This window comes from Hirschia baltica ATCC 49814 (assembly GCF_000023785.1).
GTDB lineage: Bacteria > Pseudomonadota > Alphaproteobacteria > Caulobacterales > Hyphomonadaceae > Hirschia > Hirschia baltica.
Genome location: NC_012982.1, coordinates 692,058 through 749,728, shown reverse-complemented (window position 1 = coordinate 749,728; position 57,671 = coordinate 692,058). Strand labels below are relative to the sequence as shown.

49 protein-coding genes, 3 tRNA genes, 3 rRNA genes and 2 pseudogenes (1 of these 57 only partly in view) are annotated in these 57,671 nt (G+C 49.4%); 33 read left to right on the top strand and 24 right to left on the bottom strand.

Going from position 1 to position 57,671, the window contains the following annotated elements; all coding sequences use genetic code 11:
- Nucleotides 1–536: 536 nt before the first annotated feature.
- Nucleotides 537–632: a ubiquinol-cytochrome c reductase iron-sulfur subunit N-terminal domain-containing protein gene (locus tag HBAL_RS16575; protein ID WP_015826553.1), complete on the bottom strand. Its 96-nt coding sequence runs from the start codon at nucleotides 630–632 to the stop codon at nucleotides 537–539.
- A 27-nt stretch (nucleotides 633–659) separates the two neighbouring features.
- On the opposite strand from HBAL_RS16575, the gene HBAL_RS16760 reads away from it, so the two are divergent.
- A complete protein-coding gene (locus HBAL_RS16760; protein WP_159098027.1) occupies nucleotides 660–812 on the top strand; it encodes a hypothetical protein in 153 nt (50 codons plus the stop codon).
- Between the two features lie 154 nt (nucleotides 813–966).
- Here the strand turns inward: HBAL_RS16760 and HBAL_RS03555 are convergent, their stop codons facing one another.
- Nucleotides 967–1,314 (bottom strand): hypothetical protein, encoded by a 348-nt coding sequence (locus HBAL_RS03555; protein ID WP_015826552.1) that lies wholly within the window; start codon nucleotides 1,312–1,314, stop codon nucleotides 967–969.
- Nucleotides 1,315–1,441: 127 nt separating this feature from the next.
- Between HBAL_RS03555 and HBAL_RS03550 the strand changes: the two genes are divergently transcribed.
- Nucleotides 1,442–2,350: a DMT family transporter gene (locus HBAL_RS03550; protein WP_015826551.1), complete on the top strand. Its 909-nt coding sequence runs from the start codon at nucleotides 1,442–1,444 to the stop codon at nucleotides 2,348–2,350.
- On the opposite strand, the gene HBAL_RS03545 is transcribed toward HBAL_RS03550, so the two are convergent.
- From HBAL_RS03545 to HBAL_RS03535, 3 genes are read right to left on the bottom strand one after another with little or no spacing between them, the layout of a single operon-like run.
- Nucleotides 2,347–2,916, bottom strand: coding sequence for an RNA polymerase sigma factor (locus HBAL_RS03545; protein ID WP_015826550.1), 570 nt, complete (start codon nucleotides 2,914–2,916; stop codon nucleotides 2,347–2,349). The two genes, HBAL_RS03550 and HBAL_RS03545, sit on opposite strands and share 4 nt — an antisense overlap.
- Before the next feature lie 10 nt (nucleotides 2,917–2,926).
- Nucleotides 2,927–3,361, bottom strand: coding sequence for a Spy/CpxP family protein refolding chaperone (locus tag HBAL_RS03540; protein ID WP_015826549.1), 435 nt, complete (start codon nucleotides 3,359–3,361; stop codon nucleotides 2,927–2,929).
- A gap of 7 nt (nucleotides 3,362–3,368) precedes the next feature.
- On the bottom strand, nucleotides 3,369–3,686 hold the full coding sequence (locus HBAL_RS03535) for a hypothetical protein (protein ID WP_015826548.1): 318 nt from the start codon (nucleotides 3,684–3,686) through the stop codon (nucleotides 3,369–3,371).
- Between the two features lie 596 nt (nucleotides 3,687–4,282).
- Here HBAL_RS03535 and HBAL_RS03530 point away from each other — a divergent pair.
- Both HBAL_RS03530 and HBAL_RS03525 read left to right on the top strand, forming a co-directional pair.
- The gene (locus HBAL_RS03530) at nucleotides 4,283–5,881 is read left to right on the top strand and encodes a copper resistance system multicopper oxidase (RefSeq protein WP_015826547.1); all 1,599 of its coding nucleotides are present in this window, start codon (nucleotides 4,283–4,285) and stop codon (nucleotides 5,879–5,881) included.
- A 24-nt stretch (nucleotides 5,882–5,905) separates the two neighbouring features.
- On the top strand, nucleotides 5,906–6,601 hold the full coding sequence (locus HBAL_RS03525; RefSeq protein ID WP_015826546.1) for a copper resistance protein B: 696 nt from the start codon (nucleotides 5,906–5,908) through the stop codon (nucleotides 6,599–6,601).
- Nucleotides 6,602–6,757: 156 nt separating this feature from the next.
- Here the strand turns inward: HBAL_RS03525 and HBAL_RS16260 are convergent, their stop codons facing one another.
- Together HBAL_RS16260 and HBAL_RS03515 are read right to left on the bottom strand one after the other, a co-directional pair.
- Nucleotides 6,758–7,420: a CopD family protein gene (locus HBAL_RS16260; RefSeq protein WP_159098026.1), complete on the bottom strand. Its 663-nt coding sequence runs from the start codon at nucleotides 7,418–7,420 to the stop codon at nucleotides 6,758–6,760.
- Nucleotides 7,421–7,593: 173 nt separating this feature from the next.
- The gene (locus HBAL_RS03515) at nucleotides 7,594–7,953 is read right to left on the bottom strand and encodes a copper resistance CopC family protein (protein WP_015826544.1); all 360 of its coding nucleotides are present in this window, start codon (nucleotides 7,951–7,953) and stop codon (nucleotides 7,594–7,596) included.
- Nucleotides 7,954–8,077: 124 nt separating this feature from the next.
- Here HBAL_RS03515 and HBAL_RS16570 point away from each other — a divergent pair.
- The 6 genes and pseudogenes from HBAL_RS16570 to HBAL_RS16875 form a co-directional block, all read left to right on the top strand.
- Nucleotides 8,078–8,275: pseudogene (locus HBAL_RS16570) on the top strand (metal-sensing transcriptional repressor); the annotation flags it as partial.
- A 36-nt stretch (nucleotides 8,276–8,311) separates the two neighbouring features.
- On the top strand, nucleotides 8,312–8,788 hold the full coding sequence (locus HBAL_RS03510; protein WP_149037353.1) for a hypothetical protein: 477 nt from the start codon (nucleotides 8,312–8,314) through the stop codon (nucleotides 8,786–8,788).
- An 82-nt stretch (nucleotides 8,789–8,870) separates the two neighbouring features.
- Nucleotides 8,871–10,109 carry a TolC family protein gene (locus HBAL_RS03505; RefSeq protein ID WP_015826542.1) on the top strand — a complete coding sequence of 413 codons (1,239 nt, stop codon included), beginning with the start codon at nucleotides 8,871–8,873 and terminating at the stop codon, nucleotides 10,107–10,109.
- Nucleotides 10,106–11,956, top strand: coding sequence for an efflux RND transporter periplasmic adaptor subunit (locus HBAL_RS03500; protein WP_015826541.1), 1,851 nt, complete (start codon nucleotides 10,106–10,108; stop codon nucleotides 11,954–11,956). Before HBAL_RS03505 ends, HBAL_RS03500 begins: the two co-directional genes overlap by 4 nt.
- A gap of 9 nt (nucleotides 11,957–11,965) precedes the next feature.
- On the top strand, nucleotides 11,966–15,175 hold the full coding sequence (locus HBAL_RS03495; RefSeq protein ID WP_015826540.1) for an efflux RND transporter permease subunit: 3,210 nt from the start codon (nucleotides 11,966–11,968) through the stop codon (nucleotides 15,173–15,175).
- A gap of 4 nt (nucleotides 15,176–15,179) precedes the next feature.
- On the top strand, nucleotides 15,180–15,638 hold the full coding sequence (locus tag HBAL_RS16875) for a copper-binding protein (protein WP_015826539.1): 459 nt from the start codon (nucleotides 15,180–15,182) through the stop codon (nucleotides 15,636–15,638).
- A 74-nt stretch (nucleotides 15,639–15,712) separates the two neighbouring features.
- On the opposite strand, the gene HBAL_RS03485 is transcribed toward HBAL_RS16875, so the two are convergent.
- A complete protein-coding gene (locus tag HBAL_RS03485; RefSeq protein ID WP_015826538.1) occupies nucleotides 15,713–16,099 on the bottom strand; it encodes a MerR family DNA-binding protein in 387 nt (128 codons plus the stop codon).
- Nucleotides 16,100–16,175: 76 nt separating this feature from the next.
- Between HBAL_RS03485 and HBAL_RS03480 the strand changes: the two genes are divergently transcribed.
- A complete protein-coding gene (locus HBAL_RS03480) occupies nucleotides 16,176–16,622 on the top strand; it encodes a DUF4396 domain-containing protein (protein ID WP_015826537.1) in 447 nt (148 codons plus the stop codon).
- Nucleotides 16,623–16,930: 308 nt separating this feature from the next.
- Here the strand turns inward: HBAL_RS03480 and HBAL_RS16985 are convergent, their stop codons facing one another.
- Together HBAL_RS16985 and HBAL_RS03475 are read right to left on the bottom strand one after the other, a co-directional pair.
- Nucleotides 16,931–17,161, bottom strand: coding sequence for a GDCCVxC domain-containing (seleno)protein (locus tag HBAL_RS16985; RefSeq protein WP_015826536.1), 231 nt, complete (start codon nucleotides 17,159–17,161; stop codon nucleotides 16,931–16,933).
- Nucleotides 17,143–17,508, bottom strand: coding sequence for a hypothetical protein (locus HBAL_RS03475; RefSeq protein WP_015826535.1), 366 nt, complete (start codon nucleotides 17,506–17,508; stop codon nucleotides 17,143–17,145). The genes HBAL_RS16985 and HBAL_RS03475 overlap by 19 nt, the downstream gene beginning before the upstream one ends.
- Before the next feature lie 39 nt (nucleotides 17,509–17,547).
- Here HBAL_RS03475 and HBAL_RS03470 point away from each other — a divergent pair, with 39 nt between their 5' ends.
- The 6 genes and pseudogenes from HBAL_RS03470 (at nucleotide 17,548) to HBAL_RS03435 (ending at nucleotide 25,199) form a co-directional block, all read left to right on the top strand.
- Nucleotides 17,548–17,949: a MerR family transcriptional regulator gene (locus HBAL_RS03470; protein WP_015826534.1), complete on the top strand. Its 402-nt coding sequence runs from the start codon at nucleotides 17,548–17,550 to the stop codon at nucleotides 17,947–17,949.
- A 1,831-nt stretch (nucleotides 17,950–19,780) separates the two neighbouring features.
- Nucleotides 19,781–20,584 (top strand): DUF2285 domain-containing protein, encoded by an 804-nt coding sequence (locus HBAL_RS03455; protein WP_015826532.1) that lies wholly within the window; start codon nucleotides 19,781–19,783, stop codon nucleotides 20,582–20,584.
- A gap of 92 nt (nucleotides 20,585–20,676) precedes the next feature.
- Nucleotides 20,677–20,904 (top strand): helix-turn-helix domain-containing protein, encoded by a 228-nt coding sequence (locus HBAL_RS16560; RefSeq protein ID WP_015826531.1) that lies wholly within the window; start codon nucleotides 20,677–20,679, stop codon nucleotides 20,902–20,904.
- Nucleotides 20,841–21,395: a S26 family signal peptidase gene (locus HBAL_RS03445; RefSeq protein ID WP_049763120.1), complete on the top strand. Its 555-nt coding sequence runs from the start codon at nucleotides 20,841–20,843 to the stop codon at nucleotides 21,393–21,395. Before HBAL_RS16560 ends, HBAL_RS03445 begins: the two co-directional genes overlap by 64 nt.
- Before the next feature lie 237 nt (nucleotides 21,396–21,632).
- Nucleotides 21,633–23,573, top strand: a complete 1,941-nt coding sequence (locus HBAL_RS03440) for a relaxase/mobilization nuclease domain-containing protein (RefSeq protein WP_015826529.1) — start codon at nucleotides 21,633–21,635, stop codon at nucleotides 23,571–23,573.
- 372 nt (nucleotides 23,574–23,945) lie between these two features.
- A pseudogene (locus HBAL_RS03435) lies at nucleotides 23,946–25,199 on the top strand (tyrosine-type recombinase/integrase).
- Between the two features lie 262 nt (nucleotides 25,200–25,461).
- Here HBAL_RS03435 and HBAL_RS03430 read toward each other — a convergent pair.
- The 7 genes from HBAL_RS03430 to HBAL_RS03400 form a co-directional block, all read right to left on the bottom strand.
- Nucleotides 25,462–25,920, bottom strand: a complete 459-nt coding sequence (locus tag HBAL_RS03430; protein ID WP_015826528.1) for a DUF6527 family protein — start codon at nucleotides 25,918–25,920, stop codon at nucleotides 25,462–25,464.
- Nucleotides 25,917–27,092, bottom strand: a complete 1,176-nt coding sequence (locus HBAL_RS03425) for a ThiF family adenylyltransferase (protein WP_015826527.1) — start codon at nucleotides 27,090–27,092, stop codon at nucleotides 25,917–25,919. Before HBAL_RS03425 ends, HBAL_RS03430 begins: the two co-directional genes overlap by 4 nt.
- Nucleotides 27,067–27,822, bottom strand: a complete 756-nt coding sequence (locus HBAL_RS03420) for a multiubiquitin domain-containing protein (protein ID WP_015826526.1) — start codon at nucleotides 27,820–27,822, stop codon at nucleotides 27,067–27,069. The genes HBAL_RS03425 and HBAL_RS03420 overlap by 26 nt, the downstream gene beginning before the upstream one ends.
- Before the next feature lie 82 nt (nucleotides 27,823–27,904).
- Nucleotides 27,905–31,309: a UvrD-helicase domain-containing protein gene (locus tag HBAL_RS03415; protein WP_015826525.1), complete on the bottom strand. Its 3,405-nt coding sequence runs from the start codon at nucleotides 31,307–31,309 to the stop codon at nucleotides 27,905–27,907.
- Between the two features lies 1 nt (nucleotide 31,310).
- Nucleotides 31,311–31,892 carry a hypothetical protein gene (locus HBAL_RS03410; protein WP_015826524.1) on the bottom strand — a complete coding sequence of 194 codons (582 nt, stop codon included), beginning with the start codon at nucleotides 31,890–31,892 and terminating at the stop codon, nucleotides 31,311–31,313.
- Nucleotides 31,889–32,692, bottom strand: a complete 804-nt coding sequence (locus HBAL_RS17015; protein ID WP_015826523.1) for an RNA polymerase sigma factor — start codon at nucleotides 32,690–32,692, stop codon at nucleotides 31,889–31,891. The genes HBAL_RS03410 and HBAL_RS17015 overlap by 4 nt, the downstream gene beginning before the upstream one ends.
- Nucleotides 32,693–32,889: 197 nt before the next feature.
- A complete protein-coding gene (locus tag HBAL_RS03400) occupies nucleotides 32,890–33,384 on the bottom strand; it encodes a hypothetical protein (RefSeq protein WP_041301358.1) in 495 nt (164 codons plus the stop codon).
- A 369-nt stretch (nucleotides 33,385–33,753) separates the two neighbouring features.
- Between HBAL_RS03400 and traG the strand changes: the two genes are divergently transcribed.
- The 15 genes from traG (at nucleotide 33,754) to HBAL_RS03325 (ending at nucleotide 47,295) form a co-directional block, all read left to right on the top strand.
- Nucleotides 33,754–35,739, top strand: coding sequence for an IncP-type conjugal transfer protein TraG (gene traG / locus HBAL_RS03395; RefSeq protein WP_015826522.1), 1,986 nt, complete (start codon nucleotides 33,754–33,756; stop codon nucleotides 35,737–35,739).
- Nucleotides 35,740–35,742: 3 nt separating this feature from the next.
- On the top strand, nucleotides 35,743–36,111 hold the full coding sequence (locus HBAL_RS03390) for a hypothetical protein (RefSeq protein WP_015826521.1): 369 nt from the start codon (nucleotides 35,743–35,745) through the stop codon (nucleotides 36,109–36,111).
- Nucleotides 36,112–36,174: 63 nt separating this feature from the next.
- The gene (locus HBAL_RS03385) at nucleotides 36,175–36,552 is read left to right on the top strand and encodes an MbcA/ParS/Xre antitoxin family protein (RefSeq protein WP_015826520.1); all 378 of its coding nucleotides are present in this window, start codon (nucleotides 36,175–36,177) and stop codon (nucleotides 36,550–36,552) included.
- The gene (locus HBAL_RS03380; RefSeq protein WP_015826519.1) at nucleotides 36,512–37,273 is read left to right on the top strand and encodes an RES family NAD+ phosphorylase; all 762 of its coding nucleotides are present in this window, start codon (nucleotides 36,512–36,514) and stop codon (nucleotides 37,271–37,273) included. The genes HBAL_RS03385 and HBAL_RS03380 overlap by 41 nt, the downstream gene beginning before the upstream one ends.
- Nucleotides 37,274–37,593: 320 nt before the next feature.
- The gene (trbB, locus tag HBAL_RS03375) at nucleotides 37,594–38,607 is read left to right on the top strand and encodes a P-type conjugative transfer ATPase TrbB (protein WP_015826518.1); all 1,014 of its coding nucleotides are present in this window, start codon (nucleotides 37,594–37,596) and stop codon (nucleotides 38,605–38,607) included.
- Nucleotides 38,589–38,900, top strand: coding sequence for a TrbC/VirB2 family protein (locus tag HBAL_RS03370; RefSeq protein WP_015826517.1), 312 nt, complete (start codon nucleotides 38,589–38,591; stop codon nucleotides 38,898–38,900). Before trbB ends, HBAL_RS03370 begins: the two co-directional genes overlap by 19 nt.
- On the top strand, nucleotides 38,900–39,154 hold the full coding sequence (locus tag HBAL_RS03365) for a VirB3 family type IV secretion system protein (protein ID WP_015826516.1): 255 nt from the start codon (nucleotides 38,900–38,902) through the stop codon (nucleotides 39,152–39,154). Before HBAL_RS03370 ends, HBAL_RS03365 begins: the two co-directional genes overlap by 1 nt.
- Complete coding sequence (gene trbE / locus HBAL_RS03360) at nucleotides 39,148–41,577, top strand: conjugal transfer protein TrbE (RefSeq protein ID WP_015826515.1); 2,430 nt, start codon at nucleotides 39,148–39,150, stop codon at nucleotides 41,575–41,577. Before HBAL_RS03365 ends, trbE begins: the two co-directional genes overlap by 7 nt.
- A 9-nt stretch (nucleotides 41,578–41,586) precedes the next feature.
- On the top strand, nucleotides 41,587–42,282 hold the full coding sequence (gene trbJ, locus HBAL_RS03355; protein ID WP_015826514.1) for a P-type conjugative transfer protein TrbJ: 696 nt from the start codon (nucleotides 41,587–41,589) through the stop codon (nucleotides 42,280–42,282).
- A complete protein-coding gene (gene trbL / locus HBAL_RS03350; RefSeq protein ID WP_015826513.1) occupies nucleotides 42,282–43,586 on the top strand; it encodes a P-type conjugative transfer protein TrbL in 1,305 nt (434 codons plus the stop codon). Before trbJ ends, trbL begins: the two co-directional genes overlap by 1 nt.
- A 201-nt stretch (nucleotides 43,587–43,787) precedes the next feature.
- A complete protein-coding gene (gene trbF / locus HBAL_RS03345; protein ID WP_015826511.1) occupies nucleotides 43,788–44,486 on the top strand; it encodes a conjugal transfer protein TrbF in 699 nt (232 codons plus the stop codon).
- Nucleotides 44,483–45,478: a P-type conjugative transfer protein TrbG gene (gene trbG / locus HBAL_RS03340; protein ID WP_015826510.1), complete on the top strand. Its 996-nt coding sequence runs from the start codon at nucleotides 44,483–44,485 to the stop codon at nucleotides 45,476–45,478. The genes trbF and trbG overlap by 4 nt, the downstream gene beginning before the upstream one ends.
- Nucleotides 45,479–45,483: 5 nt before the next feature.
- Entirely contained in the window at nucleotides 45,484–46,731 is a 1,248-nt protein-coding gene (locus HBAL_RS03335; protein ID WP_015826509.1) for a TrbI/VirB10 family protein, read from the top strand.
- 11 nt (nucleotides 46,732–46,742) lie between these two features.
- On the top strand, nucleotides 46,743–46,982 hold the full coding sequence (locus HBAL_RS03330) for a DUF2274 domain-containing protein (RefSeq protein ID WP_015826508.1): 240 nt from the start codon (nucleotides 46,743–46,745) through the stop codon (nucleotides 46,980–46,982).
- A gap of 4 nt (nucleotides 46,983–46,986) precedes the next feature.
- Nucleotides 46,987–47,295, top strand: a complete 309-nt coding sequence (locus HBAL_RS03325; RefSeq protein ID WP_015826507.1) for a DUF736 domain-containing protein — start codon at nucleotides 46,987–46,989, stop codon at nucleotides 47,293–47,295.
- 12 nt (nucleotides 47,296–47,307) lie between these two features.
- Here the strand turns inward: HBAL_RS03325 and HBAL_RS03320 are convergent, their stop codons facing one another.
- Nucleotides 47,308–51,384 carry a HigA family addiction module antitoxin gene (locus HBAL_RS03320; protein WP_015826506.1) on the bottom strand — a complete coding sequence of 1,359 codons (4,077 nt, stop codon included), beginning with the start codon at nucleotides 51,382–51,384 and terminating at the stop codon, nucleotides 47,308–47,310.
- A 267-nt stretch (nucleotides 51,385–51,651) separates the two neighbouring features.
- On the opposite strand from HBAL_RS03320, the gene HBAL_RS03315 reads away from it, so the two are divergent.
- A complete protein-coding gene (locus tag HBAL_RS03315) occupies nucleotides 51,652–52,194 on the top strand; it encodes an antirestriction protein ArdA (RefSeq protein ID WP_233356732.1) in 543 nt (180 codons plus the stop codon).
- A gap of 213 nt (nucleotides 52,195–52,407) precedes the next feature.
- Here HBAL_RS03315 and HBAL_RS03305 read toward each other — a convergent pair.
- The 6 genes from HBAL_RS03305 to HBAL_RS03280 all read right to left on the bottom strand — a co-directional run.
- A tRNA-Met gene (locus HBAL_RS03305) sits at nucleotides 52,408–52,484 on the bottom strand.
- Between the two features lie 162 nt (nucleotides 52,485–52,646).
- A 5S ribosomal RNA gene (gene rrf, locus HBAL_RS03300) occupies nucleotides 52,647–52,761 on the bottom strand.
- A 266-nt stretch (nucleotides 52,762–53,027) separates the two neighbouring features.
- A 23S ribosomal RNA gene (locus tag HBAL_RS03295) occupies nucleotides 53,028–55,799 on the bottom strand.
- A gap of 218 nt (nucleotides 55,800–56,017) precedes the next feature.
- A tRNA-Ala gene (locus HBAL_RS03290) sits at nucleotides 56,018–56,093 on the bottom strand.
- A gap of 48 nt (nucleotides 56,094–56,141) precedes the next feature.
- Nucleotides 56,142–56,218 (bottom strand) — tRNA-Ile (locus HBAL_RS03285).
- Nucleotides 56,219–56,456: 238 nt separating this feature from the next.
- A 16S ribosomal RNA gene (locus HBAL_RS03280) occupies nucleotides 56,457–57,671 on the bottom strand; it runs 236 nt beyond the window's last position.
- Together the 16S, 23S and 5S rRNA genes with 3 tRNA genes alongside form the textbook arrangement of a ribosomal RNA operon.

Genomic DNA, 57,671 nt, shown 5'->3' with positions numbered 1-57,671 from the left:
ATAAAGCTCTAAACTGGGCTCGCGTTCGCTTTTGGCCAGACCAATATTCGTGCGGCACAGGCGGCATCGGATCATCGCATTCAGCGCAATGGGCCGCCACCACGGCAAACACTTCCACGGCTTTGGAATAGGCAAAATCGGATAATGTCATTCGCTCCGGACGTTCGGGCATTGGAAATCGGCAAACCGCCACAATCGGACCACTATCAACCGAAGGCATCATTTCATGGGCTGTGCCCCCATATGTGTCCGCGCCTTCCCAGATAGCAAAACTATCAGCATGCGAGCCGGGAAATTCTGGAGGTGCCGGTTGATATTGTATGGCGTCAGTTTTAGCTTGGACAGCAAAGTTCGCGGCACAATAATATCGGTTACAAATGAGATCAGTCTCGTATTCCCACCTGTTTGCTCCACCGCGTTGGCCAAATCCTCTGCGTTATAAGCTGCAAGAATTTGCAACTCCCGATTCCGCTCCAACAAAAACTCCTCGAAGAAGGGAACTTCGCGTGCGCTGGTTAATAGAATTATTGATCTCGTCATCGTTCAAATCCGGTTTCAATAGCAGCGGTGGCAGTGGTCGCAATAAAGATAAAGTCACGTCGCTCTGCATCGACTGGAACGTTTTCTGACATGAGAGATACTCCCTGAAATTCACATCATTGGAACAGACGCCGGGCCACGCTGTGCCCATTACAGGTGCAGCTGCATCGTTCCACGCAGCGATGAATATCTTGCCGCGCCCCATGATGGCTTTGGGGGACGTATGGGACGCGGCAAGTTCAGAGCAAGATCGAGCGAGAGGGGCGGCCTAATCTCGTTCTGCTTCATTGTTCGTCGAAGCGAACAGTTTTTGGTCCGCGCCTTCACAACCTTGTGTGGGGGGGACGCGTTGCGAAGGCCCGGGACCAAGACGGCGGTGCCGAAAAACGACAGCCGAGCACGCCTTATTCTATGGCAGCCTCTTCCTTACCGCCCCGTCTTCATTGGGCAGTGCTCAGCCGGATCATGGCCCATAGCTTCATGTTTGGCCTGACAGTCTCCCGGAGACATGGCATGATCACCTGACGTGTCATGCATTTGGTGGCCATCAGTGCCGTGGTCCATCGTATGGGCATCAAGCATTTTACCTTCCATGTTGGCCATACAGCGTTCCATGCCTTCATGACCAGCCATGCAGGTTTTGGCAGCGGCCGCATTTGCCTCCGCTTCAACAGCTGGTTTTTCGCTGTGGTCATGTGTCTTGTGACCTTCTTGAGCGAAAGCCATCGGCGACAAGACAAAAAAAGTTGCGGTGGTGATCCATATCGGTTTCATGCGGGGCATCCTTTTTAATAAATGTTCAGACCCAAGGGGCTTGGGCACTTGTGACGTATTACGCAGCAAACAGGCGATGCCCCCAAAATTGGCTCTATTCTTTCAAGTATTTCACCGGAGCCTAAGTTTGATTGTCAGCCCCCGCATTCTCGCAGCGCTCGTCATGGTCTTATGGGCCTCCTGCTATCCGCTCATCACGCTGGGGCTCGACTATGCGCCTCACCTGACCTTTGCAGCGCTACGCGCCATTCTGGCTTGTAGTATTTTAATAGGCGTCGCCACTCTGCGCCGAGCCGCGTGGCCTCGCGGGTGGAGCGTTTGGGGCTGGATCACGCTTGCTGGCCTTGGAATGACCGGCATTGGCTACTTCGGCATGTTTCACGCCGCCGAGTTTGTGTCTCCCGGTCTTGCCACCGTGATCGAAAGCCTCCAGCCGCTGATCGCCGCTGTGCTTGCCGTCGTATTTCTGCGCGAACGCCTTGGACCGATTGGCTGGTTTGGGCTTTGCCTCGGCGTCGGCGGCGTGGCGCTCATTGCGATACCGCGCGTCCTGGCCTCGGGCGGGGGATCAACGGCTTTCGGTCTGGTCCTGGTAATTATGGCGACCAGCGGCGTGGCGGTCGGCAATATCGCCATCAAGTCATTATCGACACGCGTCGATGCGGCGATGGCGATGGGGTTGCAGCTTTTGATTGGAGCGATCCCGATCTCAATTTTGGCTTTCGCGACCGAATCCCCAACAACCATAGACTGGTCGCCGCAATTCATAATTTCACTTCTTGGCCTCGCCCTGCCCGGGACCGCGCTGGCCTATTGGTTATGGCAGGTGACGCTGCAATCGCTGGACGTGTCCAAGGCGGCTGCATTTAGTTTTCTCGTTCCGATCATTGGCGTTTCAGTTGGTGCGCTATTCTTCTCGGAGCCAATGACGATGAATTTTTTTGGCGGCGGCGCGCTCGCCGCCATCGGGGTCTATCTCGCATCGCGCCCAAGGTCTGAAACGTTGCTGTTAGTGTCTGCCAAAAAGGAGACCTAATCGAGCTTTTCAACTTGTTCCTGCAAGATTTTCCGGGCGCGATAGACCCGTGTCTCCACCGCCTTGATAGAGACGCCTAGAATTTCGGCCACTTCACTTTGGGGCATGTCTTGTAGAACCTGTAGCGTAAAGGTCTGTCTCAACTTATCTGGCAGCGCGTCCACCATCTTCGAGACACGGTTCAGCTCGTCGCGGTGTTCATAATCGTCTTGAACATTTTGCGAGTGGTCCGCGATATCCGGCCGATCCGGGCTCTCCAGAGGTGCTGCTTGAAAGAAAAAGCTTCTTACGGCGCGTTTGCGGCCATGATCACGAATTTTGTTGAGCGCAATGTGGTAGATCCAAGTCGAGAACTTCCGCGACGGATCATATCGGTCAATCGACCGCCAGGCTGCGGTAAAGGCTTCCTGCAGCACATCATAGGCGTCTTCATTACCGCGCATCGATCGATGAACATAGCGATAGAGCGGTTCCTTGTAACGACGCATGAGCTCGGTGAAGGCGCGTTCCTCGCCTCCTGCTGCGGCTACAGCAAGCTCTGCATCTGTTCGCTCTGTGTTGTGCACGTGTATATGTCTAAAGCTCCGTCAGTGCTCGAACGACTTCAGTATCAAAGACGATCGCTTGTTCCTCAGTAAGGATCTCTCGCATCTCAAACACATGCTCGATAGTGACTTTTTGCAGCTCCCCCATGGCTGTGTGGAAATCATCAATCGCCGCCTGAACAGCGGGCGAATAGGATTTGTCGGCCTCCATTGCGCCAGCGAGTGTGAAGTTGGCTGCGCGAAGTTTTTGTTCCAGTTCAGCTTTTTTGGCCGCGAAACGGTGTTCGATTTGCTCGAGTTCTACTTCCTGATCCGCTGAGAGATCCAAGTCGTGATGGACCAGCTCATGCAAACCGGAAGCTGTTTCTAACGGATGCGTCCTGGCCCAGTTTTCAGCGACAAACACGCCGGTCATGGCCGCGCAAAGGGCTAGGAAAGCGACAATAATCCAGTGTTCGAGTTTCATTACCGTCTTACCTCAAAATCCCAGACGGGGCATATGGCGCATCAACAGAGAAGACCGAAAAATCACTCGATGACGACTGGCTGGGCGCCCCGAACAATCCGACCAAAAGTCCGATTGCAACCGCAAGCGCAATCGCCGCGGTTCGGCTTACTGCCGGTGTCGCAAAAAGGCGACCGTCTGTGGCAATTGCTGCGGACGAATCTGGGTGTCCGGCCGGGTTGCGCGCGTCAATCCGTTCCCAAACCTCAGCTTCGAGATTGTGAAGGTCGCGATCAAGACGCGTCTCCTTTAAATCTTTGATGAGCGCGTCTATGTCAATTTTCATGGCGCTCTCCTTTCGAGAAACAAACTTCGGGAGGATTAGGTATTGTCAGATACGCAGCAGCTATAGCTCTCCCTCAAAAACAATTATAAAAATCAGTATACACGGATCGCACGCCTGACAATGGCAATCTGCATGTGGGGGATGATAGACGCCATTGCTCACTGCACATTTGGCGATGTCCTAATCGCCGGGTCTTCGCTGTAGATCGCCTAGCTCATCGCGGGGTGCCGTGGATGGCCAGATAAACACTATTGGCGCGTGGCAGGGTTAAGCCTCCTGATTGGACTGAGCTATACGGTGTTCAGCGAATGGCTGAATATTTCGATCCGCGAAAGCTGGGCCTATCGCGAAACAATGCCGACGATAGAACCGCTCAACACTGGGCTGTCGCCACTCTTGCACTGGCTAATCATCCCGAGTCTGACCTTTGCCTGGCTGAAAAGCGCGATGCGGCGGTGACAGGTCGCTAAAGTGTCGCACTCCATACCCCAAGGGGGCATAAGGGGTGACTGGTCTGGCCGCGTAACCACTCGACAAGGACGCCCAATCCTCCCCCCAAATGTTCCAACGGCGTCCAACGCAAGAAGGAGAACATCATGCGTTTCAAACTCGCCGGACTGCTCATCGCGACAAGCAGCTTGATTGCACCTGCCGCACTCGCAGACGTTTATAATCTGGAGATCGACCAATTTGAACGGACGGTCGATGGCGAGACGCTGACTGGCGTCAGCATTAACGGGACGAGCCCTGGTCCTCTATTGCGACTGCGTGAAGGCGAAGACGTCACCATCAATGTCACCAATACACTCGACGTAGATACCTCGCTTCACTGGCATGGGATTATCCTGGACGCTGGTATGGATGGCGTACCGGGGATCAGTTTTGACGGCATCGCGCCGGGCGAGACCTACACGTATAACTTCACCGCCAATCAATCAGGTACCTACTGGTACCATGGACACTCTGCCCTGCAGGAACAGGAGGGCGTCTTCGCGCCCATCATAATCGAACCGGCAAAGCCCGACCCCTTCGAGTATGATCGCGAGCATGTGATCATACTCGCCGATTGGCTGAACGACAGTCCTTACAAAGCGCTCGCCAATCTCAAGAAGCGCTCGAACTATTACAATTATAATCGCCGAACCGTTTTTGACTTTTGGCGCGATTGGAGAAATGCTGATCGCGGCGAAAAGACGGACGTCATCCAGGAGCGATTGGCGTGGGGCCGGATGCGCATGGATCCAACCGACATTGTCGACATTACCGGTTACTCGTTTCTGGTGAACGGCGAAACACCTGAAGACAATTGGAGCGGTCTTTTTGAAGCGGGCGAGAAAGTCCGCCTCCGGTTCATCAATGCTGCCGCGATGACCTATTTCGACGTCAAGATTCCGGGACTTAAAATGACAGTGGTCCAGGCCGATGGTCAAAACATCGAGCCAGTCTCGGTTGATGAGTTCCCGATCGCTATCGCTGAAACCTTCGATGTTATTGTCGAGCCTGAGGCGGGACAATCATATACGATCTTCGCCGCCGCAAAGGACCGCTCAGGATATGCCCGTGGCACACTCAGCGAGACACCCGGCACCGAAGCGGCGATCCCGGAACTTGGGCCCCGGCCAGAGCTGACAATGGCAGCGATGGGAGAAGACCATGACAGCCACGGCGCGATGGCTGAAAGTGAAGCTGTCGGTATAGATGAGATGACCATGAACATGAGTGGAGACGCCCATCGCGGACATGGCGAAATGCCTGCAATGGAGCATGGACCTAAAGTTCTCTCTTATGACGATCTTCGCGCGCTCACGCCATATACGGACCGGCGAGCGCCGGACCGCGAGGTCGAGCTACGTCTCACGGGCAACATGGAACGATATTTCTGGTCGATTAACGACGTGAAGTTCGGTGACGCTGGTCCGCTCGAATTCAATTACGGCGAACGTGTGCGGATTACGTTCAAAAACGAAACGATGATGGAGCACCCGATGCACCTGCATGGATTATGGATGGATCTGTTGAATGGCGAGGGCGACATGGCACCCCGCAAGCACACGATCAACATCCGGCCAGGTGAAACCATCTCGGCCGATGTAACCGTCGATGCCACAGGATCCTGGGCCTTCCACTGCCACATTCTCCAGCACGCCGCTACCGGCATGTTCCGGCAAGTCAATGTCATTGGCGGCGTTCAATAACAAACAATCATAAGGAATAAACAGATGAAATCCAAAATCTTGATCGTGGGTGCGCTCGCTATGGCGACCGCCCTCCCTGCCCTCGCAGCCGAAGGCGACCCGGTTTACAATTACACACTGGCCGAAGCCGACATTGCTGAGATTGATGATGAAACGGTCGGTGCCTTTGATGCCCAAGGCTGGGTCGGCGGCGATTATAATCGCTTTTGGTGGAAGACCGGAGGTGAGTTTGCCGATGGCGACTTTGATGACGCCGAGGTCCAAGCGCTGTATTCGCGCTACATTTCAAAATTCTGGGATGCCCAGATTGGTGTACGCTACGACCTTGAGTCTAAGGGCGAGACCTACGGTGTCATCGGGCTGCAAGGTCTTGCGCCCTACTTCTTCGAAGTTGATGCAGCCGCCTTTGTCTCTTCAAGCGGTGATGTCAGCGCCCGCTTTGAAGCGACTGGGGAACTTTTGTTCACGCAACGCTTGATCCTCGAACCCGGCATCGCGCTAGATTTCTATGCTGAAGACGATCCGTCCCGGCAGATCGGTTCGGGTCTCTCGACCGCTGAATATGGCGCGCAATTGCGCTATGAACTCACTCGTGAATTCGCACCTTACGTCGCACTTACCTATGAAGAAGCCTATGGCGACACTGCTTACTTTCAACGCTTGGAAACGGGCAGCGCTAATCGCACCATCTTTAAGGTTGGAATACGCACCATGTTCTAACGATTAGTGTTAATTGGTTATCTTCATCAAGCTACTCAATTGATCCAGAATCTACAAACACAGACGAATGCCCGCGCTGGAAGGTGTGGGCATTTGCGTGTTTAAACGGCGATGCCCAATTTGAAATAGTGACTCATAAAAAGCTCCTTAAGCTGATTATACCGCGCCGGGTCCCGTCAGAGTTGTCGCAGCAGCAATGACCAACAGAATACCCGCAAAAACAAGAATGTCAGCGCCAAGCGAGCGCTTGAGACTCGCCACGCCGCTTGGCGCATCGTTCTTCAATAGCTGCGTGATACGCAATTTATTCCAGGCACCAATCGCAAGTGCCAGAGTGGCGAGCAGAAGCTTTGTAAGCAGCAACTGCCCGTACGAACTGGACAGTATCGCTTCACCAGATCCAGCCAGACGCAGCGCCAACCATATACCAGAAACGAATAGTATTGGAACACACCAGAGCGCAATTTTGCTGAAACGCTCCATTCGAAAATGAACGAGATCGGCATCTAAACTAGCGCGGGGCCAAAGCGTAAACGGTGCGACGATCCAGAAGCCAGCTATTAGTACATGTCCGCTAGCAAACCATGGTGCCAAACCCGGCATATCAAGCCCTTGGGTATGTCCGCCAAGCCCAAAACCTGCAGCGATAAAGATAGCCGCAGGCAGCTTAAGATATTTCAGAGGCACCAAGCTTGAGGCCGCGATCAGTCCTCCGCCAGCCAAGTATGCCATCGCCTGGTAGCGGTTGGCCGTCCAGATCCAGCTAAAGGTGTCCGGCGAGAAGGCAGCACTCAAACCACCAGCCAGTTGCGCATTCAAAAGAGCGAGCCGGAGAGAGACGGCGATGACCAGGCCAAGACCAAGGATGACAAACCATCGCCGAGATATGACAATTGCCGCAGTGCTATGTAGCGCCGCGCCAAGGCCAATAAGCGCGGTGAGATAAAGTCCGAACTTCGAAAACAATACGAGAAGCGTCAACATTCAAACACTTAGCCGGTGATGGTGAACGATACTTCACCTTTCATAACGTGCCCATCTTTAGCCACCGCCCGCCACTTCAAAACGTATGTGTCTGCCACGAGGGGTGGCAATGCGACGGTAAAACTCTTTTGCATGGCCCGGGGGGGATCAAAGTTGATTGCCACCGCTGCACCGGCCAGGGTTTCAAGCTCTAGCCCGGCGAGACCGACGGCGCTACCAAAGCTGAATTCAAATGCCGGAGGCGCTTCCTTCAAAGTTGCACCATTTTCGATATTTGCCGTCTTTATCGTTGTGTGAGCTAGAGCCGGCGCTGCGAATAAAACTGCTGCGATCGCAGCAGTTGAGAGCATTTTTCTGTCAAGCTTCATGTTGGTGTTAGTCCTTGTTTTCGATCCAATCCATTACCTGTTTACGCTGGTCACGCATCGTACCCTCAAGAAAAAGCTATATCAGACTCGAGATTAGAGTCATGGCGGGAATCGCAGCGTCGCTCAAATAGTCAATGAAGAACGCTATTGCGTCGACATTGTCCGTCAGGTTCAGGCGATCAAAGTCGCGCTGGTCAGCCCTAAAACGGTGATGCTGGATGATCACTTGCAAAACCTCATCGAGAGCTCATTGAAAGGTAATAGCCTGAAAGCAAGGTTAGAAAAGGTCGAAGAACTGGTCGCCGTGCTGGCCGGACGTTAAAAATAGCTGCGCTGTCGGATCACATGCCCGTATGTGGTGTTTATTTCTTTAGACAATTCGGATATAGGTGAAGCCATGATTTCGATTGCCCGCCTTTTAACTATTTTTGCGATGATCGCAATGATAAGTGCTCCGGCAATGGCCTGCTGTTTGACAGGCCATGATGACGCCGCGCATTTAGAAATCGGCGTTAATCACGACAGCGCGGCGATGTCCGACACTGATACCTGCCATGATACTATGGCTGCAATGCAGGTCGACCAAACGCCTGCCGCTCCTTCGGCCCCTGATTGTGCGGGATGTTTTGATTGCGAAACCACGCTTGCGAGTACTGATGACGCGCTTCAGCCCGCACCTTTTAGCGCGGCTCAGAGCGCTGACCTGGTGACCACGCTCACGACCCGTTTTTCGGGCTTTGATGCGCCGCGGCTCGTTCTGACAACAGGACCGCCCGCATTAGACCATATTGCCAACCTAACACTTGTTGAACTCAAGCAATTTCTCCTGATCTGATTGATGTGAACACGCCTTGCCGCCGGTCGCTGACCGGGGGCTTATTTTGTTGTTCACTCACCTCCTCTAATTGGAGATCAGGATGTATACACTACCCAATAAACCCCTTCGCCCCGTATTGGCAGCTCTCCTGCTGTCGACACTTGGTCCTGCAGCCATCGCTCAAAATATGGATGCACTTGAAGCGCGGCTCCTTGAGCACCCTACTTTGAACGCTATGCGTTATGACTCAGATGCTCTGCGTGAACGCGCGCAAGCAGCGACAGGATTACCGGACCCGGTGATCTCGTTTGGGGTTAATAATTTCCCAGTCTTTGATCCGTCTTTTGATACGTTCTTGCCGACAAATAAGGCGATAAGCGTTCGCCAGCAATTTCCTAATAAAGCTGGTCGAGAAGCTAGATCCGAAGAAGTTCAACAACGCACTGTGCAGAACGATGCAGCGATAGATATGAGATTCGCTGAATTGCGCGCAGCATTGCAGATTGCACTAATTGAAAAACGACGGATTGAAACCCAGCGTATGCTGGCAGAAGAACGAGAAGCAAAATACACTGAACTCGAAGACATCGTTCAAACAGAAATTGATGCAGGACGACCAGTAGTCTTTCGGTTAGCTGAAATTGATATTGAGCGAGCTGAAGTCGCCATAGTGCTGGCTGAACTCCAAGGGCAATTGAGTCAAGTAGAAGCTCAATTGATTAACCTTGTTGGATTAGTTCCAGAGACTGCCGCGCCTGTAATCTCAGCTTTAGACTGGAAGGGAGATGCTCAAGCCTTCCATCTAGTTCGGGTCTCAGAAAAGGCAATTGACGTAGCGGATGCAGGCGTAGATAAAGCGAAAGCTGACTTCAGGCCCAATTGGGGTGCACAGCTAACTTATCAGCAGCGCGATGAAGGCAATGGCGCACCCGGGTCGACCTTTGCAGGCGATGATTGGGTATCCGGAGCAGTAACATTCACAATACCTCTTTGGGCAGACAGCCGGCAGGCTCCAGCACTTCGCGCAGCTCAAGCCGACCGAGAGGCGGCTCGTGCGCGGTATTTAGCCGCCACGAGAACCGCCTCAGTTCAATATGCAACATACAATGCAAAGCGTAGAGCGGCTGAAGAGAATATTGCAGTTTTTCAACAGAAGATTGACGCGATCGCTGATCAGGTCGCCGCGCAATTAACAACATATGAGTCAGGTGTTGGTGACTACTCTCCAATTATAGATGGAGAAATCGCCTCCATCGCCTTTCGCGCACAGATCGCGCTTGAACAATCCCGCCGTGACATTGCGATTGCGCGGATGAATGCTCTTTTGGTGTCCCAATGAAACAAACACTTCAATACAGCGCTTCTGCGCTCAGTTTCCTGCTCTCCGCCTGTAGTGTCGAGCAGGCACTTCCTAATAGCCAAACCGCAATAACGCAAAAAGAAAATACGCCCGGACAGGTGCAACAATATACCTGTCCCATGCATCCCCACTACATTTCAACTGACTCGGACGGCTCATGTCCAATTTGCGGTATGGACCTTGTTCCAACTTCTGGGTCTTCGAGTTCTGGAGAACGAGAGATCCTCTACTACAAGCATCCGATGGGACAGCCTGATACGTCATCAGTACCGAAAAAGGATTCGATGGGAATGGACTACATACCCGTCTACGCCAAGGCTTCAACATCATCGACAGTGATCGTTGCTCCAGAAATGATTCAGACAATGGGTGTTCGGCTGGCCGTTGCTGAAACAACGTCATTCGGACAATCCGTGCGTGCCTTTGGGACAGTAGAAGCAGATGAACGGCTAGAAGCAGTATCAGCGTCTCGTCTTGAAGGGTGGATTGAAAATCTCACTGTTCGGGCTGAAGGTGATACGGTTCGACCTGGTGCCCTGCTCTATCGTGTTTACAGCCCAGAATTGATTGCAGCCCAAAAAGACTATATTGCGTCTCTCGCAATAGGAAACGAAAACCGAATAGCTGCTGTCCGCCAGCGCCTGCGTTCCATCGGTATGCAGAACGTTATCATCAACCGTATTTCCGAAACGCGCGAAGTGCTTGAGCGTGTACCTGTTTATGCCGAGGCTGGAGGTACTGTCGACAAACTTCAGGTACGCGAAGGTGATTATATTAAACCTGGAACGCCAATTCTAAAGCTGCAGTCCTATGCAGATGTTTGGATCATTGCGTCCATTCCCGAGCAGGACCTTGCTCTTATTGATACTGGTATGCCTGTTTTGCTTGACTTTCTAAGCGCGCCTGATGCTTCAGCAACCGGGCGGGTAGACTATATCTACCCTACCATTAACTCAAAAACACGAACGGGTGATGTTCGTATAGAGATCGATAATTCGAAAGGCTATCTTCGCCCTGGAGCTTACGCTGACATCCGTTTCGATCTAGGCGGAGACACTCCCCGACTTGCAGTGCCGACCGAAGCGATCTTGCGTGATAGCCGAGGAGCGCATGTCATTATGGCACTTGGTGAAGGTAGGTTTGCCGGACGTGCTGTGCGCATTGGTATCTCAGCAAACGGATTGACTGAAATTCTTTCAGGATTGGTTTCTGGGGAACAAGTCGTCGCTAGCGGACAGTTTATGCTGGATAGCGAAGTTAATTTACGCGAAGGGTTTTCCAAACTTCAAGCCCCGCCCGCATTTGCTGCCGGACCAGAAACGCCACTATCACAACTTCCAGTGGACACCACGACACTCGCAGAGATCGATCACTTTACTGACATGGCGCTCTATTTTCATGAAGCGCTGACCGATCGCTATAAGATCGATCCCTACTTCGTGGACCCAGCCTTGAGGCTGGGTGAAACGTTGCGCACACGATTTGCTGACACCAAGCTGGCTGATATTCTGGAGTCGGCAGAAACAGCTCTGCGGGCCGCGAAAGCTGCGCGTGAAGGCGAAGCGCTGGCCGCAACGCTGTCAGACTTGATGACGGCGCTTGAACCGTGGTTGCTGGAGGGCGCGCCCGTCCACTATCAAACGGCTGGCCTAGTGCTTTACCGCGAGACTGACACAGATCGCCTCTGGGTGCAGGAAGGTGGAGCGGCCCGCAATCCTTACGGAAACGGCGCTGCTGAGACCGTTGATTGGCCCGACCCAATGGCGGGCGTTGAGGCGTCCGACAATGAGCGCGGCGCTATCGATCCGCATTCTGGTCATCAGTAGGAGTATATTATGTCAGACCCTTACAATGAAGACCTAGCAGGCCGTGATCCGTCCAAGTCTGGAATCGCGAAGCTCATTTCTTGGTCGATTTCAAATCAATTGATCGTACTTACACTCGCAGCGGCATTGGCCATCTCGGGCTGGTTCGCGCTAGATAATACACCACTCGACGCGGTCCCTGATTTGACCGATACCCAAGTCATTATCCGAACAGACTTTCCAGGCCAAAGCCCGCAAATCGTTGAAGACTTGGTTACCTACCCGCTCTCGACCAACATGCTAGGTCTTCCTAAAACAAAAGATGTGCGCGGTGCATCTATGTTTGGTACCAGCTTTGTGTACGTTATTTTCGAAGATGATGTGGATCTCTATTGGGCTCGTTCTAGAGTAGTCGAAGCACTTTCGCGACTGGGATCAGAGCTTCCACCAGGCGCTGTGCCGCAAATTGGTCCGGACGCCACAGGGGTTGGCTGGGTCTATCAATACGCTCTAATCGACAAGACCGGCGGCACCGATCTGGCGCAGTTGAGATCCTTGCAGGACTGGTTCCTAAAACTTGAGCTGGCAGGGGTTGAAGGTGTATCCGAAGTTGCCTCAGTTGGCGGGTTTGTACGGGAGTATCAGGTCCTGATCGACCCTAACCGATTGCGTGCTTATAATGTGCCACTCCGTCGTATAAGCGAGGCCGTTAAAGTTGCTTCTAGTGAAGTTGGCGGGCGGGTGTTGGAACAAGGCGAAAACGAGTTTATCATTCGTTCATCGGGTTATGTCGATAGCAAGGATGACCTAGATAATGTCGTCATTTATGCACGCGATGGAACGCCCGTTCTGCTATCTGACATTGCACGCATAATTGCAGGACCGGCACTTAGGCGTGGGATTGTCGAACTAAACGGAGAAGGCGAAACTGTTGCCGGTATCGTCATCATGAGAGACGGCGAAAATGCGTTGCAGGTTATCGAGCGGGTAAAAGCCAAGCTTGCAGACCTTCAGCGTGGCCTCCCGGTCGGGGTAGAGATTGTCACAGTATATGATCGAGCGCCATTAATTGAAGGCGCAGTAAAGTATCTTGAACACAAGTTAATCGAAGAAGGGATTGCCGTAGCCCTCGTTATCTTCATATTTCTTCTGCATGTACGATCGTCATTTGTAGCGATCATCACCTTACCATTGGGTGTCCTTGGTGCATTCCTGATCATGTCCTTCCAGGGCGTAACCGCAAACATCATGTCCCTTGGTGGCATTGCAATTGCGATCGGTGCAATGGTGGATGCTTCTATTGTTCTGGTTGAAAATGCGAGTCGTAAACTTTCGGAACTCGATGAAAAGCCAAGTGCCAAACTACATCGACAAACAGTGATCGCAGCAGCTCAGGAGGTCGGCCCAGGGATCTTTTTCTCTCTCTTAATCATAACGGTCTCGTTCCTGCCGGTCTTCGCACTATCAGGTGAGAGTTTCCGGCTATTTTCACCACTTGCCTTCACCAAGACCTATGCAATGGCGTTCGCTGCTATCTTGTCGGTTACATTGGTTCCTATTCTGATGCTTTATCTCATGCGCGGGCGAATGCGGCGTGAACAGGAGAACCCGGTCAACGCCTTTTTTGTTTGGATATACAAACCGATTATTCACGCCGCGCTTCGTTTCAAATGGATTACGGTCGCATTAGCAATCACCCTCACCGCAAGTGTCATCGTCCCTATCCAACGGCTCGGCTCAGAATTTATGCCAGCCCTTTATGAGGGCGAATTGTTATACATGCCAACCACGCTGCCAGGTGTCTCTTCTACCAAAATGCGCGAAATTCTCGGACAGACGAACAGAATAATGATGACCGTGCCGGAAGTGGAACGTGTTTTCGGCAAAGCGGGCCGAGCCGACACAGCCACCGACCCTGCACCGCTGACAATGATTGAGACCTGGGTCAAGCTTAAGCCCAAAGATCAATGGCGTTCTGGCATGACTGCCGATCTGATCAATGAAGAGCTAAACTCAAAACTTCAAATGCCTGGTTTGGTGAATTCTTGGGGGTATCCGATCAAAATCCGTATGGACATGGTCTCGACCGGTGTGCGGACCCCCATTGGTGTGAAAGTGACTGGTGATAATCTCGTTGAAATCGAGCGGATCGCGCGTGATATTGAAACGGTTATTGCCGACGTTTCGGGTACTCGTTCTGCTTTCGCTGATCGCGTTCTTGGAGGCAAGTATCTCGAAATCATGCCAGATCGCGGTGAACTTGCGAGGCGCAATATCGATATGGGCGTTTTCCAGTCTGTTGTACAAACGGCTCTTGGTGGCATGCGCCTTGCCGAAAGTGTCGAGGGACGTGAACGGTATGACATTATGCTCCGATATGATCGCCCGTTCCGCGAAACCAGCGAAGACCTAGAAGACATCCTTGTACCAACTCCTGCTGGAGCCCACATCCCACTCGGCGAGCTTGCAAACATTAGCTTTACAGAGGGACCTCCCATGATCCGCTCTGAGAATGCTCGTCTGACAGGCTGGGTGTTTGTCGATATTGTGGGCCGCGATATCGGAGGATATGTCGCAGAAGCGCAACGAACTGTCGCAGAGAATGTCGACCTTCCCTCAGGTTATGCTGTGGCGTTTTCTGGACAATATGAACAGATGCAACAGGCCGGGGAACGGCTTCGTATAGCGATTCCGGCCGCAATCGCACTCATTTTTCTTCTGCTCATGTTGCATTTTGGACGGCTTGATCGAACCGCTATCATCATGTTGTCACTCCCTTTTGGTCTAATTGGAGGGCTTTGGGCAGTTTGGCTAGCTGGCTATAATCTATCGGTCGCCGTCGCTGTTGGCTTCATAGCGCTTGGCGGCATTGCCGTCGAAACAGCTGTGGTCATGCTCCTATACATTGATGCTCAGGTGCGTGAAACGCAGCCGAAGAACAGGGCTGAGCTATTCGATGCGGTCAGCGCAGGCGCTGCCATGCGCGTGCGGCCAAAACTTATGACTGTGACTACTATTTTTGCCGGACTTGCACCCATCTTCGTTACCGATGGTTTGGGATCTGACGTGATGCGACGTATCGCTTTACCCATGCTTGGCGGCATGACCTCAACTCTTTTGCTGACCCTGATTGTTATCCCTGCAGTCTATTATATTTGGGTCGGACGTAACCTTTCCACAAGCGCCGGAAAGGCTCCAAAAGAAACGCGCGCTACTACTGTTTTATCTGAAGGAGACTAAGCTTATGAAACTCTACACTGTAATTGCTTTCAGCGCAGGAATTTTGATCCTACCCGCTTGCGGGCAGACCGCGAATGACACACCGACTTCAAACACATCTACTCAAACCGAGATGCCGATGGAGATGGCCAATGGCAAGGTGATGGATCATTCTCATTCCGATCACGTCATGGAATCACGTGATATCGGTCACGCTACTGGCGTAGTTGAATCACTTGGCCCCCAAGGTGACTTTTTGACGATCGATCATGGGCCTATTGATGCCATTGGAATGGGTGCGATGACCATGGGCTTTGACATTGCGGGCGATGTTGACCTTACTGGTATTGAGGATGGCGACACAGTCAGCTTTATGGTCAAGAAAGGCCGAGACGGCTCTTATCGGATCACCAAAATCTGTGAAACCGACGTAGCTGGTGATGATTGTCTCGCCAGCATGATGGACCATTCCGGTCACGAGTAACATCAGTACCCACAGGGTGGCAAAGGAAAAGGCCGCCTGTATGGGAGGCCTTGTTCAAAACTCTTTTGCGGAGATCATTGTTCCAGATAATCGATAATCGGACAGTCTGGACGATGATCTCCACTACAGTTTTTAATCAGATGAGAAATCGCACCATGCAGGGATTGCAATTCTATTTGTTTTTGTTCGATCTCATCAAGACGGATTTGAGCCAACGCTTTGACCTCAGAACTGCTGCGATCTCTGTCTTCATACAGGCTTAGTAATGACCGGCATTCATCTATAGTAAAACCAAATTCACGTGCTCTACGAATAAAGCAGAGCTTACGGGCATCTTGCTCGCTATAATCTCTATACCCTGCCCCGGTTCGTCCGTTTGCTTCCACTAGGCCAATTTCAGAATAATAGCGTACGGTTTTCGTAGGCAATTGAGAGATTTTAGCAACTTTACTGATATTCATATTATACGTTGACCTTCCAGTTACTGGAAACATTAGCATGTCCTGACAACAATTAGAACAAGTCAGCGAGACAGTCATGATATCACTTAACAATGGGCTACATTTAAACTGGTTGGTGTGGAAAAGTTGGAAGAAAGCTTCAACAAATACACTGTGGTGTTTGGTGGGGTGTTCCATAGGTGATTTTGGAACGATCGCATTCTTTCAGTTTATGGATATCCCTTGGCCAGTTTGGTCTATTATGACCTTAGCCATTATAAATGGATTGCTCACCTCAATCATTCTAGAAACCATAATTTTATCACGTCAGATGGCCTTCAGACTTGCTTTTAAGACAGCCATTGGCATGTCTTTTATTTCTATGATCGCAATGGAAGCTTCGATGAATTTAGTAGACGTCTGGGTCACAGGCGGAGCCAAGCTGACCTGGTATGTCATTCCACTTATGCTGTTAGCCGGTTTCTTAGCGCCTCTACCTTACAATTATTGGAGATTAGTTGCGCTAAAGAAGGCATGTCATTGAATGGAAGGAAAAGGATGATCATCTGACATCCAATTAATCGAAGAGGAATGTCCGCTTTTGGAGATTTCAAGCCTGATAACAATTACTCCAAATTGAGAACGAGATAACACTATTATCAATTCAGTGAGATGCAAAAAGAGCGCCAGTTCAAAGAACCCGCGCTCAAAAGTGTTATATTTTTATCTGAATTATGGGGCAGTAGTTGGCCCTTTATTTACTGATGAATGGCTTAGAAAACTGGCCGTTTCAAACCCCAAAACGGTCGTTGATATCAAGCCAGAGACTTAGAAAGTAATTCTTGTGAAACATTAGTCACAACAATGATCGCCGACTTGTATAGGCGGACAGGCCACATCTCCAAACGAACAATATACGCAGCAATCCCCATGATTAGGCTTGAGTAATGCGCCACATCCTTTGCAGTCATAGAAGAACTGACAGGCATTCGTAGGCATCTTATCCTTTGATTGGAAACCACACTTAGGACAGGTTAGGGTCGAGTGGGAGATAAAATCTCCAGTTATCTCAAATTCAGCCATTCCAATATTTCTTTCTCATAAGATGGAAGGAGATACGCCATGCCCGCAAAAATAAAGCCTATGACAAGCAAAATTATAACGCGCATCCGTGGTCGACCATATCGAAAAGCAAAGAAGGTCGCTGCGCCCAGCAAGCCTAATGTCAACCACTGAAATATGGATTGATAGCGGACAAAGAAGCCAAGTTTTCCGACAATGGTCGTGCTTATTCCAAGATTTACCAGTATAAATGGTAGCACACAGCAAGACGCGCCGAGAAAGGCAAAGAAACTGGTAAGAACGCCACCACTCGCGAACCATCCACTTTTCTTTTTATTGCCAGTTTTTGTTTCTATTTCATCAGACATATGAGTACTATAAAACCTAGAGTAACTACAGGTGCAAGCATGTCTGACATCACAATTGGGCGATTGAGCATAGCAACAGGTGTGAAGGTTGATACGATCCGATATTACGAGAAAATCGGGATAATGCCCAATCCTCCGCGTACCTCTGGAGGTCAACGCGTTTACAACTCCAATCATAAAGCTAGGCTGAGTTTCATTAAACGAAGCAGAGACCTTGGCTTTTCTTTAGACGCAGTTCGGTCTCTTTTAGGATTGACTGATGCCCCTCCATCATGTGGCGAAGTACATGCAATCACTTCGGATCATCTCAAGGAGGTTCGAACAAAAATTGCTGACCTGAAACGATTGCAACAGACGCTGACTGCAATTTCGGCCAACTGCACTGGCGATAATGTACCTGACTGTCCGATTATCGATGCGCTGACAATTCGAGAGCCTTGAACTGTAAAAGTAGTCCCCAAAATGTTTTTTGCTCAATGACAGTTATTGGCGAAACACTGCCTGCTTACGAACGGGTAAAAATAGCCCCAAACAGCCTGTCTGACTTCAACTTAAAATAACCCTAGAAGCATTTTACGGATATTCCCTATTCAACCAAAATTAGAAATTTGAGTAGAATTGCCTACTGGTAAGTTTGGCGCTCTCCTCTCTTCTGGCTTCTTTCGATTTTCTTGAAGTCCTTGACGTCGGTCCGGACCGAAATATGATCCGACTCGAACATATACCCGCTCTGATAGACTTAGATTTTCTATTGTTTTCTATAACCGAGTCTTAGAAAAAGGCACGCTCAATATACCATCATACCCGGTTCTAACGACCTTTTTCATGAGTGTTTCAGAGCAATGAGAAGAAGCAAAGAGTACTTGAACGAACGGATCTGCGCTTGTTTTGTAATCACATATATAAGTTATGATGTCCGTTGCGTCTATTCCTACGCCATCATTGATAATAATAGTTCCAAAACGGTACGCAAAGCACTTTACCTTTAATTCTTCTACATTTGATGACACTACGACATACTGAATATCACTTGTCCTAAGCATATCCCTTAGCATACGGATCATTTCTATGCTTGAAGAGAATATTAAGACCGATGATTTTTTAGAATCACGTTTGGGCACAACAAATTTCTCATAAACTGTACCATTCGGTGCTACACACGTTTCTCTCATTTCATCAACCGATACTTTCCAACCCTGAAGCTTTCTACCATAGACTGAAGATGGTTAACAAATTTATACAATCCATTAATGCGTTTGCTCGCCAAGATGGTGACAATGGTTTAAGTTGTAAGATTGGAGGACTTCATTGATGATCCGGTTAGACTACTGATTCCTAGCAGACTGCCTAATTGTTCCAGCTAGGGGTGACTCAGCGTTTCGCCAGATGACAAGTGCTAACTGTACCTGCCCACATCATCAATATGACAGGAATTGACTCTAAACATACGATCGCCAAACTTTTGAATGATGAATATAATTAAGCGTAAAATTAACGAAATTGAGTTTTGATGACATGTATTATACTTGTCTTTTCATACGTCGGGCGGACATCTCTATGACTTCACCACAGTTATACCAGCCTCTTTCTCCGAGTGAAGCACTCGCTATTGCTCAAAGATACAAAGCAAAATCCATCGCAAACGAGAGCAGAATTTCAAGCGAAATTTTTGAACCTACATAATCAAATTTCAAAACAAAATACCGTTCTACTAAATTCGATTGGACGAGGTATTATAGGGCTAATAAATGAAGCTTCGACAGAAGAAGCTTTTGCCGCGAAATTATTGTCCGAAATACAAAAGCAATTACTGACTTACAAATATCTATTGGAACGTGGTGAAACTCGCTAAACTAAATTTAAAGAACATACCCAAAACAAAATGTTGGCACCTATGAACTATGAAAACCAACACATTTTATAGCAATAGTGTGTCTAGGAAACTCTGGGCAACTCAGTACGCTTGCTGGAAGAAAATCACCGATTTTTAACAATTAGCCAATCGTCAAAACTTCCGATGATAAACCTTTATATAGGCTCATTTATCTTCCCCCTTATAACGCTAAAACTTAATCTATATTGAGTTATAATAAATAAATTTTTGGCACAAGCCACCTTATCTTAAGTGCACATTTCATAATTTTTTCAGAAGGTGGTGGCAACGTTTTAGAGTCTATTTCGGCACCAATATTGCACAACCCCAAATAGTTATTTTTGTTGTTTCACAATCAAACATCAAAATGAAACATTCCATTTGGGGGAAATGGATGCAATGAAATCTGTATGGCAATTAGACAAATCTAAGTATAATGATTTACTCAATTTACCTTATTCAGGTTGGGCCTGGGAATTTAAACGACGAGACCCCGAACTTATAAAAGCTTATACAGCTGGCAATTCTGTGCGTCCTAATTACAAGTTAAATTCTGAAGGAATCGGTATATTTAGTCTACCTGCCCCTTGCAAAACTGCAGAAAGCTTTGGGCTACATTTTCTTCCCAACCCCAAACTTTCAGCCCTCCAAACAATGCCTTTTTGGTTGCCAGAAATAATGCAGTTTAACTTTGATGCTTCGGTAGAATTATTAAATAATCCAAAACACAAAGGTTCTGTCCTACATTGGCACGACATTCCAGGAGACAAGCAAATCCTCTTTTCACCCTTAAGACGGACAAAACTTAGTGTGAATACAAATTCCTATTCAACTCAAATCGCAATAGAAGCAGATTCAACTTCTGTTTTGGACACCAAATATCTGGCACTTAAGATGGGAGAAAAACACCTAAAACAGGAAAATATCAATTATCTCAAAGAGTTTTCAACGCACTGCCAAGGCCATGATATCGCGCATAAATATCAGCGAGGTTACTTTCCTAATACGCTGATACAGGCTTTGATTGCACTCGATGGATCGCTGAACAAGGCTACACAACGAGAAATTTCAAGCGCCTTGTTCGGAAAGAAGCAAACGAAATTTGACTGGGATAACAGCATATATTCTTTAAAATCTCGCGCACGTAGATTGATAAGTAAAGGACGCGATTTGATGAAATACAATTACATCCAATTGCTTTAAGGGAGTCGCTTAGCACTAAAGAAAAAACGACTCTCTGCAGATATCTTATTGTTTTGCATTCTCTCTTTGAACCTTAAAAATGGAGAAACATTATGCAAAGCCCCCTCACTTCGAGTCCCTTTTTCAGTGTCGTTCAAGCAGCAAATTATCTGGGCCTTAAGCGCCAAACATTGGATAATTATCGTTGGGCTGGAGGCGGCCCTCGTTACCGTAAACATGGAGGCCGTGTTCTCTATACCAAAGACGAATTAGACCGATGGTCATCGGACCGCCAGTGGGAAAATACAGCCCAACCTTTTCGTCCAAATCAAATAAACTAATGTTCAAATCGCAATACCTTTTCATTGGAATAGTTGGCGTTTTCATGACTGTAATTTCCACTATTCCAATTCAATCTCGCTTGATTTGGAACCGAACACAGAGTGCACCTTTAGGTCTCTATTGGCTCACAAAACAGGCACCTGTTGTCGGAGATTTGGCACTCATATCAGCTAAATCGGATGAGGCTATATGGGCTCAAAACCATGGCTATACAGGTCCTAAATGGCCACTTTTAAAGCTTGTTTCAGCGACGCAAGATGACGTTATTTGTAGGGTTGATGAGCAAATCATCATCAATAATAGCCATATTGCGATCACCCTATCCTACCCCCAAGACCTTCCCAAATGGGAGGGGTGTTTCAAGCTCGGCAATGACGAGAGATTCCTTCTTAATCCCCACCCCCATTCTTTGGATGGCCGCTATTTTGGTTTGACCAACCAGCAAGACATTGAAGGAAAGCTCATTCCCATATGGACATATACACCATGAATCAGTTCCAATTTGAAAATGAGCTTTGTAGAGAGAAAGAGAGACAGTGGGAAAAGGATTCTTATGATTCCGACAGGGCAAGATTCAGAGGCAGGCACCTTCACTGCCCTAACCTATTGTCTGCACATCACTTTTTAGGCTCCCACTTTACCCTCACATCTATGTATCGGGTGCCAACATCTAATCTAAGCGATTGTATTTTATACTATTTAGCTGGCACCCAGCCAAAGGTGCACCGTGAGCAGTGAAAAACCTTTCACGCCGCGCCTTGGCCATATCAAAGATGGTGGCCAAGCAGGCAGCAAACGTTTTTCAAAACAGATAGCAAAACGTGCTGCAAAGCTTGCTCAAACCTCTGGCCCCAAAGGACGTGTTAGAGCCTCTTTTGTTCGCGGAGCAACCGCTTCAGCTGTTTCATCCGTGAGACATACGTCCTACCCATTTTCTCGCATGCGACGCGCTGTTGTTAAGGTTCATATTGCGCGAGCTGGCTATGTTGGAGGTGCAAAGGCCTTTGGAGAACATATCTCCTACATAGAACGAGACGGCGTGGACCGAGATGGCAATAAAGGTCAAAGTTATGACCGTGATCACGATCAAATCTATACAAAAGATTTTAAGGAACGAAGTGCAGAAGACAAACGTCAGTTTCGTCTCATTGTCTCTGCTGAAGATGCAACGCAAATTCCAGATCTGAAGGTCGAGATCAGAGGCTTTATGTCAGGCATGGAAAAGGATTTAAAGACAAAGCTAGATTGGATAGCAGTTGATCATTTTGATACTGGCCAGCCTCACTCGCATGTAATCATACGCGGCGTTGATGAATTGGGCGATCCGCTTGCTATTGATCGTCGTTATTTAATGACAGGCATGCGCACACGCCTTTCAAGCCAGCTAACAGATAGTTTAGGACTACGACGCGACATAGAAATCCTGCGTTCTCAAACAAAGGATATAAACTCTGACAGGCTCACGCGGTTAGATCGTGACTTAGACAATCTAGCGTCAGATCAAGATGTCCTACCTACAAAAGCAATTTCAGAAGGCGAACGCTTCAAACAATCATTTTTACGCAAGCGTCTCACTCATCTTCAAAACCTAGGGCTAGCTCACCAGCAAAAAGACAAGTGGACCTTTAAGATAGGCTGGCAAGATACATTAAAACAAATGGGACGACGCGGTGACCTCATAAGATCGATCAATGACAAATACAAAAACTTGGATATTTCAAACAAGTTCAAGATATATGATCGCGCTAAGCCCCCTTCTCATGGCCTAGTTGGAAGAGTATTGGGCTCCATCCCCTTAGATGAGCTTAAAGACACACACGCTCTTCTTATCGAAGGTATCGACGGGCAAACATGGTCAGTAGATATTGGCAGTACAAGCAAGGATAAATTGCCAACCAAAGGACACACCGTGTCTGTTTCCCATCAAGACGGGAAAACTAAATCATCTGATCAGACGATCGCTAGAATTGCTTCTCTCAATAATGGACTTTGGTCAGACAGCATCCATGCGGTTAATGATCCCGCATCATCACCGCAATACAGGCAAGCTCTTAAACGGCGTCTAGAGGCCCTTCGAAGGCATAAAATTGTATCACGCAATAAAGATGGAAGCTGGAAAGTTGGCCAAGACTATCTGGCTAAAGTTCAAGCATATGAAACAGCGAGCCTTGAAGCTCTCAAAATAGAAACAAAGTCTCATTTTAAAGTAGATAAACTTGTTCAGGTCCAAGCTCTCACATGGATTGATGAGATAGATCCAAGGCAGTGTGCGAATACTGGGTTTGGAGGTCAAGCCAAGCAGGCTATTTTAGCACGGCGATTATGGCTTAAAGAACAAGGCTTGATGCAAGCTGAACAAAACTCGCTTTCACATCAAGCCCGAACAAATCTCAAAGCCAAAGAGATTTCATCCTTGGCGAACATGGAAACGCTAAATTCAGCCCGCACTTTTGTATCGATTGAACAAACTAAATCGTTTAATGGAAAGTTAGAACGCATAGTCGATGCACACCAAGGAAAACTAGCGCTTATCGGAAGGGACAATAGTTTTACATTCGTTCCGCTTAGATCAGATATGGGAAATAGCCTAGGACGCGACATTTCTTTAACTCGTAGAGGTCCAAGTATTGATTGGAAAATCGGCAGACAGAAAGGTATTTCTCGCTAAAATTGGTTCTAACAGATTACTTCGTGACAAGATGTTAGATTAGCTGTTCTTGGGACAGGAAGTGGCCCTAAATTGCCTCATGAACAACTATAGCCATCAGGCAAAATTGAGCCAAATAATGGACATTCACGACCGAACAAATTTGTACCTAGGAGTTGTTAGAAATTTTGTATTCTGACCTCTGCCCTCGGAGCTGGTTTAAGGACCTATCCGAAGTGCACGACAGAGTACGCCAGAGCACGATATCATACTGTAATCTATATACTTTTTTGATCGCCTCTCCGAAACCTCTATCCGAGAATACGCCTTCGTTTCCGTCCGCGTGCTTGCGTGGTGCTTGCGTAAAATCCGAGCTCGGCAAGGAACAGGAGCATGGCGAAACTCACCAAACGATTTGTGGAAGCGGTCGCGCCGCAGCGCAAAGGCCATGTCGTCTGGGACGACGAATACTCAGGCTTCGGCCTGCGCGTCTATCCCTCTGGCAAGCGCAGCTACATCGTCCAGTACCGGTCACGCGGGCGATCCCGCCGCTAAACGATCGGCCTTCATGGTCTATGAACGCCGGAAACCGCGCGGCGCGAAGCGAAGGCCCTACTTGGGCGGGCTGCACATGGCGGTGATCCAGCGAAAGAACGTGAAGAAGAGCGCAGAGCGCTCACCATCAAGAAGCTTTGCGAGCAGTACATCTCAGATATGGAAGCGGGACACATTCTCGGCAAAGGCGGCCACCCCAAAAAAGAAACCACCATTGCGACCGATGAGGCCCGTCTCCGGCGGCACATCGGTCTCCTTATCGGGACCTGGCGCGTGCGAGACATCACCAAGCCGGACACGAATAATCTGATGAAGGACATCATCGCTGACAAAACGCGCGTCACAGTGAAAACCGAAAAGCTCCGCGGCAAGACAATCGTCCGCGGCGGTCCCGGAACAGCGATCCGAACGATGAGGCCGTCTTCTCCTATGCCGTCGAGGTTGGCATTATCGAACACAACCCAACACACGGACTTCGTAAGCCAAAGTACAAGGTTTCGGGACCGGCGGCTCAGTGAATCCGAGTATCGGACGCGGGGCGACATTCATCGGCAAGGATGCAAAAGCAACCAACTCCGGATACACGCGGACATACTCAGGCTTATCGCGCTGACAGGCTGTCGGCGCGGTGAAACCTTCAACCTCAAGTGGAGCGCTGTCGATATCGAAGGGAGCTGCTTACGTTTGGCCGACAGCAAGGAAGGCACCACAGTTCGTCCTGTCGGATTGCCGGTCGTGGAGTATCTGGAGAAAGAACGACCGCACCGAACGGGAACCTATGTCTTTCCCGGCCAGGACATCGACAATGCAGTTGGTATTTTCCCTCAAAGCTGGAAGAAATTCTTCAAGAATACGCCTCTCTGGGATGTGACGCCTCACGTATTACGACACAGCCTCGCCAGCATGGCGAACGATCTTGACTTAACGGAAATTACGATGACTACGTTGATCATGGCCGCAGATGCGGTCGCTGGTTATGTGAAGGCCCTACTGGAAGGCGCCGAGTTCAGGCGAAACACTTATACGTTGGATCGACAATCCCGGCAGAGCGCGATTGAGCAAATGCTCATTGAAACGAGGCCAACGGGATAGGGTACACCATGTTCATCCCAAGAATTGAACGCGCGTTTCGAATACGACAATGGTGTCCTAACCGTCATATTTGACGGCTAATTGCGCATTACCTGTTAAATATGACCGTTAGTAGCACATAAGTGGACAGCTTTCGGCGCACGCACTGACCATTCATCGAAATTTGAGAGGTTGCGGGGGCTCGCTGCGATCTCAACTTACTTTTCCGCGCAACCGCATAGGTCATGTCCTTTGCTCTCGGAATTTGGACGGATTATCCCAGTTATTCTCCAAAATTCCGAAGAACGCGTTTCCAAAGTCGACTGATCAACCCGTCACGCACAGTGTCAGAGACCGGGTTTTCAGTAGCAGAACTGGTCAACGCTTCTGTTGCTCTTGTCCCGTAGTATCGGGACTTTGCCTTCTGATCGCGCAATCGTTCAGCCGCCACCTGCTCATCCGTCCACGGTCCAGCTTTAATGACGCGCCCTCGCTTGATCACGTAATGCGACCTGCAGTCTAATGTCCAATTCCCAACGGAGGGGTTTAACGAAACCGTTTCGCCGTCGAAGATCATTTTCCAATCAGTTGGCGTGAACGGCGTGACAACCTCCTCTCCGCAACCGCAGCAACAGCTGTGAGCGGCCGTTCCGTACTTCATCGAGATGTACAGAATACCTGCCTCGACCGTTTCGGGAATATGCTCAACGAAGGCGTGTTCCAGTCGATCATGCCGCATCATTTTGTGTCTCCATTTAGCAGCATGTTGCCATCAGTGGTGTATGTGCAGTGGTGCTCCTGCTCCAAGTCTCGATAGAAGCCGCGGAGTTTCTTCCACTTGACGACAGCAAGCACCGCATTCAGCGCGTTCAAGTCAGCAACTTGAATATTCGAAGAATAGAGATCCTTTTCCCCGCCGCCCAAAAAGGACACGCGGCCATTGTGAATGTGACCCCGCATATCAGGCGTGCTCGTAGTCACACGGAGAATGCCGCCAAGTGAGCCTCCATCGAGTTCAAGACCCATGCCAACATCGATGAATGATGCGCCTATAGCTTCCAATTTTTTGACAACGCGCCGCTTTTCTTCGCCAGCATCCATGGACAGAAAGGCAAATGTTACGCCGTCGAGCTTGTCCAGATTTTCTGCACTCATGCCCTCGTCGCAGGCGACGATTCCGCGGTGCATCTTGGAGTAAATCGTCTTGAAGTAATCCACCTTCTTGGGTACTTCCCGCAACTCTTCAATGGATGCAGCTCCAGGCGCACGAAACGAATTGTGCTGAAGAAATTCATCAGCGTCGAACAACCTAATCTCAGGTACAGGGGTTTTGGCAATCAGGTCCAAAATGTAGCCGCCTGTCCCTCCCAAGCCGATGATCGCGATGATATCAGATTTCAGAAGATCAGTCAGTGCGCCGATGCCAACTCGGTCAGAAGCGGTTTCAGTGTAGTTGAAGACACTTTCTTCTTCCGCCTCCGGCTCTTTCATCGTTCTCGGTGTGGCATTGCCGTCCACAACTTCAGCCGGACCGGAGAGAATAGCCGCGTATGTCGCCATCTTGTGAAAATAATCGACATACCCGCCCTCGGGTTTGCTTGAGAATGAATGCTTAGCAGCCAGACCATTCCCCAGATGAGTATTCAGGCTCTGATGCCTGATCTGTTCGATTGGCCTCCCGTCAGCTGTGCACGGATACTCACCATCAAAATGAATGACATGCGTATCAGGACGCCGAGTTTGATCACCAGCCAATGTCAGGCTGGAGATCAGTGTGCCGCTTTGGACCATACGGCACTTATCGACATACGGAACGTTACGCATTACGAGAAAGCCACCCACAATTTGAACGAGATAACCTTCATCACGAAGGCGTTTAAGGTCATCATTAAGACTGAACAGTGCGCGTGACATTAAATACGGTCCCCTCTTTCTTGATTTTGACCGAACCACCGGCAGCAAGTTCTCCGGCGTGGGGCTTCGAAGCGGCATGGCGATATGTCATCGAAAAGATAACGTTGGTGTCATGCGCACCTGGGAATGCTAGTTTCACGACTTCCTCAAAGGTAACGTGACGATCATCCACCTCACGAGGCCGAGAGTTTACAACAATCGTGCACGTTGCATTCGGCCGGGGTGCCGTGATGAACCGTTCGATTCCGGAGTCAGTCAAATCCATCAGGTCATCAGGCTCTACAAGTTGATCTGTGCCACCGCGTTCCTGAAAGAAAATGGCCTTGTCGTCATCAATGTCGGCAAGCTTGTAGAGAGCTGCCCCGCCAATGGCAGGCTTACCCCACTCGATCTGCCGATCGTCCAGCCTCAGCTTGAAGTCACGATCGGTTTGGAACGCGACAAAGCGTTCAGCACCCCGAGCCCGAAGGTCGAAAGGTTCGTCGAGCCGAACATCTTCGAAATCGCCTGAAGCGAGAATCGCAAAGAGGCTGAAATCGTCGTTCGTATTGCACCCCGCCGCAGCGAGGATCTGCCGACCCAGCGGAACCGGATCCAGAACATCAAGTTTACGGAACTTCAGGTCGTCCAGTGCAAACCGGATGCGGTAAGCACGCGCCCTACGCAGTGGGCGGTCTTCGCGCAGAGCATCAGAAAGGTCGTCGTAATCGGGAATATCGTCGAGAGTCATGGTGATTTAGTCCTTAGCTTTTGCCGGTCTCATGCCCGGCTTCTAAGGGGTCAATCGATATGACATTCTACGACCGGTAAATTTACTCGAAATTTTTCTCCAACGTGCCCTTCGGGGTTGGCCCACAGACAAAAAAGGCTGGGCACCCCGGGCAAACTCGCGACGATGGATTAGCAGCAAAGCGGCCCGCACGAATGTCCTGCAGATGTGTGGTCAGCTTGCCGCGACGGGTTTCCAGCTTCTTGTCCGTCATATCCATCGATCTGGCTGATTGATCAGACAGGTGAATAAACTCAACCTCGGCTCCTGGAAACGCTTGCCGCACAGCCAGCAAGAATGCTGCTGTTCCTACATCATCCGTTTCCGATTTACGAAAGTGGCCAGTCTGAACCTTTCTGACAGTGCGACTTCCATCCGCCCTGAGAAGAACATCATCAGGCTCGATAGTGAGCTCCTCATCACCGAGACGGACTCTCACTGCCGTCGGTGCTTCAGGAGTGTGACCATCCCGCGCTGAGAGGAAAAACGAGATCATTGCTACCGCATATTCAGTATACTCACGAATATACCCGTTGTCAGAAAGTTCGTGGATCGAAAACTCGCGTGCCACTTGGCTCCGGAGTTCTGCCTCGGAAGAAACTGTCGTCTTGCCCGCAACAACGTCCTTCACAACGGCTCGCACGGCTTCGTGCATTTGCATGAACGGTGTAGCAGTGCGACGACCACCCACTTGCAAAACATGTGTATAGAAAAAGCGCCGCGGACAACGTTCGTAGAGGGAGAGCTGTGCGCCGCTGAAACGTACACGCCCGCTGACCTGAAGCATGACATCGGCCATCTCTGGTGCGGCAGGTAACTCACCGCCCGGTTGGATGGTCTCATGATCAATTCTCGATCCAAGCCTATCGATGAAGCTGGACAGGTTTCGCTTGCTACCGTTTGATTTCTGTGTAGGCGCATAGATCAGAAGCCTGTCGCGTGCTCGCGACATCGCAACGAAAAAGAGGCACTCTTGCTCTTCCGCCTGTGCGGTTCGAAATGCTTCCAGAGCAGTCTCTGTCGTCCCTTCCACCATCCCATCTGGTGGCGGACACGTTGGAAGTGGAGGATTCCTAGGGATCGTATCTGCATTCAAGCCAGGCAAATGAACTGTCTCAAACTCAAGGCCCTTCGCTCCATGAATTGTCATCAACCGGACAGCATCGATGCCTTGGGCGGCCAACGGCAACTGTCTTAGGTTGCGATCATCGCCCAGTCGAACTAATCTACGTACTCTATCCAAAAGCCGCTTGATCGGCAGACCTTGTCCTGTTGGCTGACTTCTCAGAAAATTCAAAAACTGCCAAATGGCAATTCCCTGCGTACGGTGAGCCATCATTTCAGAAATGCTCAGCCGCGCAGCGATGCTTGTGCGATCCAGCAACAGGTGCGCAATCACAGCCCAGGGTTCCGATGTGTCATCGAACCCGTCGAATGCAGCCTTGAGATTGGCCAAGCTCATTTGGCCGCATTCTGACAAGGTAGCCGTCAAGTCGGTGTTTTCCAGCCAGCTCTTTGGGTTGCCATCAGAAGACCGCAGATGCCGGTAGATTTTACCCACATCATCGATCGGCATTTCAAAATCACCGATGCAGGCGACCCGTACCATCCCCATTGCCCTCTTGTCGCTTAAAATGGTGAGCAACGACATCAGATCTTTGATTTCGGGGCGTTCGAACAAGCTTCCCAAAAATAGAACTGGAACACCTAGGCGCTCCAGGCTCTGTCCGATTTCCGAGAGCTTTTCATTGCCAGTGCACAGCACCACCTGCTCACGAAAGGCGCACCCATCTCGATGGCGCTCTTGAATCGCCTCAGCGATGGCAACAATCTGGTCCGGAGCTTGTGCGACCTTGCGCAGAGTAGAACGGTCACCACTTGAGCCGCGCACGGCCTCAAGACCGCTCTCGGTATCCCCCACGATCATGGCCGCCGCAAAATCGGAGAAGGTATCTACAATCTCTTCCACTGACCTATAGTTCTTCTTCAAGCGTCCCCGTTCGCCGCCTGGGAAATCGCTGACCCCAAAGCGCGCCATGTTGAATGATGACGCGCCTCTGAAGCGGTAGATCGACTGCTTTGCATCTCCAACTGCCCACAGGTTGCGGCCGTCGGGACACAGTGCTGTGAGGAGGCGGACACTGCTTCGATTCACATCCTGATACTCATCGACCAAGATGTGGTCATATTGGGATCGAAGATGCTCACAAATATCAGGACGGCTCTCCAACAGTCGAACAGGCATAGAAACAAGGTCACCGAAATCGACGCAGTGAACGTTAGCCTTTAGCCGTTCATATAACTCATAAACGCGGGCCACTTCCAAAGCCTTCGCGGCAGCAACCCTCTGGTCCTCCGTCGTCGCGGAAGCCGCCATTTCCTTCGCCAAGTCGGCGTAGCGCGCGGGGTCGACAACTTCGTCCTTGGCCCTGGAAATCGCCTGAAGAATATCGGAAATGATCTGCGTGGGATCATACAAGTTTCGGTAATGGGCGAGGTCCAGACGGGGGAATTCTTCCTCAAGTAGTTCGACAGCCTCAATCCTATCCATCATGCGTGGATCTGTCGGAAGACCCAGTTCGCCATGGAATCGTCGGACAATGTCCAAGCCAAAGGCATGAAAGGTTCCGATCCACATCGCTGTCGCTGCCGAACTGTGCTTGCGTGCAATTCGATCCGCCATTTCGCCTGCCGCCTTATTAGAAAAAGTCAGCAACAAAATGCGACGCGGATCGACGCCTTCTTCCAAGAGTGCGTCAACTCGCGCCACGAGCGTCTGGGTCTTCCCCGTTCCAGGTCCCGCTTCCAGAAGATAGGCATTCCCACGATGCGATGCTGCTACCGCCTGAAGAGCGTTCGGTGTCCGCTCCACGGTTTCGGTCTCAAGCTCGGAGATAACTTCGGGCAGGAGCAACGCGTCGAACAGTTGTTGGGCGACGACATCAAAGGGTGCCCCGAAACGTTGAGCAATGTCCGATGCAGTTAGCTGCGATTCGAGATGAAGGCTTTTTACGACAACGCGTGGGAGAAGAAATTCGCGCGCGAATTGGTCCATTTGAACTTCACGTCGTTGCCTGCGACCGTAGTCAACAACACGTTCCATTCCGATCGGAGATGGCTCCGCAGCGCGCGTAGGATCAATTTCCGTAGTCTGTTCACCCTCCGCGCCGTCGCCAAGTTCCAAATGACCAATCTCATGAGCGACTAGAAAAGCCTTCTCGAACGTGGTCCCCACGTTCTCATGCAAGACCAACCGATCCGAATGGATGACCGTTGCACGACTACCTTCGAGCAGTGGGGAACTAACCGATGTTTCTTCCACATCAAACCCGCGGCGATTAGCTTCAGCAATTGCGAACTCATACGGTCGCGCAGGATCGTGTCCATTCGATACCGCGCTATTGTGCAGTTGAGTTGCAACTTGTCTTGCGAGTTCTACTCCGTCCACGTCAGTCGCCTTGGTCCATGAGCTCTGCGCGTCGCGCGTCTGGTACACCGGCATCGATTAGGAGCTGTTCGAAAGATACCTTGTCCGCGATCTGCGGCTTAGCATCAGCTTTATAGCTACGAGCCAGCCCAGAGCCCGGTGAAACAGATAGATTTTGGGTGAGAGCCGCGACCGTTAGCCGAATGGAGTCTGCAAATTCAGCAAGGAAAGGTCTGGGAACCGTCTCGACATCAACCCGTCGTTCTTTAAAAGCTGTGATGACTTGCCTTGGAACATCGAGCGTTTTTGCTAGATACCGCGATTGATCAACAGATAGGGCAACCAACGGATCTGTCGCCGCCTTCGTTTCCAATGGGGCAAACCGTCGCCAAGCATCATCGATAAGTCGAACTTCGGACGCCGTGAGCGGACCAGAGCTGCTCTCAAGACTTCGTGAGAGCTCTCTCGCTAGGTCGATCAACTCATTGGCATATTCGGGGTAGTCTTGCAGATATCGCTCAATCGTCGGCCGATCGTGGCGCGTTTCCACCGCGAATGCGTCGAACACATCTTCCTTTGATGGTCGGTTTTTGTGGGCGCTCACTGGTCATCTCCATTCAGAGCTTCGCGTAAAGCCGCAAAAGCCTTGTCGCGATGTGTCCTGATGGTCTTTTCTGACTTTCCAAGTGCCTTTGCTATTGTAAATATGTTGGGGTCTTTTGAGTCTATCGGAATTCCTTCTCTCAGCATCTGGATGATCCTCATTTGTCTTCTTGGTAAAGTGTCAATCGCCGCTTCCCATCGGGACCGGTAATCTGGGTCGTCGATTTCTAGCGCTTCGCTCAGATCAAAACTCCCTGCGGCACGTTCGACTTCCTCTGAGAGTTCGCCTGTTTCCGTGTCGTATTCGAGCGGTGCAGACCGGTTTTCCTCGCGCCATGCCTGCTCTTGTGCGTCTCGCCTCAAGCTGGCCAACGCTCCGTCAAACCGGACCTCAAAGTAATCAAGCTTGTCCGAACCGGATGTACGGTCCAGAGACAATAGCTCCACAAATCGGCCCCAAACCCTGTCGCGAATAGTTTGATTGGTAAGCGAGGCTGTCTTACCCCCACTGACACCTTCGCGCGGAAGTGCCCTCAGAACTCTTTCGGCGAGAATCTTGTAAAGCCGCTCAAACCACGCTTCGGTGTTATCGTCCCAACTTTTCCGGATGAAATAAACCAGGCACTCGCTTGGTACATATTTCGGATCCGTCTTTTTCGACACTAGGGCGCACTCGATCAGCGCGTCACGCGCCACCCCGGACAATTCGCTCAAGCGTTCCTCTATTTTCGGGTCGCGCGTGTACAGTTCACCCGACAATCGCCGCTTACTAAGAGGCTTTATTTTAGCACAGGATGGCATAGTGGCATTTTTGAGTTGGCAGTATATCTAAGATCAACATTAGTAAGAAAGGCGCTTCTCTTAATATCATTGCACATACATTTCCTTTTCGAGATGTGTTTTCTTCCTCGGGGACGTTGAGCGCCCTTTCAGATGAGAACGTCGATAGCACGCATCATTGGCAATGGAACCGATGATCCAGGTCAAGCACAAAAACATTAGGTGCCTCCTGTAGGGTAAGCGAGCAGCGCCGACTCACTCTCCGAATACTCGAATGCATCACAGTAAGTCTGTACATCATCTGTCGTCACTCCTTCATCGCGTAAGGCCTGCTTCCAATTGGCTGTAATCGACGTAGCCAACTGGGATGCCCACTTTTTTGCATCAGTCAATGCCAGTTCAAAAAACTCACTGGCCTCCAGCGCGATTTCGAGCGATGCATTGAACGATCCACCCTGGATAATCCCGGTTTCCAGAACGCGATGCCGAGCCTTGGCTAACGCCCTGATAAACGCTCCGACCGCTCGCTCCATCGCTTTCCGGTCGCCGGCAAAAACGCCCATGAGTATGAGCAACACTGCAAAGATGAACAGGATCATAAGGACGAGGGCTGCTCCCCCGACAATCTCCTGCAGAACCGGAAGACGATATCCCGTTATTGGAATGATCTGCTCAAGAAGCAAATGCCCGAATGTTTTAAGCAAGGCGTCCATACGGCAATTCCCCAATCCCTAACGTCCTAAACTAAGTATAATCACAAACATGCGGAATAAGGAATACTAATGGTCATTTGGGATTTCGTCGTGCAAGTTTTTCTGAACGCAGCACAAGGCGTTCACCTCTGCTTCAATCAGGCAGAAGTCAACCACAAAGCAGCCATTCACCACTTCATAGCCCAATGCCGCCTTTTGGCAAATTCGAGACAGACGAAATTTCTCCATTCTAGGCGCAAAACAGTGTTCTAACTAAAGTTTTTAATCAACACCGCATCTTAAAATCATCTCCTTCTTTCTCTGGGATTTCTGACTCCACATCACATGAGTTTGTCATTCACAATAATGCTCTCGTACCGGAGCATATAGATGACACATACCAAAATCCTATTTGGCCAGATAGCCATCAGCTTTTTACTGGTACTTCTGGCTATGTGGTCAGCGACACAATGGGCAGCAGCTCAACTAGGGTATCAACTCTCATTGGGAGTTGCATGGTTTAGTTGGAATGAAACATCTATCTACAAACCTTGGCGCATATTCCAATGGTGGTATGCATTTGAAGCCTATGCACCTGACGTCTTTGCTAAAGCAGGCCTAATCTCAGTCAGTGGTGGTTTTTTGGCCATCTGCGCCGCGATTGCAGGCTCGGTGTTACGCGCCCGTCATCAAAAACACGTCACAACTTATGGGTCTGCAAGATGGGCAGAAGCTAAAGACGTCAAGCAAGCAAAATTACTGAGAAACTCAGGTGTATGCTTGGGAAAATGGCAAAACCAATATCTACGCCATGACGGGCCTGAACACGTCATGGCTTTTGCGCCAACACGTTCTGGAAAAGGTGTTGGCCTCGTTATCCCTACCCTTCTCACATGGACATCAAGTGCTGTCATTCATGACATTAAGGGAGAAAATTGGTCCCTCACTTCAAAATGGAGGTCAAAATTCTCTAAGTGTTTGAGGTTTGACCCAACCGATCCCAGTTCAGTGAAATTCAATCCACTTCTAGAAGTTCGGCGAGGTGATCATGAAGTACGTGATGTCCAAAATATTGCTGATATTCTCGTTGACCCAGAAGGCTCTTTGGAAAGACGCAACCATTGGGAACGAACTGCCCATGCCTTACTTACCGGAGTGCTCCTTCATGTCCTTTATGTGCAGACTGATAAGACGCTATCAGGTGCAGCTAAATTCTTATCTGATCCTTCCAGATCAATTGGTGACACGCTACAACTGATGTTGAAGACCAATCATATTGGTTCAATTACAACGCCCACAGTTCATCCCGTTATCGCTCAATCTGCGCGTGAGCTTCTCAACAAATCAGAGAATGAACGATCAGGTGTCGTTTCTACCGCGATAAGCTGCCTAACCCTTTATCGTGACCCTGTTTTATCTAAAGTAACTGCAGCGAGCGATTTTAGGATATCTGATCTCATCACGTATAAAACTCCACTATCGCTGTATCTAGTCGTGCCACCATCTGACATTTCGAGAACAAAACCACTTATTCGCTTAATACTTAACCAAATTGCTCGCAGGCTGACGCAGCAGCTTCCAGCTGCAAAAGACAAGCAACGACAATTACTCTTAATGCTGGATGAATTTCCGGCGTTAGGACGACTTGAATTTTTTGAAACTAGCCTCGCCTTTTTTGCAGGTTATGGCATCCGTGCTTTTTTGATAGCACAATCCCTAAACCAAATTGATAAAGCCTATGGTGCTATGAATTCTATTTTGGACAATTGCCATATCAAGATTGCTTTTGCGACCAATGATGATCGCACCGCCAAACGCATATCAGAAAGTCTAGGTACAGCCACTCAACAACGCGCTCAACGCAATTATACTGGCCATCGATTAGCGCCGTGGCTATCTCATGTCATGGTTTCCCGCCAAGAAACATCTCGTCCCCTTCTGACGCCAGGTGAAATTATGCAGCTCCCACCAGATGATGAACTCCTAATGATCGCAAGCTTGCCGCCAATTAAAGCAAAAAAACTGCGCTATTTTGAAGATAAGAACTTCGTAGATAGAGTCGGAGATATAGAAATCTCATCTCAAAATAGTATTTCCGATCAAACAAGTGAGTGGCTTAACGAGCCAGTCAAACCACTCCTTTCATCATCCGATATTTTGACGAGTTATTCTGACACTTCTGAAGCTGGAGGGTTAGCTCTAGAACTTGCTTTGGATGAGACGGCCTCTTCTGAACATACAGATCAAACAAATGATAATTTGGGCCTAACTGAAGATCATGATGCACAAGATATGGATACGAGATCTCTCCAGGATATTGTCCGCAAAGCGCATGGTCTCGATAAAGAAGATGATGACCTACTACCGGAATATTAAATTATGCCCAAGCCACGTTTAAACCTCCGCCTCTCCCACAGCATGCATAACAAACTCAAAGAGATGTCTACTCGTCCGGGTGTTGCCATAAATGAGATTGTTGAAGATGCGCTCAATGGATATTTTGATCCACTTGGCGCAAATACACACGCAACCACTCTCGCAAAACGTATTGAGAGATTGGAGAGCCTATCAGGCCGGTTGGAACGAGACCTTGCCATTTCTAGCGAAACGATGGCACTTTTTGTACAATATTGGCTCACAGCGACTCCGCCCCTCCCCGAGATAGACCGGGACGCTGCTCATGCATTAGGAAGAAAGAGGTTTGACCGGTTTATGGGGCAGGTCGCGGAACGAGTTTCGCGTCCTTAAGGTGATGAGCGTTGATTTCCACAGAAAAATAATATATATTTAATTTCAGGAGAAATACATATTATGAGCATTGCCGCTAAAATTAAAATTGAAGAACGTGACCGCGTCCTGACAAATGCAGTCCTTCGTGCTGCAGAAAAACTTCAGGTGAATGGAAAAGAATTATCAGCTATTTTAGGTGTTTCGGGACCTACTATATCCAGAATGAAGAAAGAAGAACTGTTTTTAGAAGATGGTTCAAAACCTTTTGAACTAGGTGTTTTATTTGTTCGTTTCTTCAGATCTTTAGATGCAATTACCGGAGGCGACACCAAAACCGCCAATTATTGGCTTCGCAATGAGAATACTGCGCTCGGTGGTATTCCATTGGATGAAATTAAATCCATAACAGGACTAACAAATGGCCTTGCCTACTTGGATTCAAGACGCGCTCCACTCTAAAATAAAGCCTTTAAAGGGGCAATATTGGCGCTGCGTCGAGGCTCAGCATATAGTCTCAACGCTACAACTTGTTGATTCACTAGAAGACCAAGCCCTACTTGAAGATATACTGGAAGAAAGCAAACCACCCATACCAAAAGAGTGCGCTGGTCTGCATTGGTTATATTCAACCCCATTTAGATATGGACTATACCCAAATGGCTCACGTTTTAGAAAAGCAGGACGAACACCCGGCGTATATTACGCATCACAACATGCCAGAAGCGCTATTATTGAAACAGCCTTTCATATCCTTTTATTCTATGTCGACTCTCCGGAAACTCCATTTCCTGAACGCCCTTCAGAACACACCCTGTTTGATGTTCCCATAAAGACAACACACGCAATTAGCTTGATGGAAAAACCTTTTATTGATGCTTCAGATCTCTGGATGCACCCCAATACTTATGGCCCATGTCAAGAATTTGAAATATTAGCGAGAGATGCAGGTATAAAGGTTATTCAATACACTTCTGTGAGAGATCCAGCCAATCTTGAAAATGTGGCAATTCTCGACTGCAAAGCATTTGCATCGAAAACACCTAGCATCCAAAAGAACTGGAAGCTGTGGTTTAATAAGAATGGTATGCATGCAATAAGCGACGTCGCAAATGAGAATTTTTCATTAGCTCCAGAAAACTTTTTACATGATGATAGGTTTTCAAGATTTAAATGGAATTAGCACACTCCAAGTCCCCAAACTGCTAATTGTTGGAATACCTGCCGCTGTCGCACTTGTATTTTTCCTACAGGCAATTTCGAACAATGATGGAAGGTTTAGCTTCTTCACACACATAAGACGCGCGATTCAATAATGATACAGTCTGCTTCAGACTTTAAATAGTATGTGGCGGTACATACTCATGCATACATAGAACTCTTTCAAATTGAAACTATAAAAGTACAACTTGTCTCCCCCTTTCTCCCTGTTTTCTGACTCCTCAAAACAAACATAAAACCCGATCATTACCTTAGTTCAAATCACCAACTGAGGTAATTCAAATGAGCGTTAATACAGCTCACCTATCCGAAACATCTAAGCGCCGTACCGCAATGCTGCGGACCGCCTTTTGTCCAGTTGTTCGCGAAGCTTTAGATGCGCCTGATACAATCGAAGTCATGGCCAATCCAGACGGATCCATCTGGATAGAAAAAGCCAGACTTGGTATTATCGTTTCAGACCAAACTCTAACGCCATCTGACCGTGAACGCGTTATTCGACTTGTCGCTTCAAGTGCTAATGAAGGCGTTGATCAATCCTCCCCAATTGTCTCAGCCGAATTACCGGGGTCTGGTGAGCGTTTTGAAGGATTGCTGCCTCCTATTTGTGAAGCACCCTGTTTTTCCGTCCGTAAACCCGCTCAATCTCCTTTTGCACTACAAGATTATGTAAATCAGGCAAGTCTTGCTTCTGCCACAGCCTCTGCCCTTCAAGACGCTATTCATAATCACGCGAATATTCTCATTGCTGGTGGCACATCATCAGGCAAAACCACCTTCACCAATGCTTTGCTTGCTGAAGATGGTTTTGCGTCCGACCGCGTCGTAATCTTAGAAGATACACGAGAACTAAAATGCACGGCCTCTAATGTAATCGCATTACGCACGCATAAGGATAAAGTGAGCCTACAACAGCTTGTACGTTCAACTTTGCGCCTGCGTCCTGACCGTATCATTGTAGGTGAAGTGCGCGGCAGTGAGGCGCTTGATCTCTTAAAAGCTTGGAATACCGGCCATCCAGGCGGGATAACCACACTCCACGCAAATTCGGCTAAATCTGCGCTCAAACGCTTAGAACAGCTCACGCAAGAAGCTATCACCTATCCCCCTTTTGAGCTGATCGCAGAAGCCATTGATGTGGTTGTCTTCATGTCCCGCAAAGACGGCATTCGCCGCGTTGAAGAGGCGCTGCGGGTCACGGGTTTTGATGGCAGTGATTATCTCACAACACCTCTTGTTTCACCTTCACTTTCAATACTCAAAACGGATGATGTCTCATGCGCAAACCCGCACTAAAATATTTAACGCTCCTGTCTGCTTCAATCGCTTTTTCTGTCTCAGCCCATGCCGCTGGAACGGGCATGCCGTGGGAAGAGCCCCTGGATCAGGTCTTACAATCCATTGAGGGACCTGTTGCCCGTATTGTGGCTGTTCTCATCATTACAGTGACAGGCCTCACCCTTGCCTTTGGTGAAACTTCAGGCGGCATGCGCAAACTTGTCCAAATTGTTTTTGGCCTGTCTATCGCCTTTGCAGCCACAAGCTTCTTTTTGACCTTCTTCTCCTTTGGTGGAGGCGCGCTCATCTAATGGTTGATGGTTATGAAATTCCGCTGCACCGCTCACTGGCTGAGCCCATATTAATGGGCGGTGCGCCGCGCGGCGCGGCCATTGCGATCGGCACGCTTGCAGCTGCTTTAGCGCTTGGCCTTAGGCTATGGATACCCGGCCTCCTGCTTTGGATGATTGGCCATTCGACAGCCGTTTTCATGGCCAAATCAGATCCAGATTTCATGACAGTGGCCAGCCGTTCAGCACGCCATAAGGAGCATTTATCTTGCTAAATCTCAAAGAGTATTCAGAGACTCCCAAATTGCTTGCCGACTATTTGCCGTGGGCATGCTTGGTCGCCAAAGGCGTTATCCTCAATAAGGATGGATCCTTCCAAACAAGCTTTAAATATCGCGGACCGGATTTAGAAAGCTCAACCCAAGAAGAACTCGTATCTGTGATGGCGCGCGTCAATAATGTTTTGCGCCGTTTTGGATCAGGCTGGGCATTATTCTTTGAAGCGGTACGGTCAGACGTCACGAATTATCCTATCTCAGATTTTCCTGATCCGGCCTCTTGGCTCATAGATCAAGAACGCAAACTGCAATCAGCAGAATTGGGCGCAAGGTTTGAAAGTGAGTATTACCTCACACTGCTTTGGCTCCCGCCTGAAGATAGTGCAAATCACGCAGAACGCGCGCTTATTGAGCGCCAAAATAGTCAAGAAACACAAAGCTGGCAGCAAATCTTAGATAGTTTCATCCAGCATGCAGATCGCGTCTTTGATCTATTAGCCACCAGCCTCTCAGATATTACCCGTCTGGATAATGATGCCACGCTCACCTATCTGCATTCCACGATTTCAACCGACCCTCACCCTCTTGTGACACCCGAACTTCCCGTCTTTCTCGATGCCATTTTAGCTGACACACCTTTTGCAGGCGGGTTAGAGCCGCAATTAGGTGATGCGCATTTACGCACGCTCACCATATTGGGGTTTCCTGCCTCAACCCTACCCGGCATACTTGATGAGCTAAACCGACAAGGCTTTAACTATCGCTGGTGCACACGCTTTATTGCGATGGATAAATCGGAAGCTGAGTCTGCCCTCAACAAGAAACGGCGCCATTGGTTTGCTAAACGCAAATCTATTGGCGCTGTTGTGCGCGAATCTCTTTTTAATGAACAAGCCGCTTTAGTTGATAATGATGCAGACAATAAAGCTACAGATGCTGATGCTGCCCTTCAAGAATTAGGCGCGGACCTTGTTTCATATGGCTATGTCACAACGACCATCACGGTCGCTCATAATGATCAACAGATTGCAGATGAATATATCCGGAAAGCAACCAGTATTATTAATGGGCGCGGTTTTACAGCCATTAAAGAAACACTGAATGCTGTTGAAGCTTGGCTAGGCTCACTTCCGGGCCATGTATATGCCAATGTCCGCCAACCTATCCTGCACACGCTTAATCTTGCACATATGGTGCCTCTCTCCGCTGTTTGGGCAGGCGAAGAACGCAACGCCCATTTACATGCCCCGGCCCTTATAGAGGCCCAAACAGGTGGTACAACACCTTTTCGGCTAAACTTGCATGTCGGCGATGTTGGCCATTCTCTCATTGTGGGCCCAACAGGTGCGGGTAAATCAGTCTTGCTTTGCCTGCTCGCATTGCAATGGCAGCGCTATAAAGGTGCGCAGGTCTTTATCTTTGATAAAGGTCGATCAGCACGCGCAGCCATATTGTCGATGGCCGGGACCCATATTGATCTGGGCGGCTCAAACCGCCCCAGCCTGCAACCCCTTGCTGATTTAGATAGTGATAGCGGTGCAAGCTTTGCAGCTGATTGGTTGGCTGGGCTTTGCACCAATGAAGGCCTGGTTATGACGCCTGAGCTTAAAGCTAAATTATGGGATGGGATAAGTGCACTTGCCTCTGCTCCAACCTGTGAGCGCACACTTACCGGCCTTTCTTTAATGCTGCAGGACGAACAGCTTAAATCTGCGCTCCATCCCTACACGTTAGAAGGCCCGCACGGATGCCTGCTTGATAGCGATAATGATGATCTTAGTCTGGCATCTAATGTCTGCTTTGAGATGGAAGAATTAATGCATGCAGGTAAGGCTGTTGCACCTGTTATTACCTATTTATTCCACCGCTTAGAAGCACGCTTTAATGGCAAGCCCACATTGCTCATTCTGGATGAAGCTTGGCTGTTTTTAGATGATCCAATGTTTGCTGCACGCATTCGTGAATGGCTTAAAACACTGCGCAAGAAAAATGTTGCTGTTGTTTTTGCCACTCAGTCACTTGCCGATATTGCCAACTCTTCTATCGCGCCCGCTTTAGTTGAATCTTGTCCCTCACGTATCTTCCTTCCAAATGAGCGTGCTTTAGAGCCGCAAACAAAATCCATTTATGAAAAATTTGGACTAAATGCCCGCCAGATTGAACTTATTTCAACATCGACACCAAAACGCGACTATTATTATCAATCCCCACTAGGCTGCCGCGTCTTTGAACTTGGCCTTGGCCCTATTGCGCTCAGCCTTTGCGGATCAGCCTCACAAGCAGATCAAGCCTTAATGGATCGTATTTGGGCTGAAACAGAAGGTGAGGGTTTTCTACAAACCTGGCTCATTGAAAAAGATCTCGCCTGGGCAGCCCAACTGATCACTGGCTCTGAACCTGCTACAATGGCAGCAGAATAGGAGAAGATCATGAAACGCCTCCTTGCCAGCTTGCTTATTGTAACATCATCGCTCAATTGCCTTCCGGCAAAAGCCCAATTTGTTGTCTATGACCCAGCCAATCACATTTCTAGCATATTGCAATTGGTGCAAGCGGTTGAAGAAGTCATCAACCAAATTGTTCAACTCGCCAATGAAGTACAAATGCTTGAAAACATGGCTAAGGATTTAGAAAGCCTGCCAACAAGCATTGCAAATGATATTTTGGACCGATTGGCCAAAATTGAAGCACTGACGGAAAAGGCAGAAGGCATTGGTTACCGCATTGAAGAAATAGAGCGTCAATATGAAGACCTCTATCCTGAAGATCAAACAAATACACCCCCTGCCCAAGCAGAGCTTGTCGCGCAAGCACGCGCAAGATGGCAACAATCACGTATCGCTTTTAAAGAAAGCCTAGAACTTGCTGCTCAAACCGTACAAAACACACGTGTTGATAGCGCGTCTTTAGAGCGTTTAATCTCTGCGAGCCAATCTGCCTCAGGTAATCTTCAAGCTGTCCAAGCAGGCAATCAGATTGAAGGGTTGCAAACCCAACAACTTATCCAAATGCAAAATCTGATGGCGGGCCATTACCGGGCTCAGGTTTTAGAGAATGCACGCCAATTAGCAGAAGCAGAACGCGGCCGTGCGCGTACCAAAGCCTTTATTGAAGGTCATGATTAATGGATATCATTGATACCTTCTTAGCCACTTTCATTACCTATATTGATTCAGGCTTTGGATTACTTGCTGGTGATGTTGCTTATCTATCCAGCACTCTCATCGTAATTGATATTACATTAGCTGGCTTATTTTGGGCACTCTCTTCTAATCACGACGTGATTGGCAGCCTTATCAAGAAGATACTCTATGTTGGCTTTTTTGCCTTCATCATTGGTAATTTCACGTTTTTAGCGACGATCATTTTTGATAGTTTTGCAGGTCTTGGCCTTCGCGCTGGTGGTGGCACCATGACAGCGAGCGACCTCTTACGCCCTGGCCATATTGCTGGTGTTGGATTTGAAGCAGCCGCCCCACTATTAGAGGAAATTTCTGAACTTTTAGGGCCGGTAAGCTTTTTTCATAATTTTGTTTTGATAGCTGTCATGTTCATTGCCTGGGCTGTCATCATATTGGCCTTTTTTATCTTAGCCGTGCAGCTTTTTATCACCATTTTAGAGTTTAAGCTCACCACGCTGACAGGCTTTATACTCGTGCCTTTTGCACTTTGGAATAAGACAAGTTTCTTAGCCGAACGCGTTTTGGGTAATGTCATGAGTTCGGGCATTAAACTCATGGTGCTCGCTGTCATAATAGGTATTGGGTCTAACCTTTTTGTCAGCGTCACGGATGCTTTTACCAATGATGTCGATATCACCTTATCACAGGTTATGGGCACAGTGCTCGCGTCTATTGTTTTCTTCTGGATGGGAATATTTTCACCCAGTATTGCTGCAGGTTTAATAACGGGGGCACCGCAATTGGGCGCTGGTTCTGCAGCAGGCGCTGCGGCTGGTCTTGCAGCATCGGGCTATGTCGCTGGAATGGGTAGCCGTGCAGCAGTTAGCGCAGCAGCATCTGGAGGTGGCAACGCGATTAAAGCAGGCACCTCAATGGCCGGTGCTGCACGCACGGCATATTCAATGGGCTCTGTTGCTTCGGGTAAAACCGGTACAAGTGCCATTGCTAGCGGCATGGGCGGTATCGCACGCGCAGGTGGCGATGCATTAAAGGCGCAAACTGCAAAGCCTCTCAATAGTGTTAAACAAGCCTACACCAGGGGCAGCCAATCAGTTTGGTCCGCGACGGGTGGCTTACCCTCTTCTGAGCCATCAGCCTCTTCAAATACTCAGCCAGATAATTGGGCAAAGCGTTTTCAAACCCAGCAACGTATTGGTCAGGCCAGCAGCGCCGCTCTGCATAGCGTACGTGATGGAGATCGCGGCGCATCTGGCGCAAGCCCCAGTTTACAAAACAAGGACGAATAATGTTTAAGCGCTCCACCACCTCTTACGGACCAAGTCCGTTTCCAGAAACGCCTTATCAAAAGGCTGGGCAGATCTGGGAGTTCGTCGTCGATTTGCGACAAGCAAAACAATTTATCCGGGGGATGAATTGTAGACACAGAACGCTGCGCCAGCAGCGCATAGGCTCTTTTCCTCTCAATCAAACAAACGCAGGACGAAGCCATGCTATTTAAACGCACGTCTTCCAGTTATGGACCAAGCCCTTTCCCCGAAACGCCTTACCAAAAGGCTGGGCAGATCTGGGATGAACGCATAGGCTCTGCTCGCGTCCAGGCAAGGAATTGGCGACTTATAGCACTAGGCTGTTTAGGTTTGTGCTTTTTATCCTCGAGTGCATTAATATGGCGCTCTCTTCAATCAAGCGTCACACCCTATGTGGTCGAAGTGGATGAAACCGGTGCAGCGCGCGCTATTGCGCCTGCCAATGACACCTATATTCCCTCAGACGCACAAATCGCGCATCATCTGGCCAATTTTATTGAAAATGTCCGCGGGCTTTCTGTTGATCCCGTCATTGTGCGTCAAAACTGGCTCAAAGCGTATGACTTTGTCACAGATAAAGCAGCAACAACGCTCAATGAATATGCTGGTTCAAATGATCCTTTTGCGGATGTCGGCCGAAAATCCCGTACAATAGATGTCATCTCAGTCGTGCGTGTCTCTGAAGATAGCTTTCAAGCCCGCTGGCTTGAAAAAACATATGAGAATGGCGCGCTCACTTTAGCGCAGCGCTATACTGGCAATTTTACCATCATCCACAAAACGCCCTCAACAGCTGCCACCCTGCGCGCCAATCCGCTTGGGCTTTATCTGCACAGCTTAAATTGGGGCCAAGACCTTGTTACAGGAGATCCAAAATGATCCGTAAATCCCTCTTAGCATCTGTCTCTCTTTTACTTGTGACAGCTTGCACCACAACTGAGGTTACCCCCATTACACCTAAAGATTTTATAGCTGCTAGACCTCTGGAAGACTTAAGTGAACATCCCGTCCAAATTGTTGAAACAACTGTACCGCTCCCCTTGCCCGGACAAATGAAAAAGATAGGTCCCCAAGCGCCATCTAAAAAGAAGATTACACCTGAACAAGCGATCAAAGAAGGACGCCAACACGCGCTGATCGAGCCTTCAGTGGATGGGTATGTCAACGCGATACAAATCTATCCTTATACCGAAGGCGCGCTCTATCGTCTCTATGCCAGCCCAGGACAAATCAGTGATATTGCCTTGCAGGTCGGCGAAGAGCTGGTATCGGTCTCCGCAGGTGACACCGTGAGATGGGTTGTGGGTGATACGCTCTCAGGGTCGGGTTCAACATCGCGTGCGCATGTCTTAGTAAAACCTATAAGTGCAGATATCCGCACGAATTTGATGATTGCTACCAATAAACGCACTTACCATCTTGAATTAGAATCTGTGTCATCTGGCTATATGGCAGCTTTATCCTGGCGCTATCCAAAAGATGCTTTTGCTGAACTGACAACTAAGAACGATCGCGCGCATGCAAGAGCAGCCAATTCCATTGAAAGTGGTCTTACACTCGAAGACTTAAACTTTGATTATAAGCTGACAGGACAATCCCCGCCCTGGAAGCCGGTACGTGTCTTTGATGATGGCGCACAAGTCTTCATCCAAATGCCTGAAAATATCAAAACATCGGATATGCCACCTCTTTTTGTTGTTGGACAATCAGGGGATGCAGAATTGGTCAATTACCGCATCAAGAATAATTATTATATTGTCGACCGTCTATTTCGTGCAGCTGAATTACGCCTTGGCACCAAACGCCAAACAATCGTGCGCATAGAGCGGGTAAAAGCTCGCACCGGCCTTGCTGCCCTATTTGGAAGCTAGTGGATATGTCTGATCCAATTCCATTTTCCGAGCACGCAGACAAGCTCAATATCCGCTCTAAACCGCGGCCTGTCACGCGCATAAACCGCAAGGTTTTGATTGTGGGTGCTGGTATTGGCGTGATGGGGTTATTTGCTGCTGCAAATATCGCGCTCGCACCGCCAAAGGCTGTTGATCCAAGCCAGCGGCGTGAGCTTTATAATACCACCAATACTCGCAAGCCGGACGGATTAGCCCGGCTACCTAAAACCTATAATGATGTGCCAAAACTTGGTCCGCCATTAAATGGGGATTTGGGGGCAACCATATTAGCCGCTGAACGTGATTTAGGTATTGAGCCCACTTATCTAACAAACAATCCACACAGTTTTAAACCCAATCCATTAGATGAAGCTGAACGCGCAGCACGTATGCGTCAGGCAAAGCTGGCAGAAGCAGCAAGTCAAGCGCCCGTCTTTTTCCAGCTACAATCTCGGTCTGGAGTCACATCTTCAGCAACACCCGCCTTAAGCGCTCAGCATCAAGCCATGCTTGAAACGCGCTCAGAGCTGATGGCGCTCGCCAAATCCAGCATGCCTCAAACAGGATCTGGCTTTGGCGGTCAACATGATAGCAATTTACAAGATAAGAAACTTGCTTTTGCCAATGAACACACAAGAAGCGATATCTATAATCCGCATCGTTTAGAGACACCCGCCTCCCCTTATCAAATTATGGCAGGGTCATTGATACCAGCTTCTTTGGTGACAGGGATTAATTCTGACCTTCCAGGCGCGATAATCGCACAGGTCACGCAGCCGGTTTATGACACTGCGTCGGGGCATCACATTCTCATCCCGCAAGGCGCACGCCTTTTGGGGCGCTACCAGTCAAATGTCAGTTTTGGGCAAAACCGCGCCCTCGTCACTTGGAACAGAATACTCTTTCCCGATGGGCGGTCTATCATCATTTCAGCACCTGGCGCAGATTCACAAGGTTTTGCTGGTCTTTCAGATAAAACAGATCATCATTGGGACCGCGTATTTGCGGCAGCAGGTTTAGCCACGTTGCTAAATATTGGCTCAGAGCTTGGATCTAACGATGACAGCGACATTGTCCGCGCCATCCGCAATGGAACATCCGACACAATTAACCAAGCTGGCCAAGCCATTGTTGATAAGCAGCTTGGTATCCAACCGACGATAAAAGTGCGCCCAGGGTGGCCATTACGCGTCATTGTCACCCGCGACCTCATTCTTGAACCGACCCAATAAAGGAGCACCATATGCCTCTTCGTCTAGATAAATTACCTGATCGCACGCCCGTGCGTATGAGCATTAGTTTAGAGCCAGATTTAGCCTCTGCCCTCAAAGACTATGCAGCGCTTTATCAACAATCTTATGGCCGGAATGAAAAGCCTGAAACACTCATCCCTGCCATGCTTGATACGTTTTTAAACTCCGATGCTGGCTTTAAACGCGCGCGCAAAACACTTCACGCAACACAACCAACACAAGGACACTAAAACCATGGCTCAGATTGGAATTTTTACGCTTAAAGACGGCAAATACACCGGCACAATCCGCACAATGACAATTAATGTCAAAGCGCAGCTTGTACCTAATACGAAGAAAGCAAGTGAGGATGCGCCAGATTATCGGCTATTTGCGGGCGGTGCTGAATTAGGTGCCGGCTGGAAAGAGGCATCTAATTCTGGTGAGACGAACTATCTTGCTGTGAAGCTAGATGATCCAAGTTTTGCATCCCCTATTCGGGCAGCGTTTTTTGAGAATGCTGAAAATGGGACTGGGGTGTTGGTGTGGAAACGCGCTAGCTAACATAAGTAGTGTTTAGTATGGAAGCCGCCCTCGCACTTTAGTCTCCGTGTCATGATATTCCGCTTCATGTCGATAGCCGTCAGCCATTTCAGTCAAGACTGCTGCGACTACTGGATGAGAATTGTGTAGTGCTTCAGCCCAATGCCTGTATTGAGCCTCCAGCTCTCGCTCTTGGTCTCCTCCAGTGCCACGCATTACAACTCCTCGCAGATTGTACTTCCCTGTCCTGAACCCACTTTTCATAGATTTTGTTGCGGTAGCTTGCAGCGCATCCCTTACAGGTTCAGAGGGCCACACGCCGTCGCCACCGATTTGAGATTTTGCCAAGAGTTCTCCGATTTTGAGTTCAGCGGCCTCCAGCCGAGCTAGCTCACGACAACCTTCGCGCACCTTGTTGATCCACTCGATAAGACGGTCAGGTTCCACTTCCCCCCGTGCGTTTCTTCCGGGAAGTCGGCTAAGCGCTTGGAAAAAGTGGAACATGGAGGAGCCGCGTTTTTGGATTACTTCCTGATCGCCCTGCAACCAATCAGGATCAACGCCATCATCCGAACGCTTATACAAATACGCGACAGCCTCTACGAACATTGACGGATTGGAGGCGACCTCATTTTCCAGATTCGGAATGTCGTATTCGGTGCGCTCCAACAATTGGAGATATCGAAACTCCAATCGGGCCAATTCATTGCGCGAAATGCTCTTGTCAGCATTCAGGCGTTTGAAGGCTTCAGTAATGTAGTACTGCCCCATATTATCGATGTTTTGATCGTGTTCTTCACTGCCCGTGAGCTTATCAAGCATTTCTAGCAGTCGCCGGTGGGGCACGCGTTCCATGCGCGGACCAGACAAACTCAAGGCCGCGTAAGGGCGATTGTACTCAAGTAGTTTGCTGACAGCTTCCGCAACGTGATCAGGATGCACCCAGAGATAAGCTGCGGGGACCGAGCTCCAGTACTCGGCCTCCAACAGCCGTGACGATGCAACTCTCGCCCATGTCGATGGATTAAAGGGCGCTTCACGAAAAATCTGAGCGCGCGTCGTGGCAGGGAGTTTGTTTTCCGCTAGGTCAAAAACGTCTCCAAGCATCGCCTCTGAGAGGCTGCTTAGAATGCCTCGAAAGACATTCTCTCTGTCGCTGTCAGAGAGAGTAGGACGTTCGATGGCTTGATAGAGAAAATCCAGTGTCGCAACCGTTTCATCAAGAACGGAGACCATCAATTGTCCTATGAGAGATTTGGTCCCAGACAATTCTATCATCTGGAATACGCCTTCCAGCCCTTTTTGGGCATGGATAACCTTTAGCGCTTCGATACGTTGTTCTTTGATCTTCGTCTCACGAGCTTCATAATCCTGCGCAGCGTCCTCCAAGTCTTCTTGGTTCATTTCGACCCACTGGTTTCGAAACAACCATTCATGCTCCAAGATTACGTCGTCAGGACGAAGGGCATCAAAAGCTTCAGCAACTTCCGTTGGTTCAAACAGGTCGCCATCATTGCGCTTCGCGCGTATTGCGGCGCGTCGTGTATATGCGTTCATGCGAACTTTTTCGCGAAGCCAAGCTTTGTCGGCTTCTGAAGCTGTCTGGCTCCAAGTTTTGATGCTCCCCCAGACTTTGGTTTGGTGCTCTGGAAGGAGACCGTCTGCGCTATCCACAAGGTCCGCGAGCTTCTCTCTGTCAAATTGAGGCCAGCATAAACAGGCATCAAGGCAATGGAGAACAAACTCGCTGCTTTCACCACGCGTGACAGGTTCGCCATAACCATGTCCGTCATTTCGCCATTTGGGCTTGTGACTGTAATCGCCAACTGTTGAACGAGGGTCGAACTGGTTCGTGGCGATGATCCAGCCGATATCTGGAAAGTTGCGCTTGAGGTAGTCAAAAGAGGCCTTGCGCTGATCAAGGTCGGCGCTCGTCTGCGGCATCCATGAACGAAAAATCGACAGAAGTGAATTGATAGGTTTGTTCGCCAGATTGTCTTCCAGCTTCTTACGACTGAGCGTGCCCAATATATGCACGACGCGCGTCAGACGGTTGCTAGGCCACGCCAATCCTTCAAGCGCCCACAACAAGCCGGTGCGCGCGTATCCGCCTCCGAAAATGCCGGTGTTCTCGGGACGGATAACCTGAAGACAGATAGAGTGGTCTCCCAGTTGAAGGTCCTCTTCCACAATCTCAAGAAATGTTCCGGGGGCGATTTCTGCATAGTGTTGCAGATCGTGGTTATTGGCTTCCAACTTCCTGGCCGTTAGGGGCGCAAGAAGATTGCGAACGAGGCGGTCTGCCCGCGCGGACACATCCACACCAGTTAGCGCTTTGAACAGGCTGTCTCCATGAACAGCGAGCAGTACCGCCATTTCCGCGATAGCGTTTCGAAGCACCCCTGATATCTCGCGGGTTTTCCCGTGTATACTCGCGGCCCACCGCTCTTCTCGGGGGAGATCCAGCGCCGGATCATCTTCTGAAAGAACAAGCTCGCAACAATCAAAAAAGCGCTCCAGATCGGCGGCGGTAAATGATCCGCAAACTGCGTAGAGTGCGTCGATTTTAGAAACCACCCCCCTAATTCCGCCGAGCGACCAGACCGGCGCATCGTCAAGCTGAAGCAGTCGACCAAACCCGGGCTCGAGTTCTGAGTAATCATCAGCAGATGCTAGGAGAGACACCAGATCCCTATCGGTCTTGTTCCTGGAGTCCCACGCTCCGGCCAATGTAAAGCAGCAAAGCGAACGTGACAGGACCGCGTCGGTCGTCCATTCAGGCCTTTTCACCGCATCAAGCTGGGAAAGACGCCGGCGAAGAACCGTTAAAGAGCGCCCCGATTCGTTCGACAGACGATCAATCTCATCCCTGCTGCAATCAATCGCTTCGAGACCTAGCCTGAAGGCCTCGTAGTTGAGCGGATCGATAGAGATGTCCGGATCACGGGTAGTGGTGTTCTTGGGGTAGATGAGAATCGATTTCAAGTTGTTCGCAAAGGGGGAGAAGCTGCGTTCGACATCGGGAGCCCAGATAATGGGGATAATGCGAGAATTCACCGTTAGAAGCGAAGTGAGCGTGTCGGCTTGGGTGAAGACCAACGCTCGATCCGAATACCCGACCAGATGCTCATCCGCAATTGAGTCAAAGGCGGCTTTGACAAAAGCCAATCCCTCAATAACTGAATCTGCAGCGATAACGAGCGGAGTATGATCCTCTTTCTTGGCCCAGTGAATTATCTGGGCCTCATGCATCGCTATCGCTTGGTCGAAAAGCTGAACGGGCAATTCCGGCGCACTGTCGGCCACCCACTCAACCCAGACTTCACTGAGGCTCTTTGCGCCTTCAGTGGGGCGACCAGTCTCATGTGCAAACCAAGCTTGCGCGGAAACAGACTGCTGTATCCATTGTTCGAGATCTGATGCATCAAGCGCCCGGACCTCTTTCCATTCGTTTTCTTTGTTTCTAGCTTTGATCCAGTCTGTCTTTCCAGACCATCTGTGAGGTGTGACGAATAAGAAGGTCATTTCTCTTCGTTCATTGGCGGCTACGCTTTTGACTCGAGCCTCGTAATCACCGTCAGCTTTGGACTTTATGCTCTTGTTGCAGCCAAACTCCCATCCCGATTTGCCTGCTGGAGTCCAAGGAGTTGCACCAGCAACCTCTAGATAGCCATCCCATCCGGCCCTTTCGCCGGAATCGTTCCCAGGAAAATCAATGGCGTTCACATTTCGAGAGGTTGAGTGAACAAGCGTTCGAATCAGCACAGGCAGCCTTGTTCTTGCGTCTATCCGGTTGGTCGCCCAGGCGCTGATTTCTCTTTCGAGCACTTCCAGGTGGACAGGCGAATAAGGAGCCGCCGTGATTTTGTCGCTCGCCGTTTTTACGTGTTCAGCGTCATGCGCCGCTTGCATCTTCAACAAGCGTTCCGCCGAAGCCCCAAAGAGCGCTTCAATCTTTTCGGCAAGCTCAGCCGACAAGGCCGCCTTCCCATTCAGCATACGCGACAAGGCAGGGCGTCCGATTTCCAAGCGCTCTGCGGCTTCTGAAACAGACATGCTTTCCGGCAGAATTTTTTCACGAATGTAAAGACCAGGATGTTGGTTCATCATTATCAACCCGCCAAAATGCACATATACAATGCTAATTTAATTGAACGATTCGACTGTATCTTATCACAGTACAGTACATACGTCTATTTATACATATCACGAAATTTAAAGTAGTAATTTTATTTCTATACTAAGGGACCAGCCCCTCACGTACTTCAAGTAAAATAATCCCCTACCGTGTCCTCAGCTTCGCTTGCGGGCCGCACCAGCCGTGGAGGATTTTACTTTCCGTTTGCACACCCCGTTTTCGCCAAAGGGCAAGGTTGTATGAGCAACCCTTTCCTAATGGAGGAAGACAAGATGAGCATTTCCCTACACGCGCAGCCTTATGATTTGCCAGCAACCGGCTTTTACTTTGGTAGTGCCGAAGAGTTTAAAGCTAAGAGTAGTGCCTTAAAGAATACCTATGGTGACCAGGTCGAAGAATTTGAGATCCAGTTTATCGATGGCAGTGATTTAGACCATGCATTCGCTAAAGCATTTGGTTTGTATCAGTCTAATATTTCCGCATTCTTTGAGATTGTAGAGAGCTGGGAGGACTGGCAGAAAATTCATTTCATAATTGCGGTTGGTGAGTGTGGCTATAGCTTTGATGCAAACACGCTGAACCCTAATGATTTTGATATCGATATTTACCCAGAAACAAGCCTTAGAGAGCTTGCAGAACAATTTGTACAAGAAGGCCTGTATGGAGAGATACCATCTCCTATCGCCTGTTATATTGATTATGATGCTATGGCACGGGACCTGTCAGTAGATTATAGCGAGACCGTGATTGCAGGCATTCAATACACTTATCGATGTAGTTAACTCCCCCGTTGGAAATCACTACACAATTCTTATTTGGAGCGTCTAAACCTGATGACGCTCCACGCCTCAAACTTATCCACAGCTTTATAAAAGTCTCTAAATCTCTTGATGTGTCCTGTTTCGTTGTAACCCATATGTAACCCAAGGCTAGAAACGCCAAAACCGCCCTTGCGGACGGTTGATTGTATGTATTTGTTTTTATTGGGAATAAATTGGGTGCGGGGGTTGGATTTGAACCAACGACCTTCAGGTTATGAGCCTGACGAGCTACCGGGCTGCTCCACCCCGCATCAATTATAATATTTATGACGCCTCGCGATCATAAAAGTAGACATTAAAAAACGGCTTCACCTAGCTAGCCTAGACTAGAAAGGACAAAGCCGTTTTGCCCTGAATTTCAGGACCATGAAGGAGGTTTCTTACGAACGTAATAGCATTGTTCGACTTTATAGAACTGGCAACGACCTACTCTCCCACGCCTTAAGACGCAGTACCATCGGCGCAGAGAACCTTAACGACCGAGTTCGAGATGGGATCGGGTGGGGAATTCTCGCAATAATCACCAGTTCAATAAAATCGAACAATGAGATCTCCTAACTATTGTTGGTAGTTAGGAGTAAAACTAAGTATCAGACCATAATCACATATTATGTTTTTGATGATTGGTATCATTAAGATACCGGATTTGTTTTGCGGAGTGCGTTACGCTCCGAGCACTGATGGTTAGTCAGTATTTAGCTAGTTTTTATGTTTCGTACATCTTCGCAGAAAAAGTAAAGATCACTTTTTCGAGCGATGCACTGGCATATTCTTCGCCACGCATGGGTATGTATCGGATCAAGCCGATCGAGCAATTAGTACCAGTTAGCTTCACGTATCGCTACGCTTCCACACCTGGCCTATCGACGTCGTAGTCTACGACGGCTCTCAGGGAAGTCTAGTTTTGAGGGAGGTTTCCCGCTTAGATGCTTTCAGCGGTTATCCCGTCCATACATAGCTACCCTACACTGCGGCTGGCGCCACAATAGGTCCACCAGAGGTATGTCCATCCCGGTCCTCTCGTACTAGGGACAGATCCTCTCAAACTTCCTACACCCACGGCAGATAGGGACCAAACTGTCTCACGACGTTCTGAACCCAGCTCACGTACCACTTTAATTGGCGAACAGCCAAACCCTTGGGACCTGCTCCAGCCCCAGGATGTGATGAGCCGACATCGAGGTGCCAAACGATGCCGTCGATATGGACTCTTGGGCATCATCAGCCTGTTATCCCCGGAGTACCTTTTATCCGTTGAGCGATGGCCCTTCCACACAGGACCACCGGATCACTATGACCCACTTTCGTGTCTGCTCGACTTGTCAGTCTCGCAGTCAGGCAGGCTTATGCCATTGCACTCGTCGAACGATTTCCGACCGTTCTGAGCCTACCATCGCGCGCCTCCGTTACGATTTAGGAGGCGACCGCCCCAGTCAAACTCCCCACCATACAAGGTCCCGGATCCCGATAAGGGACCGCGGTTAGACATCATCGAGGACAAGGGTGGTATTTCAAGGACGACTCCACCAGAACTGGCGCTCTGGTTTCATAGTCTCCCACCTATCCTACACATGCCATCGATAATGCCATTGTAAAGCTAGAGTAAAGGTTCACGGGGTCTTTCCGTCTGACCGCGGGTACCCCGCATCTTCACGGGGAATTCAATTTCGCTGAGTCGATGTTGGAGACAGTGGGGAAGTCGTTACTCCATTCGTGCAGGTCGGAACTTACCCGACAAGGAATTTCGCTACCTTAGGACCGTTATAGTTACGGCCGCCGTTCACCTGGGCTTCAATTCGAGGCTTGCACCCCTCCTTTTAACCTTCAGGCACCGGGCAGGAGTCAGACCCTATACGTCGTCTTGCGACTTCGCAGAGCCCTGTGTTTTTGATAAACAGTCGCCACCCCCTAGTTTGTGACCCTCTCTGGAATTACCCAAAGAGGCACGCTTATCCCGAAGTTACGCGTGTAATTTGCCGAGTTCCTTCAACATCGTTCTCTCAAGCGCCTTGGCATGCTCTGCCTGTCTACCTGTGTCGGTTTCGGGTACGGTCTAATGGTGGAGCTATTTCCTGGAACTGCTTGGCGGCATACCCAATCCAATAAGGGCACACAACTTCCACAATCCGTCACTACCACCTGGTTCAGGAATATTAACCTGATTCCCATCGTCTACGCATTTCTGCCTCGACTTAGGGGCCGACTAACCCTGCGCTGATTAACATTGCGCAGGAAACCTTAGACTTTCGGCGAGCGGGTCTCTCACCCGCTTTGTCGCTACTCATGTCAGCATTCTCACTTCTGATATCTCCAGCCAACCTCACGATTGACCTTCACAGACTTACAGAACGCTCCGCTACCACATTTACATGTCCACAATTTCGGCGAACGGCTTTAGCCCCGTTACATTTTCGCCGCAGAAACGCTTGACCAGTGAGCTGTTACGCTTTCTTTAAAGGATGGCTGCTTCTAAGCCAACCTCCTGGTTGTTTCAGCATTTCCACATGCTTTTCCACTTAGCCGTTACTTGGGGGCCTTAATTGGTGGTCAGGGTTGTTTCCCTCTTCACTACGGACGTTAGCACCCGCAGTGTGTCTGCCGTATATTACTCGTAGGTATTCGGAGTTTGGTTAGGATCAGTAAGACGGTGAGTCCCCATAGCCCATCCAGTGCTCTACCCCCTACGGTATTCGTACGACGCTCTACCTAAATAGATTTCGCGGAGAACCAGCTATCACCAGGTTTGATTGGCCTTTCACCCCTAGTCACACGTCATCCCAGAGCTTTTCAACGCTCAAGGGTTCGGTCCTCCAGTGCATGTTACTGCACCTTCAACCTGCACATGACTAGATCACCTGGCTTCGGGTCTAATCCCACAAACTCGACGCCCTATTCAGACTCGGTTTCCCTGTGCCTACACCTATCGGCTTAAGCTTGCTTGTGAGACTAAGTCGCTGACCCATTATACAAAAGGTACGTGGTCACTCCGAAGAGCTCCCACTGCTTGTAGGCATTCCGTTTCAGGATCTGTTTCACTCCCCTCGTCGGGGTGCTTTTCACCTTTCCCTCACGGTACTTGTTCACTATCGGTCAGTATGGAGTACTTAGGCTTGGAGGGTGGTCCCCCCATGTTCAGACAGAATTTCACGTGTTCCGCCCTACTCTAACGGCTTATCATTTTACACTTACGGGACTATCACCCACTATGGTTTGGCTTTCCATCCAATTCAGTTTATTTCAAAGCTCGGCCTGGTCCGCGTTCGCTCGCCACTACTAACGGAGTCTCGGTTGATGTCCTTTCCTACGGGTACTGAGATGTTTCAGTTCCCCGCGTTCGCTCTTTAACCCTATGTATTCAGGTTAAAGTATCTCGTTTATGAATTAGTAGATCCAAACACCACCCTAAGGTCATGCTTAAAACCACTAAATCTGAGATGGGTTTCCCCATTCAGAAATCTATGGATCAAAGGTTGCTCGCACCTCCCCACAGCTTATCGCAGCGTGCCACGTCTTTCATCGCCTCATACTGCCAAGGCATTCCCGGAATGCCCTTTTGACGCTTGATCACTCAACAATACCCATGCGCAGAGAAGAACATGTCGGTGTTCTAAACCTTGCTATGGATCGTTGTCAGACGATACTTAGTTTTACGTGTTCATCCTCGAGGAAAACGCCGGTGTAATGGCGCGGATGAACAACCTCCTTACAATGTCAATCCATCTAGAACCAGAAGTCCTAGACGAAACTTGTGTTACAGCGAACCTATGAGATAGATTAAGTTAAATGGTGGAGCCGGACGGGATCGAACCGACGACCTGAAGCTTGCAAAGCTACCGCTCTCCCAACTGAGCTACGGCCCCTTATCGATATTGCTACCGAATTCATTGAACCACAATCAGGATAAGCAATGGTGGGTCTGGGAAGACTTGAACTTCCGACCTCACCCTTATCAGGGGTGCGCTCTAACCACCTGAGCTACAGACCCATTGCTTCTATGCAAGGGTATGCTCAGTGTTGCGCATTGCCCTGCCCTATCGGGGCTCGCTGTTCTCAGTCAACAAAAACCATATTGTTGTCGATGACTGAGATGGAAGAGAAACGAAGACGGCGACATGCCGCTATGTTTTTGCTGTCACTCACATACTGGATAAAGAGTATATGGTGCAACTTAATGCTAGAGAAGTTGACGAAATCAATAAATTGAAATTCCTCAACATCCTTAGAAAGGAGGTGATCCAGCCGCAGGTTCCCCTACGGCTACCTTGTTACGACTTCACCCCAGTCGCTGACCCTACCGTGGTCGCCTGCCAAATTAGCGCAGCGCCTTCGGGTAGAACCAACTCCCATGGTGTGACGGGCGGTGTGTACAAGGCCCGGGAACGTATTCACCGTGGCATGCTGATCCACGATTACTAGCGATTCCAACTTCATGTTCTCGAGTTGCAGAGAACAATCCGAACTGAGACAGCTTTTTGGGATTATCCCATTGTCACTGCCATTGTAGCACGTGTGTAGCCCCACCTGTAAGGGCCATGAGGACTTGACGTCATCCCCGCCTTCCTCCCGATTGACTCGGGCAGTCTCTCTAGAGTGCCCAACTAAATGCTGGCAACTAGAGATAAGGGTTGCGCTCGTTGCGGGACTTAACCCAACATCTCACGACACGAGCTGACGACAGCCATGCAGCACCTGTCACTATGTCCGAAGAAAACTCCATCTCTGGAGTGAGCATAGGATGTCAAAGGTGGGTAAGGTTCTGCGCGTTGCTTCGAATTAAACCACATGCTCCACCGCTTGTGCGGGCCCCCGTCAATTTCTTTGAGTTTTAATCTTGCGACCGTACTCCCCAGGCGGAGAGCTTAATGCGTTAGCTGCGTCACCAACAAGCATGCTTGCTGACAACTAGCTCTCATCGTTTACGGTGTGGACTACCAGGGTATCTAATCCTGTTTGCTCCCCACACTTTCGCACCTCAGCGTCAGAAATAGTCCAGTCAGTCGCCTTCGCCACTGGTGTTCCACCGAATATCTACGAATTTCACCTCTACACTCGGTATTCCACTGACCTCTCCTATCCTCTAGACTAGCAGTTTAAAAGGCAGTTCCAGGGTTGAGCCCTGGGATTTCACCTCTTACTTACTAATCCGCCTACGTGCGCTTTACGCCCAGTAATTCCGAACAACGCTAGCTCCCTTCGTATTACCGCGGCTGCTGGCACGAAGTTAGCCGGAGCTTCTTCTCCGGGTACCGTCATTATCTTCCCCGGTGAAAGAATTTTACAACCCTAAGGCCTTCATCATTCACGCGGCATGGCTGGATCAGGGTTTCCCCCATTGTCCAAGATTCCCCACTGCTGCCTCCCGTAGGAGTCTGGACCGTGTCTCAGTTCCAGTGTGGCTGATCATCCTCTCAAATCAGCTATAGATCGTAGTCTTGGTA

Coding starts and splice junctions, on each gene's coding strand:
- HBAL_RS16575 (WP_015826553.1), bottom strand. CDS start 632: ATGTCAGAAAACGTTCCAGTCGATGCAGAGCGACGTGACTTTATCTTT.
- HBAL_RS03555 (WP_015826552.1), bottom strand. CDS start 1,314: ATGAAACCGATATGGATCACCACCGCAACTTTTTTTGTCTTGTCGCCG.
- HBAL_RS03540 (WP_015826549.1), bottom strand. CDS start 3,361: ATGAAACTCGAACACTGGATTATTGTCGCTTTCCTAGCCCTTTGCGCG.
- HBAL_RS03535 (WP_015826548.1), bottom strand. CDS start 3,686: ATGAAAATTGACATAGACGCGCTCATCAAAGATTTAAAGGAGACGCGT.
- HBAL_RS03530 (WP_015826547.1), top strand. CDS start 4,283: ATGCGTTTCAAACTCGCCGGACTGCTCATCGCGACAAGCAGCTTGATT.
- HBAL_RS03525 (WP_015826546.1), top strand. CDS start 5,906: ATGAAATCCAAAATCTTGATCGTGGGTGCGCTCGCTATGGCGACCGCC.
- HBAL_RS03515 (WP_015826544.1), bottom strand. CDS start 7,953: ATGAAGCTTGACAGAAAAATGCTCTCAACTGCTGCGATCGCAGCAGTT.
- HBAL_RS03505 (WP_015826542.1), top strand. CDS start 8,871: ATGTATACACTACCCAATAAACCCCTTCGCCCCGTATTGGCAGCTCTC.
- HBAL_RS03500 (WP_015826541.1), top strand. CDS start 10,106: ATGAAACAAACACTTCAATACAGCGCTTCTGCGCTCAGTTTCCTGCTC.
- HBAL_RS03495 (WP_015826540.1), top strand. CDS start 11,966: ATGTCAGACCCTTACAATGAAGACCTAGCAGGCCGTGATCCGTCCAAG.
- HBAL_RS16875 (WP_015826539.1), top strand. CDS start 15,180: ATGAAACTCTACACTGTAATTGCTTTCAGCGCAGGAATTTTGATCCTA.
- HBAL_RS03485 (WP_015826538.1), bottom strand. CDS start 16,099: ATGAATATCAGTAAAGTTGCTAAAATCTCTCAATTGCCTACGAAAACC.
- HBAL_RS03480 (WP_015826537.1), top strand. CDS start 16,176: ATGATATCACTTAACAATGGGCTACATTTAAACTGGTTGGTGTGGAAA.
- HBAL_RS16985 (WP_015826536.1), bottom strand. CDS start 17,161: ATGGCTGAATTTGAGATAACTGGAGATTTTATCTCCCACTCGACCCTA.
- HBAL_RS03475 (WP_015826535.1), bottom strand. CDS start 17,508: ATGTCTGATGAAATAGAAACAAAAACTGGCAATAAAAAGAAAAGTGGA.
- HBAL_RS03470 (WP_015826534.1), top strand. CDS start 17,548: ATGTCTGACATCACAATTGGGCGATTGAGCATAGCAACAGGTGTGAAG.
- HBAL_RS03455 (WP_015826532.1), top strand. CDS start 19,781: ATGAAATCTGTATGGCAATTAGACAAATCTAAGTATAATGATTTACTC.
- HBAL_RS16560 (WP_015826531.1), top strand. CDS start 20,677: ATGCAAAGCCCCCTCACTTCGAGTCCCTTTTTCAGTGTCGTTCAAGCA.
- HBAL_RS03445 (WP_049763120.1), top strand. CDS start 20,841: ATGGTCATCGGACCGCCAGTGGGAAAATACAGCCCAACCTTTTCGTCC.
- HBAL_RS03430 (WP_015826528.1), bottom strand. CDS start 25,920: ATGATGCGGCATGATCGACTGGAACACGCCTTCGTTGAGCATATTCCC.
- HBAL_RS03425 (WP_015826527.1), bottom strand. CDS start 27,092: ATGTCACGCGCACTGTTCAGTCTTAATGATGACCTTAAACGCCTTCGT.
- HBAL_RS03420 (WP_015826526.1), bottom strand. CDS start 27,822: ATGACTCTCGACGATATTCCCGATTACGACGACCTTTCTGATGCTCTG.
- HBAL_RS17015 (WP_015826523.1), bottom strand. CDS start 32,692: ATGCCATCCTGTGCTAAAATAAAGCCTCTTAGTAAGCGGCGATTGTCG.
- HBAL_RS03400 (WP_041301358.1), bottom strand. CDS start 33,384: ATGGACGCCTTGCTTAAAACATTCGGGCATTTGCTTCTTGAGCAGATC.
- traG (WP_015826522.1), top strand. CDS start 33,754: ATGACACATACCAAAATCCTATTTGGCCAGATAGCCATCAGCTTTTTA.
- HBAL_RS03390 (WP_015826521.1), top strand. CDS start 35,743: ATGCCCAAGCCACGTTTAAACCTCCGCCTCTCCCACAGCATGCATAAC.
- HBAL_RS03385 (WP_015826520.1), top strand. CDS start 36,175: ATGAGCATTGCCGCTAAAATTAAAATTGAAGAACGTGACCGCGTCCTG.
- HBAL_RS03380 (WP_015826519.1), top strand. CDS start 36,512: ATGGCCTTGCCTACTTGGATTCAAGACGCGCTCCACTCTAAAATAAAG.
- trbB (WP_015826518.1), top strand. CDS start 37,594: ATGAGCGTTAATACAGCTCACCTATCCGAAACATCTAAGCGCCGTACC.
- HBAL_RS03370 (WP_015826517.1), top strand. CDS start 38,589: ATGCGCAAACCCGCACTAAAATATTTAACGCTCCTGTCTGCTTCAATC.
- HBAL_RS03365 (WP_015826516.1), top strand. CDS start 38,900: ATGGTTGATGGTTATGAAATTCCGCTGCACCGCTCACTGGCTGAGCCC.
- trbJ (WP_015826514.1), top strand. CDS start 41,587: ATGAAACGCCTCCTTGCCAGCTTGCTTATTGTAACATCATCGCTCAAT.
- trbL (WP_015826513.1), top strand. CDS start 42,282: ATGGATATCATTGATACCTTCTTAGCCACTTTCATTACCTATATTGAT.
- trbF (WP_015826511.1), top strand. CDS start 43,788: ATGCTATTTAAACGCACGTCTTCCAGTTATGGACCAAGCCCTTTCCCC.
- trbG (WP_015826510.1), top strand. CDS start 44,483: ATGATCCGTAAATCCCTCTTAGCATCTGTCTCTCTTTTACTTGTGACA.
- HBAL_RS03335 (WP_015826509.1), top strand. CDS start 45,484: ATGTCTGATCCAATTCCATTTTCCGAGCACGCAGACAAGCTCAATATC.
- HBAL_RS03330 (WP_015826508.1), top strand. CDS start 46,743: ATGCCTCTTCGTCTAGATAAATTACCTGATCGCACGCCCGTGCGTATG.
- HBAL_RS03325 (WP_015826507.1), top strand. CDS start 46,987: ATGGCTCAGATTGGAATTTTTACGCTTAAAGACGGCAAATACACCGGC.
- HBAL_RS03320 (WP_015826506.1), bottom strand. CDS start 51,384: ATGATGAACCAACATCCTGGTCTTTACATTCGTGAAAAAATTCTGCCG.
- HBAL_RS03315 (WP_233356732.1), top strand. CDS start 51,652: ATGAGCAACCCTTTCCTAATGGAGGAAGACAAGATGAGCATTTCCCTA.